At 75.1% G+C, this 56,700-nt stretch carries 53 protein-coding genes, 1 other RNA gene, 1 pseudogene and 1 riboswitch (1 of these 56 only partly in view); of the genes and pseudogenes, 12 read left to right on the plus strand and 43 right to left on the minus strand.

Going from position 1 to position 56,700, the window contains the following annotated elements:
* Positions 1-18: 18 nt before the first annotated feature.
* Both E9565_RS04995 and E9565_RS05000 read right to left on the minus strand, forming a co-directional pair.
* Positions 19-1,797 (minus strand): copper resistance CopC family protein, encoded by a 1,779-nt coding sequence (locus tag E9565_RS04995; RefSeq protein ID WP_236834243.1) that lies wholly within the window; start codon positions 1,795-1,797, stop codon positions 19-21.
* Positions 1,794-2,435: a zf-HC2 domain-containing protein gene (locus tag E9565_RS05000; RefSeq protein WP_236826900.1), complete on the minus strand. Its 642-nt coding sequence runs from the start codon at positions 2,433-2,435 to the stop codon at positions 1,794-1,796. Before E9565_RS05000 ends, E9565_RS04995 begins: the two co-directional genes overlap by 4 nt.
* Positions 2,436-2,503: 68 nt before the next feature.
* Here E9565_RS05000 and E9565_RS05005 point away from each other — a divergent pair, with 68 nt between their 5' ends.
* Positions 2,504-3,067 (plus strand): sigma-70 family RNA polymerase sigma factor, encoded by a 564-nt coding sequence (locus E9565_RS05005; RefSeq protein WP_236826901.1) that lies wholly within the window; start codon positions 2,504-2,506, stop codon positions 3,065-3,067.
* Between the two features lie 284 nt (positions 3,068-3,351).
* Positions 3,352-4,344 (plus strand): sulfite exporter TauE/SafE family protein, encoded by a 993-nt coding sequence (locus E9565_RS05010; RefSeq protein WP_236826902.1) that lies wholly within the window; start codon positions 3,352-3,354, stop codon positions 4,342-4,344.
* Positions 4,345-4,481: 137 nt separating this feature from the next.
* On the opposite strand, the gene E9565_RS05015 is transcribed toward E9565_RS05010, so the two are convergent.
* The 6 genes from E9565_RS05015 to E9565_RS05040 form a co-directional block, all read right to left on the minus strand.
* Positions 4,482-5,465: an NAD-dependent epimerase/dehydratase family protein gene (locus tag E9565_RS05015; protein ID WP_236834244.1), complete on the minus strand. Its 984-nt coding sequence runs from the start codon at positions 5,463-5,465 to the stop codon at positions 4,482-4,484.
* Between the two features lie 76 nt (positions 5,466-5,541).
* On the minus strand, positions 5,542-6,066 hold the full coding sequence (locus E9565_RS05020) for a DUF5994 family protein (protein WP_236834245.1): 525 nt from the start codon (positions 6,064-6,066) through the stop codon (positions 5,542-5,544).
* Positions 6,067-6,387: 321 nt separating this feature from the next.
* Entirely contained in the window at positions 6,388-8,280 is a 1,893-nt protein-coding gene (typA, locus tag E9565_RS05025) for a translational GTPase TypA (RefSeq protein ID WP_236826905.1), read from the minus strand.
* Positions 8,281-8,382: 102 nt separating this feature from the next.
* Positions 8,383-8,724: a hypothetical protein gene (locus tag E9565_RS05030; RefSeq protein WP_236826906.1), complete on the minus strand. Its 342-nt coding sequence runs from the start codon at positions 8,722-8,724 to the stop codon at positions 8,383-8,385.
* Between the two features lie 29 nt (positions 8,725-8,753).
* Positions 8,754-9,539, minus strand: coding sequence for an alpha/beta fold hydrolase (locus E9565_RS05035; RefSeq protein ID WP_236834246.1), 786 nt, complete (start codon positions 9,537-9,539; stop codon positions 8,754-8,756).
* A 155-nt stretch (positions 9,540-9,694) separates the two neighbouring features.
* Positions 9,695-10,261, minus strand: coding sequence for a YceI family protein (locus E9565_RS05040; RefSeq protein WP_236834247.1), 567 nt, complete (start codon positions 10,259-10,261; stop codon positions 9,695-9,697).
* 86 nt (positions 10,262-10,347) lie between these two features.
* On the opposite strand from E9565_RS05040, the gene E9565_RS05045 reads away from it, so the two are divergent.
* The gene (locus E9565_RS05045) at positions 10,348-10,848 is read left to right on the plus strand and encodes a MarR family winged helix-turn-helix transcriptional regulator (protein WP_236826909.1); all 501 of its coding nucleotides are present in this window, start codon (positions 10,348-10,350) and stop codon (positions 10,846-10,848) included.
* A 115-nt stretch (positions 10,849-10,963) separates the two neighbouring features.
* Here E9565_RS05045 and E9565_RS05050 read toward each other — a convergent pair whose 3' ends face one another.
* Positions 10,964-14,560: an AAA family ATPase gene (locus E9565_RS05050; protein ID WP_236834248.1), complete on the minus strand. Its 3,597-nt coding sequence runs from the start codon at positions 14,558-14,560 to the stop codon at positions 10,964-10,966.
* A 160-nt stretch (positions 14,561-14,720) separates the two neighbouring features.
* Here E9565_RS05050 and E9565_RS05055 point away from each other — a divergent pair, with 160 nt between their 5' ends.
* Positions 14,721-15,209 (plus strand): cyclic nucleotide-binding/CBS domain-containing protein, encoded by a 489-nt coding sequence (locus tag E9565_RS05055; protein WP_236826911.1) that lies wholly within the window; start codon positions 14,721-14,723, stop codon positions 15,207-15,209.
* 10 nt (positions 15,210-15,219) lie between these two features.
* Here E9565_RS05055 and E9565_RS05060 read toward each other — a convergent pair whose 3' ends face one another.
* From E9565_RS05060 to E9565_RS05080, 5 genes are all read right to left on the minus strand, one after another.
* On the minus strand, positions 15,220-16,578 hold the full coding sequence (locus E9565_RS05060; RefSeq protein WP_236826912.1) for an ATP-binding protein: 1,359 nt from the start codon (positions 16,576-16,578) through the stop codon (positions 15,220-15,222).
* Positions 16,575-18,215: an FAD-dependent oxidoreductase gene (locus tag E9565_RS05065; RefSeq protein ID WP_236834249.1), complete on the minus strand. Its 1,641-nt coding sequence runs from the start codon at positions 18,213-18,215 to the stop codon at positions 16,575-16,577. Before E9565_RS05065 ends, E9565_RS05060 begins: the two co-directional genes overlap by 4 nt.
* 97 nt (positions 18,216-18,312) lie before the next feature.
* Positions 18,313-19,212: an enoyl-CoA hydratase-related protein gene (locus tag E9565_RS05070; RefSeq protein ID WP_236834250.1), complete on the minus strand. Its 900-nt coding sequence runs from the start codon at positions 19,210-19,212 to the stop codon at positions 18,313-18,315.
* Complete coding sequence (locus tag E9565_RS05075; RefSeq protein WP_236834251.1) at positions 19,209-20,207, minus strand: acyl-CoA dehydrogenase family protein; 999 nt, start codon at positions 20,205-20,207, stop codon at positions 19,209-19,211. Before E9565_RS05075 ends, E9565_RS05070 begins: the two co-directional genes overlap by 4 nt.
* A complete protein-coding gene (locus tag E9565_RS05080) occupies positions 20,204-21,430 on the minus strand; it encodes an acyl-CoA dehydrogenase family protein (RefSeq protein WP_236826916.1) in 1,227 nt (408 codons plus the stop codon). Before E9565_RS05080 ends, E9565_RS05075 begins: the two co-directional genes overlap by 4 nt.
* 103 nt (positions 21,431-21,533) lie before the next feature.
* On the opposite strand from E9565_RS05080, the gene E9565_RS05085 reads away from it, so the two are divergent.
* Both E9565_RS05085 and E9565_RS05090 read left to right on the plus strand, forming a co-directional pair.
* Complete coding sequence (locus E9565_RS05085; protein WP_236826917.1) at positions 21,534-22,187, plus strand: TetR/AcrR family transcriptional regulator; 654 nt, start codon at positions 21,534-21,536, stop codon at positions 22,185-22,187.
* Positions 22,188-22,251: 64 nt separating this feature from the next.
* A complete protein-coding gene (locus tag E9565_RS05090; protein WP_236834252.1) occupies positions 22,252-23,826 on the plus strand; it encodes a long-chain-fatty-acid--CoA ligase in 1,575 nt (524 codons plus the stop codon).
* Between the two features lie 100 nt (positions 23,827-23,926).
* Here E9565_RS05090 and E9565_RS05095 read toward each other — a convergent pair whose 3' ends face one another.
* Together E9565_RS05095 and E9565_RS05100 are read right to left on the minus strand one after the other, a co-directional pair.
* Positions 23,927-25,075: a glycerophosphodiester phosphodiesterase gene (locus tag E9565_RS05095; RefSeq protein ID WP_236834253.1), complete on the minus strand. Its 1,149-nt coding sequence runs from the start codon at positions 25,073-25,075 to the stop codon at positions 23,927-23,929.
* A 133-nt stretch (positions 25,076-25,208) separates the two neighbouring features.
* Positions 25,209-26,060 carry a patatin-like phospholipase family protein gene (locus E9565_RS05100; protein WP_236826920.1) on the minus strand — a complete coding sequence of 284 codons (852 nt, stop codon included), beginning with the start codon at positions 26,058-26,060 and terminating at the stop codon, positions 25,209-25,211.
* Positions 26,061-26,142: 82 nt separating this feature from the next.
* On the opposite strand from E9565_RS05100, the gene E9565_RS05105 reads away from it, so the two are divergent.
* On the plus strand, positions 26,143-27,885 hold the full coding sequence (locus tag E9565_RS05105; protein ID WP_236834254.1) for a class I adenylate-forming enzyme family protein: 1,743 nt from the start codon (positions 26,143-26,145) through the stop codon (positions 27,883-27,885).
* Positions 27,886-27,959: 74 nt separating this feature from the next.
* A complete protein-coding gene (locus E9565_RS05110; protein ID WP_236826922.1) occupies positions 27,960-29,018 on the plus strand; it encodes a TrkA family potassium uptake protein in 1,059 nt (352 codons plus the stop codon).
* Between the two features lie 166 nt (positions 29,019-29,184).
* Here the strand turns inward: E9565_RS05110 and E9565_RS23120 are convergent, their stop codons facing one another.
* From E9565_RS23120 to ssrA, 9 genes are all read right to left on the minus strand, one after another.
* Positions 29,185-30,699: an adenylate/guanylate cyclase domain-containing protein gene (locus tag E9565_RS23120; protein WP_236826923.1), complete on the minus strand. Its 1,515-nt coding sequence runs from the start codon at positions 30,697-30,699 to the stop codon at positions 29,185-29,187.
* A gap of 68 nt (positions 30,700-30,767) precedes the next feature.
* Positions 30,768-31,997: an MFS transporter gene (locus tag E9565_RS05120; protein WP_236834255.1), complete on the minus strand. Its 1,230-nt coding sequence runs from the start codon at positions 31,995-31,997 to the stop codon at positions 30,768-30,770.
* 13 nt (positions 31,998-32,010) lie between these two features.
* Positions 32,011-32,574, minus strand: a complete 564-nt coding sequence (locus tag E9565_RS05125; protein ID WP_236834256.1) for a TetR/AcrR family transcriptional regulator — start codon at positions 32,572-32,574, stop codon at positions 32,011-32,013.
* A 120-nt stretch (positions 32,575-32,694) separates the two neighbouring features.
* The gene (locus E9565_RS05130; RefSeq protein ID WP_236826926.1) at positions 32,695-33,510 is read right to left on the minus strand and encodes a MetQ/NlpA family ABC transporter substrate-binding protein; all 816 of its coding nucleotides are present in this window, start codon (positions 33,508-33,510) and stop codon (positions 32,695-32,697) included.
* Positions 33,511-33,572: 62 nt separating this feature from the next.
* Positions 33,573-34,232, minus strand: coding sequence for a methionine ABC transporter permease (locus tag E9565_RS05135; RefSeq protein ID WP_236826927.1), 660 nt, complete (start codon positions 34,230-34,232; stop codon positions 33,573-33,575).
* Positions 34,229-35,245: a methionine ABC transporter ATP-binding protein gene (locus tag E9565_RS05140; RefSeq protein WP_236826928.1), complete on the minus strand. Its 1,017-nt coding sequence runs from the start codon at positions 35,243-35,245 to the stop codon at positions 34,229-34,231. Before E9565_RS05140 ends, E9565_RS05135 begins: the two co-directional genes overlap by 4 nt.
* A gap of 136 nt (positions 35,246-35,381) precedes the next feature.
* The gene (locus tag E9565_RS23510) at positions 35,382-35,456 is read right to left on the minus strand and encodes a putative leader peptide (RefSeq protein ID WP_374201424.1); all 75 of its coding nucleotides are present in this window, start codon (positions 35,454-35,456) and stop codon (positions 35,382-35,384) included.
* A 6-nt stretch (positions 35,457-35,462) separates the two neighbouring features.
* Positions 35,463-35,557: riboswitch (SAM riboswitch) on the minus strand.
* 11 nt (positions 35,558-35,568) lie between these two features.
* Positions 35,569-36,495, minus strand: coding sequence for a hypothetical protein (locus E9565_RS05145; RefSeq protein WP_236834257.1), 927 nt, complete (start codon positions 36,493-36,495; stop codon positions 35,569-35,571).
* Between the two features lie 137 nt (positions 36,496-36,632).
* Positions 36,633-37,007: a transfer-messenger RNA gene (gene ssrA / locus E9565_RS05150) on the minus strand.
* Positions 37,008-37,101: 94 nt separating this feature from the next.
* Between ssrA and E9565_RS05155 the strand changes: the two genes are divergently transcribed.
* Positions 37,102-37,839 (plus strand): hypothetical protein, encoded by a 738-nt coding sequence (locus E9565_RS05155; protein ID WP_236834258.1) that lies wholly within the window; start codon positions 37,102-37,104, stop codon positions 37,837-37,839.
* A gap of 3 nt (positions 37,840-37,842) precedes the next feature.
* Positions 37,843-38,745 (plus strand): aminotransferase class IV, encoded by a 903-nt coding sequence (locus tag E9565_RS05160; protein WP_236834259.1) that lies wholly within the window; start codon positions 37,843-37,845, stop codon positions 38,743-38,745.
* 115 nt (positions 38,746-38,860) lie between these two features.
* On the opposite strand, the gene E9565_RS05165 is transcribed toward E9565_RS05160, so the two are convergent.
* From E9565_RS05165 to prfB, 13 genes and pseudogenes are all read right to left on the minus strand, one after another.
* Positions 38,861-40,012, minus strand: a complete 1,152-nt coding sequence (locus tag E9565_RS05165; RefSeq protein WP_236826932.1) for a magnesium and cobalt transport protein CorA — start codon at positions 40,010-40,012, stop codon at positions 38,861-38,863.
* 321 nt (positions 40,013-40,333) lie between these two features.
* Positions 40,334-41,983 carry a DASS family sodium-coupled anion symporter gene (locus E9565_RS05170; RefSeq protein ID WP_236827408.1) on the minus strand — a complete coding sequence of 550 codons (1,650 nt, stop codon included), beginning with the start codon at positions 41,981-41,983 and terminating at the stop codon, positions 40,334-40,336.
* Between the two features lie 103 nt (positions 41,984-42,086).
* Positions 42,087-42,965 (minus strand): hypothetical protein, encoded by an 879-nt coding sequence (locus E9565_RS05175; RefSeq protein ID WP_236834260.1) that lies wholly within the window; start codon positions 42,963-42,965, stop codon positions 42,087-42,089.
* A 9-nt stretch (positions 42,966-42,974) separates the two neighbouring features.
* A complete protein-coding gene (locus tag E9565_RS05180) occupies positions 42,975-43,148 on the minus strand; it encodes an N-acetyltransferase (protein ID WP_236834261.1) in 174 nt (57 codons plus the stop codon).
* Between the two features lie 553 nt (positions 43,149-43,701).
* Positions 43,702-43,971 (minus strand): annotated as a pseudogene (locus E9565_RS23515) (GNAT family N-acetyltransferase); the annotation flags it as partial.
* Between the two features lie 45 nt (positions 43,972-44,016).
* Complete coding sequence (locus tag E9565_RS05190; RefSeq protein WP_236834263.1) at positions 44,017-44,397, minus strand: VOC family protein; 381 nt, start codon at positions 44,395-44,397, stop codon at positions 44,017-44,019.
* Complete coding sequence (locus E9565_RS05195) at positions 44,394-45,287, minus strand: amidohydrolase family protein (protein WP_236827412.1); 894 nt, start codon at positions 45,285-45,287, stop codon at positions 44,394-44,396. The genes E9565_RS05190 and E9565_RS05195 overlap by 4 nt, the downstream gene beginning before the upstream one ends.
* The gene (locus tag E9565_RS05200) at positions 45,287-46,207 is read right to left on the minus strand and encodes an NADP-dependent oxidoreductase (protein ID WP_236827413.1); all 921 of its coding nucleotides are present in this window, start codon (positions 46,205-46,207) and stop codon (positions 45,287-45,289) included. Before E9565_RS05200 ends, E9565_RS05195 begins: the two co-directional genes overlap by 1 nt.
* Positions 46,208-46,230: 23 nt before the next feature.
* Positions 46,231-46,743, minus strand: coding sequence for a hypothetical protein (locus tag E9565_RS05205; RefSeq protein ID WP_236834264.1), 513 nt, complete (start codon positions 46,741-46,743; stop codon positions 46,231-46,233).
* A 32-nt stretch (positions 46,744-46,775) separates the two neighbouring features.
* Positions 46,776-47,252, minus strand: a complete 477-nt coding sequence (gene smpB / locus E9565_RS05210; protein WP_236834273.1) for an SsrA-binding protein SmpB — start codon at positions 47,250-47,252, stop codon at positions 46,776-46,778.
* Positions 47,253-47,385: 133 nt separating this feature from the next.
* Complete coding sequence (gene ftsX, locus E9565_RS05215; protein WP_236827416.1) at positions 47,386-48,270, minus strand: permease-like cell division protein FtsX; 885 nt, start codon at positions 48,268-48,270, stop codon at positions 47,386-47,388.
* A 57-nt stretch (positions 48,271-48,327) separates the two neighbouring features.
* A complete protein-coding gene (gene ftsE, locus E9565_RS05220) occupies positions 48,328-49,017 on the minus strand; it encodes a cell division ATP-binding protein FtsE (protein ID WP_236827417.1) in 690 nt (229 codons plus the stop codon).
* Between the two features lie 184 nt (positions 49,018-49,201).
* Positions 49,202-50,311 (minus strand): peptide chain release factor 2, encoded by a 1,110-nt coding sequence (prfB, locus tag E9565_RS05225; RefSeq protein ID WP_236827418.1) that lies wholly within the window; start codon positions 50,309-50,311, stop codon positions 49,202-49,204.
* A 46-nt stretch (positions 50,312-50,357) separates the two neighbouring features.
* Here prfB and E9565_RS05230 point away from each other — a divergent pair, with 46 nt between their 5' ends.
* On the plus strand, positions 50,358-50,648 hold the full coding sequence (locus tag E9565_RS05230) for a DUF6343 family protein (RefSeq protein WP_236827419.1): 291 nt from the start codon (positions 50,358-50,360) through the stop codon (positions 50,646-50,648).
* A gap of 12 nt (positions 50,649-50,660) precedes the next feature.
* On the opposite strand, the gene E9565_RS05235 is transcribed toward E9565_RS05230, so the two are convergent.
* The 3 genes from E9565_RS05235 to cutA all read right to left on the minus strand — a co-directional run bounded on the left by E9565_RS05235 (position 50,661) and on the right by cutA (position 54,100).
* Entirely contained in the window at positions 50,661-51,683 is a 1,023-nt protein-coding gene (locus tag E9565_RS05235; RefSeq protein WP_236834265.1) for a lipase family protein, read from the minus strand.
* Positions 51,684-51,895: 212 nt separating this feature from the next.
* Positions 51,896-53,653, minus strand: a complete 1,758-nt coding sequence (locus tag E9565_RS05240) for an EAL domain-containing protein (RefSeq protein WP_236834266.1) — start codon at positions 53,651-53,653, stop codon at positions 51,896-51,898.
* A 120-nt stretch (positions 53,654-53,773) separates the two neighbouring features.
* Positions 53,774-54,100 (minus strand): divalent-cation tolerance protein CutA, encoded by a 327-nt coding sequence (gene cutA, locus E9565_RS05245; RefSeq protein WP_236827422.1) that lies wholly within the window; start codon positions 54,098-54,100, stop codon positions 53,774-53,776.
* Between the two features lie 67 nt (positions 54,101-54,167).
* Between cutA and E9565_RS05250 the strand changes: the two genes are divergently transcribed.
* Positions 54,168-54,404 (plus strand): hypothetical protein, encoded by a 237-nt coding sequence (locus E9565_RS05250; RefSeq protein ID WP_236827423.1) that lies wholly within the window; start codon positions 54,168-54,170, stop codon positions 54,402-54,404.
* Between the two features lie 78 nt (positions 54,405-54,482).
* On the opposite strand, the gene E9565_RS05255 is transcribed toward E9565_RS05250, so the two are convergent.
* Together E9565_RS05255 and E9565_RS05260 are read right to left on the minus strand one after the other, a co-directional pair.
* Complete coding sequence (locus E9565_RS05255) at positions 54,483-54,683, minus strand: hypothetical protein (RefSeq protein WP_236827424.1); 201 nt, start codon at positions 54,681-54,683, stop codon at positions 54,483-54,485.
* Positions 54,684-54,892: 209 nt separating this feature from the next.
* A protein-coding gene (locus tag E9565_RS05260) for a hypothetical protein (protein WP_236834267.1) crosses the window boundary here: on the minus strand, positions 54,893-56,700 show its 3' portion. It continues 85 nt past the right edge of the window; only the last 1,808 of its 1,893 coding nucleotides appear in the window; its start codon lies off the right edge, out of view; the stop codon is at positions 54,893-54,895.

A 56,700-nucleotide genomic window follows, 5' to 3' on the forward strand; every position in this document is an offset into this window, starting at 1 on the left:
GGCAGCGCCTTGGGGGGGTCAGCGCACCGGGAAGTCGGTGGCCGCCGAGAGCGCGGTGAACTCGTCGAGCCGGACGGTGGCGGTGAGCGTCCAGGTGCCGGCGCCCGGGATGGACATGCCGTCGCCGACGTAGTGCCCCGGCCCCGCGGGCTCCAGGGCGACGTCGAGGGGCCCGATCTGCTGGCTGCGCTCGGTGAGCGTCAGCCGGATCTCGGCCGGCTGGGTCAGCCGCCCGGCGTCGTCGAAGAGGTAGACGTGCAGCGTGTTCTCGCCGGGGCGCGCCGGCTCCACCGTCAGCTGGACGCTGCCGGTGGACGCGCCGGAGCTGCCCTGCAGCGGCAGCACGACCTCCACCGGCTGGGCCAGCGCCGTGCGGGCCGGCGGGGTGGCGACCAGCACCGCCGAGAGCGCCAGGACGACGGCGGCCAGCACCGCCTCCACCAGCAGCGACCGGCGCAGCGCGGGCAGGTGCTCGGCGGCGGCCTCCGCCTGCACCCGGTCCCGCTCGGCGGCCGCCGCCACCTCCTCCGGGGCGGGTTCGGCCCGCTCGGCCGCCACGCCCGCCGCGAACGCGTGCACGGTCGTCGTGCGGCTGCGCGGACGGCGGACACCCAGCCGCTGCTGCACCCAGACGCGGGAGATCCCGGCCGCGGCCAGGACGACCACCACGAGCACGAGCTTGACCGCGAGCAGCCGGCCGTACGTCGTCTCCACCAGGGCGGTCGGCGACGCGACCTCGCGCACCGACTGCACCACCCCGGAGACCACGAGCGCGACGACGGCGCCGAACGCCAGCCGGGAGAACGCCGGGAGGGCGGTGGCCACCGCACCGGGCTCGGCGCCGGGCCGCACCGCGACGGCGAGCAGGCCGGCGAGCCCGCCCAGCCAGACCGCCATCGCCCCCGCGTGCACCGCGGCGACCAGCACGGCCAGGACCGGCCACGGCCCGGCGACGGGGTGCCCGACCGCCGCGGTGGCCACGACCAGCCCGACGCCGAGCACCGCGACCGCGGCCGCCGTACCGCGCCCGGGGTCCGCGGCCTGCCACGACCGGCGCAGCACCAGCAGCAGGGCGATCGCGAGGGCCGCGCGCGCCAGCGCACCCCAGCCCGCCCCCGTGCCCGCCGTCGCGGCCAGCAGCGCCGGGTCGGCGACCGCCGTCAGCCCGGTGCCCGCGGCGTAGGGGCCCTGCAGGAGGAAGCCCACGACGGCGGAGACGGCGACGGCGGCGGCGCCGGCGAGCGCCATCGCGCGCAGCCGCGCGGACGCCCGCCCCGCGGGCCAGCAGACCGCCACCAGCACCGGCACGCCGAGGGCCAGCGCGAGCCCGGCGTACCCGGCCCAGCGGGTGACGGGCAGCAGCGCCCCGACGACCGGGTCGGTGGCGGCCCCGTCGTCCGCGGTGCCGGCGGCGAGGAGCTCCCCGTCGCCGACGGCGAAGGAGAAGGCGCCCGAGACCGGGTGCGAGTCGGCGGAGATGACGCGGTAGGTGACGAGGTAGCCGCCGTCGGGCAGATCGCCGCGCAGCGGGATGGTGACGACGTCGCCGTCCACGGTCGCGCTGCCGGCGTCGACCCGCTGCTGGTCGGCACCCAGGACGCGGGCGTACCCGGCGCCCAGCGACACGCCCTCGGTGAACTCCAGCGTCACCTCGTCGGGGGCGGTCTCGACGCGCGCCCCCTCCCCCGGCGTCGTGGCGACCAGGGTGGCGTGCGCGGCCGCCGGGCCCGCGGTTCCGATGCCCGCGCCGAACCAGCCGGCGACCAGCAGGAGCAGCAGGAGGGCGGTGCGCCTCACGCGGTCACCGGCCGGCCGGCGACCGCGAGGGCTGCGCGGCGGCGGCCCCGCCAGGCGACGGCGGCGACCAGGACGGTGCCGGCCAGCAGCAGCAGGTGGGTCAGCGCCCGGTCGGCGTGCACGTGCCCGGCCTGCAGATCGGCCAGGGTGACCGGCAGCAGGAAGGCGACGAAGGACCCGAGGAAGGGCAGCGCGCCGGCGGCCAGCCGCGGGCCGGCGGCGACGGCGAGGAAGGCCGCGGCCAGCGCGAGGTTCCAGGCGCCGCTCTCGCGCGCCATGTGCACCGGCGCGCTCATCGCGCCGGCGCCCGTGGCGAGCAGCGGCCAGGCCAGCGTCGCCTGGGCCGCGCCCACGACGAGCAGCGCCACGCGCAGCGCGGAGTCCGCCAGCCGGGCGCGTGCGGCCGCGCCCGCCCCGGGCAGTTCCCGGGGCAGCGCGCCGAGGACGGCCGCCGTGAGATCGGGCACGGCCGGGGCCGGTGCCAGCCGCGCCCGGCGGGTCACGCGCTCCGCGGCGGCGGCCCAGGCGGCACACCCGGCGCAGCCGGCGAGGTGGGCGTCGAGCTCCTCGGCGGGCATCCCGAGCGGCTCGCCGTCGAGACGCGAGGAGAGCGCCTCTCGGCACAGGTGGCAGGACATGGTTCATTAGTCTCCGCCGGGCGCCGTCCGGTTCCCACACCCCCGGACTTCCGCCACCTGACGAGGACATGGACGACCTGGCACGCACGGCCGCGGAGGCTGCCGCCGGCGATCCGCTGGCCGCGGCGACCCTGGTGCGGCAGACGCAGACCGACGTCTGGCGGCTCTGCGCGGCGCTGGGTGACCCCGGCTCGGCCGACGACCTCACCCAGGAGACCTACCTGCGGGCGTTCGGGTCGCTGCACCGCTTCGAGGGCCGCTCCTCGGTGCGCACCTGGCTGCTCGCCATCGCCCGCCGGGTCTGCGCGGACGCCGTCCGTTCGCGGCGCCGGCGGCGGCTGACCCTGGTCCGGGAGCCCGCCGACCTCGAGGTGCTGGCCCCGCCGGGCGCCGGTGACGCGGTCGGCGAGAGCGCGGCGGTCGCCGACCTGCTGGCCCGGCTGGACCCCGACCGGCGCGAGGCGTTCGTGCTCACCCAGCTGCTGGGGCTGCCCTACGCCGAGGCCGCGGAGGTCGCGGGGTGCCCCGTCGGCACCATCCGGTCCCGCGTCGCCCGGGCGCGCGCCGACCTCGTCGAGTCCCTGGCCCGGGTGGGCGAGGACACCGGCCGCAGCGGCACCGCGCACAGCTGACCGCCGGGCGGGTGCGCCGCCCCCCTCGCCCCCTCCGTCACCGGCGTCCCACGCTCCGGGACGGGGCGCGCGCATAAGTGCATCGATCTGGTAGACATTCCGCCGTGACGCGGACGACGATGCTGCTCCTGGTGAGCCGCCGGCACGTCGACCTGCTGCGCGTCTGCACCGCTGCCTGTCCGGGCTGCTGATTCCGCCCCGCCGAGCCGGCGGGACCCGTATCGTCCCCCTCCACGCGGCCGCCCCTGCGCGTCCGCGCCCGTGAGACCCGGAGTCAGAGCCCCGTGAAGACCCTGATCCTGCTCGCCCTCGCCGGCCTCGGCGCCCAGCTCGTCGACGGCAGCCTGGGCATGGCCTACGGCGTCACCTCGACGACGCTGCTGCTGGCCATCGGCACCAACCCCGCGGCGGCGTCGGCGACGATCCACCTCGCCGAGATCGGCACCACGCTCGCCTCCGGGCTCTCGCACTGGAAGTTCGGCAACGTCGACTGGAAGGTCGTCGCGCGGGTGGGCCTGCCCGGCGCGGTCGGCGCCTTCGCCGGTGCCCACTTCCTGGCCGGGCTCTCGACCGAGATCGCCGCCCCGGTCATGTCGCTGATCCTGGTCTCGCTGGGCGCCTACATCCTGGTGCGCTTCACCCTGCGCGGCATCGACCGGCGCAACGTGGGCAAGCCGATCCGCAAGCGCTTCCTGGGCCCGCTGGGCCTGGTGGCCGGCTTCGTGGACGCCACCGGTGGCGGCGGCTGGGGTCCGGTCGGCACCCCCGCGCTGCTGGCCAGCGGCCGGATGGAGCCGCGCAAGGTCATCGGCTCGATCGACACCTCAGAGTTCCTCGTCGCGCTGGCGGCCAGCGCGGGCTTCCTGCTGGCGCTGGGCTCGCAGGGGATCGACCTGCTGTGGGTCGCCGGCCTGCTGGCCGGTGGCCTGGTCGCCGCCCCGATCGCCGCGTGGCTGGTGCGGCACATCCCGCCGCGGCTGCTGGGGTCCCTGGTCGGCGGGATGATCGTGCTCACCAACGCCAGCACGCTCCTGCGCAGCGAGTGGGTCGGCGCCGGCGCCACCGTCAGCGCGGTCGTCTACGTCGTCCTCGGGGTCGTCTGGGTGCTCGCCGTCGTCCACTCCTACCGGCGCTACCGGCAGGACGCCGCGCTGGAGTCGGCTGACGCCGTCGCGGAGGTCGCCGAGCGCAACGTCGTCGCCGCGGTGCCCGCCGAGGAGCCCGTGGGCGCCGAGGAGCCCGTGGGCGCCGGCCGCCCGAGCGCCCCGCGCGACTGAGCGCACCCCACCCTCCTCAGCCTTCGCCGGCTCGGGTCGAGCCCCTGGGCGGGGCCGCGGTGACAAGGGGACCTGATGGGGGCGCATCCACCCCTCATCGAGGCGGTGCGACCACCACCTGACTCCGGGCCCGTTGATCATCGCGACGAGAGCAGGGCGGCCTCCAGATCGGGCGGGAGGCCCGGCCGGGGCAGGCCGTTCGGCGAGTAGCGCGGCCGGTGGTCCTCCTGCTGCCAGGCCCAGGTGTCGGCAACGGTCGCGGCCAGCGGGCGGCTGGGCAGCCCGAGGGCGCGGGCACGTGCCGTGTCGACGTCCCACGCGGTGCGGGCGACCCCCTGCCGCAGCCACAGCGGCAGGTGCACCCACTCCTCGACGCCGGCGGCGAGCAGGTCGGCCTCGGGCACCGGCACCCACTCCGCATCGCTCCCGGTGATCTCGCGGCAGAGGTCGAGCAGCCCGCCGAGCGTGGTCATCCCGGCCGGGCCCGTGGCGTTCACGGCACCGCCGGCACCGGCCTCGGCCATCCCGACCAGCCAACCCGCGAGGTCGCGGGCGTCGACCAGCGCGATCGGTTGCGCCAGCCCCTCGGCGGGGACGACGACCCGGCCCCCGCGGTGGATGCGCTCCAGCCACCAGCCCAGCCGGTGGACGTAGTCGTACGGGCCCACGACCAGCCCGGCCCGCGCGGTGAGGAAGGCCCGGCCGACGCTGGCGCCGATCACCCGCTCGGCGTAGGCCTTGTCCGGTCCGTAGCCGTCGTCCGCGGTGCCCCAGGTGTGCTCCCCGTCCTCGGGCCCCACCGGGCCGGGTGGCCAGCCGCGGTAGGCGTTGAGGCTGCTGACGAAGGCGTAGCCGCGCACCCCGCCCAGGACTGCGGCGGCGTGCCGGGCGGCGGCGCGGCTCTGCGCGGAGGTGTCGACGACGAGCTCGGGCGCCCACTCCCCCAGCGCCCGGGGCAGCGCACCGGGGTCGTCGCGATCCCCGTGCAGCGCCCGGGCGCCCTCCGGCGGCGGTCCGGACACCCCGCGGGTGAAGGTGGCGACATCGTGGCCGCGCGCGAGGGCCGCGGACACGACGTGCCGGCCGAGGAACTGGGTGCCGCCGAGGACGAGGAGTCTCATGCGGGCCACTCCAGCCCGGCCTCTCCTCCGGCGTCCAGCGGATCCGCCCAGGGCTGATCCGCTGCTGGCCGAACCGCTAGACCGCGCGCGACGCCGGAAGGGTGGGCACCTGCGGCAGCGGGGTCGAGCGAGCCGCGGCGAGCACCATCTGCGGCGAGGAGGGCAGGCCCCGGCGGGTGCACAGCCGCAGCGCCCGGGCGCCGGTGAGCACGTCGGTCTCCGGCGGGACGACCAGCAGGTCGGCGCGGCGGTTGCCCCCGGCCCAGGTCAGGCAGACGACCTGCGGGTCCATGCTCCGGAAGCCACCGGCCCGCACCGTCCGGCCGAGCACCTCGATCTTCCGGGGGGCGGGCTGCCACGCGTCCAGGGCGTAGGTGAAGCGCTCGACCCGCACGCCGTGCCGCTCCAGGGCGGCGATGAGCTCGGGGAGCTCGACGGCGAGGTCGCGGCTGCGCGGGAACCAGGCGCCGTCGAAGGCCGACCCGCCCGACCCGGCGTCGGCGCGCAGGCTCACCCGGACGTCGATCCCACCCCGGAAACCCTCGGTCGCCGGCACCGTACGGGTGATCGTCGCCATGAGCGTCGGCCGCCTCTCGTCCACTCGTCCCCGGGCCACGGCAGATGGCCCCGAGGAGAACGTAGGTGCGGCGACACACCACTCCTGGGGAGCGTGGGACGGGCGTGCCGCGCCGCCTCGGCCGGTCATCACGATTCGTGACCTCGCGACCACGCCGCCGTCGCCGCGACCCCCGTCGACGTTGCCGCGACCCCCGTCGAAATGTGCACAAAAGGCCCGGGCGGCGGAGTGAGACGGGGGCCGGACAGCGCTCTGCCTCTGAGTGCAGGTGCACTCAGAGGCAGAGCGTGCGCGAGGGGTGGCGCCCTCCCCGGCGGAATGTGCACAAAACGCCGGGGACGGCGATCAGCTCGGCTTGGGCTTCTTGTTCTTGGCCTTGCCGCGCTCGCTCTGGTCGAGGATCACCTTGCGCACGCGGACGGCGGCCGGGGTCACCTCGACGCACTCGTCCTCGGCGCAGAACTCCAGCGCCTGCTCCAGGTTCAGGATGCGCGGGGGGATCAGCCGCTCGAGCTCCTCAGCGGTCGAGGACCGCATGTTCGTGAGCTTCTTCTCCTTGGTGATGTTGACGTCCATGTCGTCGGGGCGGGAGTTCTCGCCGACGATCATGCCCTCGTAGACCTCGGTGCCCGGGGCGACCATCATCGAGCCGCGCTCCTGCAGCGAGAACATCGCGTACGAGGTGGCCACGCCCTGCCGGTCGGCCACGAGCGAGCCGGTGGGCCGGGCGCGCATGTCGCCCATCCACGGCTCGTAGCCCTCGAGGTTGTGGTTGAGCACGCCGGTGCCGCGGGTCTCGGTGAGGAACTCGGTGCGGAACCCGATGAGGCCGCGGGACGGCACGACGTACTCCATCCGCGCCCAGCCGGTGTCGTGGTGCACCAGGTTCTCCATGCGGCCGCGGCGGGTGGCCAGCGCCTGGGTCAGGGTGCCCACGTACTCACCGGGGGTGTCGATGGTGACGCGCTCGACCGGCTCGTGCAGCTTCCCGTCGATCTCCTTGGTGACGACGGTCGGCCGGCCGACGGTGAGCTCGAACTCCTCGCGCCGCAACTGCTCGACGAGGATGGCCAGCGCCAGCTCGCCGCGGCCCTGCATCTCCCAGGTGTCGGGGCGCTCGGTGGGCAGCATGCGCACCGACACGTTGCCGACCAGCTCCTGGTCGAGCCGGTTCTTGATCAGCCGGGCGGTGAGCTTCTTGCCCGACTTGCCCGAGATCGGCGAGGTGTTGATGCCGATGGTGATCGAGATGGAGGGCTCGTCCACCGTCAGCGGCGGCAGCGGCCGCGGGTCGGCCGGGTCGGCGAGGGTGTCGCCGATCATGATGTCCTCGATGCCGGCGATGGCGACCAGGTCGCCGGGGCCGGCGCTGTCGGCCGGGGTGCGGGTGAGCCCCTCGGTCATGAGCAGCTCGGTGATCTTGACGTTCTTGATGGTGCCGTCGACCTTGCACCACGCCACCTGCTGGCCGCGCTTCATCTCACCGGAGTGGATGCGCAGCAGCGCCAGCCGGCCCAGGAACGGGGAGGCGTCGAGGTTGGTGACCTGCGCGCGCAGCGGCTCCTCGGCGTCGTAGCTCGGCGCCGGGATGGTCTCCAGCAGCGTCTTCACCAGCGGGGCGAGGTCGGGGCTGTCGGGGACGGTGCCGTTCTCCGGCCGGTTGAGCGAGGCCTGGCCGGTGCGGCCGTTGCAGTAGACGATCGGGAACTCCAGGGCGTCGGCGTCCAGGCCGGCGTCCTCCATGAGCTCCATGAACAGCTCGTAGCACTCGTCGACGACCTCGGCGATGCGCGCGTCGGAGCGGTCGGTCTTGTTCACCGCGAGGATGACCGGCATCCCCTTGCCCAGCGCCTTGCGCAGCACGAAGCGGGTCTGCGGCAATGGGCCCTCGGACGCGTCCACGAGCAGGACGACGCCGTCGACCATCGACAGGCCGCGCTCGACCTCACCGCCGAAGTCGGCGTGGCCGGGGGTGTCGACGATGTTGACGACGACGGGGTTGCCGTCCTCGTCGGCCAGCCGGATGGCGGTGTTCTTGGCGAGGATGGTGATGCCGCGCTCGCGCTCGAGGTCCATCGAGTCCATGACGCGGTCCTGCGTGGTGTCGGCGTCGGTGCCCTCACCCTTGGCGCGGCCGAGCGCGCCGGCCTGGCGGAGGAGGGCGTCGACCAGGGTCGTCTTGCCGTGGTCGACGTGAGCGATGATCGCCACGTTGCGCAGGTCGTTGCGGGTGGGCATGCGGAAGGGCACCTCGGGAGGCTCGGGGGCGCGCCGCGCGGACGCGCGCGGGCATCAGGTCAACAGCGACCAGAGCCGCGACCTTCCCCCCACTCTAGGTGCTCAGCGCGTGGCGACGGCCTCCCGCGACCGGTCGACCACCCCGAAGGTGACCCCTGCGGCGGCAACAGTGACCAGACTCACGGCGAACCACGCCGGGAGACCGGCCCCCAGGGCGAGCACGTGGGCCAGCACGAACGCGCCGACGTAGAGGGCGGCCAGGCCCGCGGTGACGACGGGACCGCGGCGGCGGGCGGCGATCCAGGCGGCCCCGACCCCGCAGACGGCGAACACCGCGCCGCCGAGCGCCCGGACGCCGGTGCCCTGCGCGATGCCGAAGCCGGCGGCGAGACCGACGGCGACCAGGAGCGAGGCGGGCACGCGGGAGAGGGCGGAGGTCGACATGTCCCCCAGTGTCCCTGGCGCGCGGGACCTCAGGCGAGGCCGGCCGAGAACTCCCGCACGCGTGCCATGAACCGCTCCGGCGCCATGAGGTGGGGGTGGTGCCCGAGCGGCCGGCCGGCGTCGTCGGTCCAGACCTCCACGGTGGCCGTCGGGATCCGCTGCGCCAGCCAGGCCGCGTAGTCCGGGCCCGGGTCCAGGCCGTGCAACGACAGGAACGGGCACTGCACGCCGGCGGCGATCTCGTCGACGAGGGCGCCGAGCTCCTCCCCGGTCAGGTCCAGCAGCGGCGACCAGATGCCGGTGACGACCTCTTGGCGGGGGCGGCGACGGGCGGCCAGGGCCGCGTGGGCGTCGTCGTCCATGGCCCCGCGCATGGCGTCGAACATCCCGGCCATGAACGGCTCGAAGCCCTCGCCGCGCAGCATCGGCGCCGCCTGCTGCACCTGCGCCTGCATCGCGGTGAGGGCCAGGGGCTGGTCGACGTCGACCACGCCGCGGACCGGGTGCCGCCCCGCGTAGACCGCGGCGAGCAGGCCGCCCAGGCTGTGCCCGACGACCAGCGGGGGCTCGGTGACGCCGGCGGCGTCGAGGGCCGCCCGGACGTCGTCGGCCATGTCGGCGAGCTCGTAGCCGGGCCCGAGCGGGGACTCGCCGTGCCCGCGCAGGTCCACCCGGACCACGGTGGCGGACGTCGCGAGCGGGGCGACGAGGGGCGCCCAGAACGTGCGGTCCTCGGTGATGCCGTGCAGGAGGACGACGGGCGGGCCGTCGCCATCGACGTCGGTGGCGAGCGCGAGGGGGGCGGGGCTGGTCACCCGGCGGATCCTGGCAGGTCAGCGGTGCGCGAGGAACCCACATCGCCGCGCGCCGCCCAGCGGTGGTTCGGCACAGCGGGCCCCGGGCGGAGAACCGCCCGGGGCCCGGTTGACGTGCTGGAACGGCCCCTCTTCGGGAGCCGAGCGGCGCTTCCTCAGGCAGCGCGGAGGACGGCCTCGATCTCCAGCTCGACGTTGATCTTGTCGCCGACGACGACGCCGCCGCCGTCCATCGGCATGTCGATGTCCACGCCGTACTCCTTGCGGGAGATCTCGGTCTTGGCGCTGAAGCCGGCGCGGGTGCCGCCGTAGGCGTCGGGGCCGAAGCCGTTGAGCTCGAGCTCCAGGACGACGGGCTTGGTGATGCCCTTGATCGCCAGGTCGCCCTCGACGGTCCAGTCGGCGCCGTCGGTCTTCACCGCGGTGGAGCGGAAGGTCATCTCGGTGTGGTTGCCCACGTCGAAGAAGTCCGCGGAGCGGATGTGCGCGTCGCGCTGCTCCTGCCGGGTGTCGATCGAGTCCATGTTGATGCGCGCCTCGACCGACGAGGCGGTCGGCTCCGCGGCGGTGACGATGACGCCCTCGAAGTCGCGGAAGTAGCCGCGCACCTTGCTGACCATCATGTGGCGGACGGAGAAGCCGACGGTGGAGTGGCTGGCGTCGATGTCCCAGGTGCCGGCGATGTAGCCGGGGATCTGGACGCTGGTGCTGCTGCTGGTCATGGTGTCTCCCAGGTGGTTGAGCGTTGGACCTTCGCTGCCCTGAAGCGTAGTTGAGCGCTTGACTATTCCGCCAGTATTCTGGGGGCATGACCACGTCGGTGTCGCCGGAGTCCCTCCCCACGGGTGAGCCGCGCTGGCTCGACCCGGAGGAGCAGCGGGCCTGGCGCGCCTGGCTCTACAGCGCCCAGCTGCTGCTCGACCGGCTCGACCGCGACCTCAGCCACCGCACCGGCATCTCGCACGCCTACTACGAGATCCTCGTCGCCCTCTCCGAGACACCGGAGCGGATGATGCGCATGAGCGAGCTCGCCGACCGGTGCCTCTCCTCCCGCAGCCGGCTCTCGCACGCGGTCTCCCGGCTGGAGGAGCGCGGCTGGGTGCGCCGCCAGGTGTGCGCCGAGGACGGCCGCGGCCAGCTCGCCGTCCTCACCGACGAGGGCTTCGCCGCGCTGGAGGGCGCCGCACCCGTGCACGTCGAGGGGGTGCGCCGGGAGCTGTTCGACCAGCTCTCCCCCGCGCAGGTGGACGCCATGCGCGACCTCGGCGAGACCCTGCTGCGCCACCTGGACCCCGTCCGCATCCCCTGACCCGGGGCGCGCCGGCGGGCCGCGCCCGCCAGCGACATCGGCGATGTCGGGCCGCAGCGTGCCCGGTGGGCCCGACATCGCCGATGTCGCGGTGGGGTGGGCGGGGTGGAGCGGATCAGCCGCCGCCGATCCGGCACAGCTCCCGGGCGACCGGGGTGGCGAGGAACCCGGCGCGCAGGCGCTCGTCCCCGATGCGCGCCGCCCACCCGGCGAGGTGGTCGGCCGCCCACCGGGCCACCACCCCCGCCCGGGGGTCCCCCGCGGCCACCAGCACGCGGTGGGCGTCCACGAAGGCCCGGCCGTGCTCGACGCCGCCGGGCGGGTACGCGCCCTCGAGGGCCGGCAGCAGCTCGTCGACCAGCGCGAGCGCCGCAGGCAGATCGCCGGCCTCCAGGAGCGCGCCGGCCAGGAGCCCGAGGGCCTCCACCCGGTCGGCCTGCACGTCGAGCTCGGCGGCACGCCGCGCGGCTGCACGCAGCGGCTCGACCGCCGTGCGGTCCCCGGCGGCGTGGCGGACCATCCCGGCGACCAGGTCGGCGCGGACGCCGGCGTGCGGGACGTCGGAGCCCGCGGCCTCCTCCTGCGCCTCGGCGGCACGGGCCCGGGCCGCGGTGAGGTCGCCCTCGCGCAGGTCCACCACCGCCAGCGAGGCGAGCAGGTGCACCCGGAAGTACGCCAGCTCGTGCCGGTCGCTCTCGGCCAGCCCGCGCTCGAGGTACCGGCGGGCGGCGGGCAGGTCCCCGGCCAGCCGGTGGCTGTCGCCGAGGCTCTGCAGCGAGGCCACCACGCCCTCGGCGTCGTCGATCTCCTCGGTGAGGGCCAGGGCCCGCCGGCCGTCCTCGAGCGCGTCGTCCAGCCGCCCCTCGTCCATGGCGATCCGGGCCAGGTTGGTCAGCATGACCCCTTCGCGGTAGCGGTGGCCGCTGGCCCGGAAGACCGCCAGCGCCTGCTCCGAGGCCACCCGCGCCTCGTCCAGCCGGCCGCAGTTGACCAGCAGCGCGCCGAGCTGCCCGCTCACCATCGCCTCCCCCTGCTCGTCGTGGATCGCGCGGTGCTCCTCGCGGGCCTGCTGCAGCACCTGGAGCGCCTCCTCGTTGCGCCCCTGGTTGGTGGCGACCACCCCCAGCAGGCGGAGCGTCTCGCCGGCGCGCCGGTGGTCGCCGACGGCCCGGGCCAGCTCCAGCGCGCGGGTGAGCAGCTCGCGCGCCCGGTCGTGCTCGTTGAGGTAGGCCAGGCTGCGGCCGCCCTGCATCAGCGCGTCGGACTCCAGGTCGCGCCGGCCGGCCTGCCGGGCGAGCTCCGCCGCCGCGTCGGCGACCGGGGGGATCGCGGGGTACTCACCGCGGAAGAAGAGCCAGCCGCCCTCGGCCAGCCGCACCTCCGCCCGCCGCGCCGGGTCCGGCCCCGGCGCCGCGGCGAGCCGGTCGAGGGTGCTGCGCTGCTCGTCCCGGCGGCCGAGCCGGTCCAGCACGGTCTGCCGGGCGAGCAGGACGTCGGACCACAGCGCCCCCTCCTCGGGGGGCACCAGGGCCTCGGCGCGGGCCAGCAGCCGCAGCGCGTCCTCGTTGGCGTAGCCGGCGGCCGCGTACCGCCCGGCACGGAGGAACCAGCGGGCCGCGGCCGCACGCTCGCCGGCCTCCTCGTGGTGCCGCGCGACCTCGGCGGCGTGCTCGTCGGGGCGGCCGCTCTCCTCGACGACCTCCTCCAGCCACTGGGCGGCCTGGCCGTGCAGCCGGCGGCGCACCGACCGGAGCACCCCCTCGTAGGCGACGTCGCGGACGAGGGCGTGGCGGAAGGAGTACTCGTGGCTGCCCGAGAAGGTCGACCGGGGCCGCGGCAGGACGACCTCCCGCCGGGTGAGCCGGTCCAGCGAGCCCTCCCCCGCGGCACCGGGGACCGACCGGGACAGCCGCTCGACGGCGGCGTCCCAGAACACCCGCCCCACGACGGCGGCGCACCCGACGACCGCGCGGTCGGCGCCGTCGAGGGCGTCGAGCCGGGCCTGCAGCAGGCCGCGCAGGGTGCTGGGCACCCGCAGCGAGCCCACCGCCTCGTCCCGCACCCGCCACGGGTCGGTCCGCGTGTCGACGACCCCGGCCTGCACCAGCCAGGTGACCAGCTCCTCGACGTAGAACGGGTTGCCGTCGGAGGTGTCGACGACCATGCGCACCAGCCGGTCGGGCACCCGCTCGGCGCGTTGCAGGAGCTCGCCGACCAGGGCTGCCGCGTCGTCCTCGCCGAGCGGGGCGAGCCGCAGCACCGCGTGCGACGACCCGGGGCGGCCCCAGTCCGGATGCCGGTCGAACAGCGTCGGGCGCGCCGTGCAGACCACCAGCAGCGGCCCCTCCCCCGGGGCGTCCGCCAGCGCCTGCAGCGACGCCAGGCTCGCGGCGTCGGCCCAGTGCAGGTCCTCGAGCAGCACGACGACCGGCGCGCGCAGGGCGAGGTCCTCGAGCATCCGGAGCACCAGGACGCTCCCCCGCCGCCGCAGCACCTCGGGGTCGGTCGTCCCCACCGCCGCGCGGCCCGGCTCGTCGAGCCCGAACCCGAGCCAGGCCGCGACCGTCCACGCCGCCCGCTCGTCGAACTCCGGGTCGCCCCCGCCGCCTACCGCCGGGACGTCGCCGAGCAGCCGGGACCAGCCCTCGGCCCACCGGCGCCGGACCGTCCCCGGGTCGTCGGTGCCCCGGATGCCGAACCGCTCGGCGAAGACGCTGCGCAGCAGGGCGTTCGCGACGCCCTGGGTGGCCGGCGCGGCCCGCCCGCGCAGCACCCACACCTCCGAGGGCAGGCGGGCCAGCCAGCCCTCGACCTCGCGGACCAGGCGGGACTTGCCGACGCCGGCCTCGCCGAGGACCGTGACGATCCGCCGCCCGCGCCCGGTGACGACCTCGCCGAACGCATCCTGCAGGTGCGCCAGCTCCTCCTCCCGCCCGACGGTGCGCGTGCGGACCCCTTCGACCCCGCGCGCCTCCGGCCAGAACTCCTCCCGGTCGGCGCCCGCGACGACGTAGGCGTCCACCGGCGAGTCGATGCCCTTGAGCCGGAGCCCGGTCAGCCGGCGCAGCCCGAACGCCCCGCGGACCTGGTCGGCGGTGTCGCGCGAGACCAGCACGGTCCCGGGGGCGGCGGCGGCCTGCAGCCGGGCGGCCCGGCTGGTCGTGTCCCCGACGGCCAGGAACTCCCCCGCCGCCCGGTCCCCCATGCCGGTGACGACGACCTCGCCGGTGTCCACGCCCACCCGTACCCGCAGCCGCAGCCCGTGCGAGGCGCCGATCTCGGCGTCGAGCCGCTGCACCGCCGCCTGCACGGCCAGGGCGGCCCGCACCGCGCGCACGGCGTCGTCCTCGCGGGAGCGGTACAGCCCGAACACGGCCATGACGGCGTCGCCGATGAACTTCTCGACCACGCCGCCCTCGTCCTCGACCGCGGCCCGCGCCGCGGTGAACCAGCGGCTCATGACCTGCTGCAGGTCCTCCGGGTCCAGACGCGTCGCCACCGGGGTGCTGTCGACGAGGTCGGCGAACAGGACGACGACCTGCCTGCGCTGCTGGCCGACGGCCGCCGCGACCAGCCGGTCGCGCTTGTCGACCAGCGGCGCCAGGACGGTGTCCACGACCACGTCCCCGAGCACCGCGCGCTGACCCTCGAGGGCGCTGATCGCGTCCTCCAGGGAGCGGAGCTCGCGCGACTCGTCGGGCAGCTGCCTCACCCCCCGGGGCGTCCGGACGCCGGAACGCTACCCCCGCCGGCCGCCGTCCGGGACCGCCCCGCGCACGCCCGGGCGGAGGCCGCGCGGGCGAGCACCCCACGCCGCGCCGGCACGGCCCACAATGGACGCCCCTGCGTCCGGCTCGCCGAGGAGGACCAGCATGCCCACCAGCACGTCGTCGCCCCGGGCCACGACCCCGGGCACCCCCGGGCGGCCCACCGTGGGCCGCCTGGTGCGGTCGGTTCCCGGAACCGTGGAACCCGGCGCGGTGCTCACCGCCGCCGCTTCCCGGATGGCACGTGCGGGTGCGGGCGCGCTCGTGGTGGACGACGGGGCGGCAGGGCGGGGACCGGTCGCGGTCGTCACCGACGCGGACGTGACCCGCGCCGTCGCGGACGGGCTGGACCCCGCCGGAACCCGCATCGACCAGCTGGGCCTGGCGCGGGTGGAGCCGCTGACCGCCGGCACTCCCGTCGAGGAGGCCGCCCGCCGGATGGTCGCCGAGCAGCGGCAGGAGCTGCCGGTCCGCGACGGCGAGCAGGTGGTCGGCGTCGTCGAGCTCCTGGCGGTGTGCGACGCGCTCCTGGGTGCGGGCCCCGCCGCGGACGAGCCCGACCCCGGCCAGGGGATCCGGAACATGGGCGGCTGAGCGCCGGTCGCTAGCGCCGGCGCGGCAGGACCACGCGCGCCCGGGTGATCCCGCCCTCCGAGGTGAGGCCGAGCTCGCCGCCGTGCCGCTGCTGCACCACGGCCAGCGAGGTCGCCAGGCCCAGCCCGGTCCCCTGGCCGATCGGCTTGGTCGTGTAGAAGGCGTCGAACGCCCGCGCGAGCACCTCCGGCGGCACCGGCCCGCCGGTGTCCTCGATGTCGACCACGACGCGGTCGGGCTCCCCCCGGGTGCGGACGGTGACCTCTCCCCGGTCCCCCACGGCGGCCAGGGCGTTGTCCAGCAGGTTGGTCCACACCATGGCCAGGTCGGCCGGCCACCCCAGGACGTGCTGGGGGGCCGGGTCCAGGTCGCGGACGACGCGCACGCCGGGCGGGACCTTGTGCCGGAGCAGCACCAGGGCCTGGTCCAGGCCGGCGTGCACGTCGACGTCGGTGAGCGACTGGTCGGCGGCGTAGGCCAGCGGGCGCACCCCCGACACGATCCGGGACAGGTACTCGGCGCCGGTGGAGATCTCGTCGAGCAGCGCGGCGACCTGCCCCGAGCGGGCCAGGTCGTGCACGGCGGGTCCGCGCTGCTCGGGGGGCAGCCCGGCGAGCGCTGCCCCCAGGGCCCCGGGGTCGACGCCCAGCCGCACCAGGTCCGCGGCATCGGCCCAGCCGTCGGCCAGCCCGGCCCCGGCGAGCCGGGCGGAGACCTCCTGCTCGGCGTCCGCGCGGTCCAGCGGGTCCTCCGGGACGGCGACCGCACCGGCCAGGGGGGCCAGCGGGTTGCCGGCACCGGCGTCGGCGAGCAGCGCGCGCAGCCGCGCGGCCCCCCGCTGCACCGCGGCGGCGGGGTTGTTCAGCTCGTGCAGCAGACCCGCGGCCAGGGCCCCCAGGGCGGCCATGCGTTCGTGGTGGCGCAGCAGCCCGTGCTCGTGGTCCAGCCGCCGGGAGGTCGCCGTCAGCAGCGCCCGCGCGGACCCGGGGTGGGCCAGCAGCCGGTCGAGCGCCTCGGCGCCGAGGCGCTCCACCACGACCGGCGTGCGGGCGCGGACGGTCGCCGACCGGGGCCGGCCGTGCGCGATGCCGAGCTCGCCGATCACCTCACCGGGCCCGCACAGGTTGAGCAGCACCGGGCCCCCACCGGTCTCCCGGGTGACCTCGAGCTCCCCTTCCAGGACGACGAACAGGGCGTCGGGCGGGGACCCCTCCTCCACCAGCACGCCGCCGGGCGGGAGCTCCCACCGCTCCGTCGTCGCCGCGAGCTCGGTGACCTCCCGCTCGGGCAGCAGGCCGAACAGGGCCGACCGGCGCAGCGCGGCGACGACGTCGGCGGCCGGGGCGGAGCTCCCCACCGGGGCCGTCACGCCCGTGCCAGGTGCTCGTGCGCGAACCGCACGGACATCGCCCCCTCGCCCACGGCGGACGCGATCCGCTTCATGGAGCCGTGCCGGACGTCCCCGGCGGCGAACACCCCGGGCACGGCGGTCTCCAGCGGGAGCGGGGGGACGGCCAGCGGCCAGTCCGGCGGAGGGGTCCCGAGGTCGGTGCCGGTGAGCACGAAGCCGCGCTCGTCGCGGCGGACGACGCCGTCGAGCCAGGCGGTGCGGGGCGCCTGGCCGATGAACACGAACAGGGCGTCGGCCGCCACCTCGCGCTCCTCGCTGCCGGTGCGCAGCCGCAGGCCCTCGACCCGGCGCCCGCCGAGCACGCCGGCGACCTCGGTGCCGTGCTCGACCGTCACGCGGTCCAGCGCCGCGATCCGGTCCACGAGGTAGGCCGACATCGTGGCGCCGAGGCTGCTCCCCCGCACCAGCAGCGTCACCGACGCGGCGAACTGGGACAGGAACACCGCCGCCTGCCCCGCCGAGTTGCCCGCGCCCACGACGAACACCCGGCCGCCCGCGTGGTCGAGCGCCTCCGGCCGCCCCGCCCCGTAGTACAGCCCGGCGCCCGCCAGGCCGGCCGCCCCCGGCACGTCCAGGGTCCGGTACTCCACGCCGGTGGCCACCACGAGCGCGGAGGCGCTGATCTCCGTGCCGTCGGCCAGCCGCACGACGGTGTAGGGGTCGGCCCGCCGCAGGCCCGTGACCTCGGCGGGTACGAGGAGCTCCGCCCCGAGCCGGACGGCCTGCTCCCGTGCACGCAGCGTCAGGTCCGCCCCCGAGAGGCCGACCGGGAAGCCGAGGTAGTTCTCGATCCGGCTGGTCGTGCCGGCCTGGCCACCGGGGGCGTTGCACTCGGTGACCAGCGTCGACATGCCCTCCGAGGCGCCGTACACGCCGGCCGCGAGCCCGGCGGGGCCGGCGCCCACGACCACGAGGTCGTAGGCGGCGCGCTCGGCCCTCGACCGCAGGCCGATCCGCGAGGCGAGCCGCGGCAGCTCCGGCTGGACCAGCACCTCGCCGTCGTCCAGCACCACGGCGGGCAGCGCACCCCCGTCCAGCCCGGCGAGCTCCAGGAGCTCCCGCGCCTGGGGGTCGCCCTGCACGTCCAGCCAGCGGTACGGCACCAGGTTGCGGGTCAGGAACGCCCGCAGCGCGTGGCTGGCCGGTGACCAGCGGTCGCCGAGGAGCCGGAGGTTCGCCACCGGCGGCGGCCGGCGCCAGGTCTGCAGCAGGTCGTCGAGGAAGGGGTAGAGCCGTTCCTCGGGCGGGTCCCAGGGCTTGAGCAGGTAGTGGTGGACGTCGGCGTCGTTGATGGCGCGGATCGCCGCGTCGGTGTCGGCGTAGGCGGTGAGCAGGACCCGGCGCGCGTCCGGGTAGAGCCGGCGGCTCGCGGCGAGCAGCTCGGTCCCGGGCATCTCGGGCATCCGCTGGTCCACCAGCAGCAGCGCCACGGCGTCGTCCCGCAACCTCAGCCGGCGCAGCAGGTCCAGCGCCTGCGGTCCGGACGACGCCGTCATCACCGCGTAGTGCGGCTGGTAGCGGCTGCGCAGGTCGCGCTCGACCGCGGCGAGCACCGGCACGTCGTCGTCCACGGCCAGGAGGATCGGTGTGCCCATCGGCGTCCCCTCGTCGGCGACGGGGCCAGCCTGCCCCGCCCCGGCCCCGGCCGACAACCACTCTCCGCGCGCGGGCCGCCGCGACCGGGGACGGGGGTCAGCCGGGGCGGACGTCGTCCGGGGGCAGCGGCCAGCGCGGGACCCCGGCGACCTCCCCCTCCGGCAGCCGCGCCGGGAAGCGCGGTGGCCGCTTCTCGAGGAAGGCGGCCACCCCCTCGGCCGGGTCGGGCCCGTCCCCCAGCTCGACCAGCGCCCGGGACTCCGCACGGTGCGCGTCCCACGGCGAGGTCGCACCCAGCATCGACCACAGCAGCTGCCGGGCGGCACCGACGGCGACCGCGCTGGTGTTGTCGGCGATCTCCCGGGCCAGCGCGTAGGCCGTCGGCAGCAGCTCGTCGTCGGGCACCACGCGGGAGACCAGCCGGCCGCGCAGCGCCTCGGCGGCGTCGAAGACCCGGCCGGTGGCCACCCACTCCATGGCCTGGCTGATGCCGACCACCCGCGGCAGGAACCACGAGGACGCCGCCTCCGGCACGATCCCGACCCGGCCGAACACGTACCCGAACCGGGCCGACTTCCCGGCGATCCGGACGTCCATCGGCAGGATCATCGTGGCGCCGATGCCCACGGCGGCGCCGTTGACCGCGGCGATCACCGGCTTGCGCAGCGCGGCGAACGGCAGCGAGGCCACTCCCCCGGCGTCCCGCGGGAAGCCGCCGATCTCCTCGCTCAGCGGGCCGGGCGGGCGCACCCGGGTGCGCCGGTCGCCGAAGGTGTCGGGCCCGCCGGCGAGGTCGGCGCCGGCGCAGAACGCCCGGCCGGCCCCGGTCACGACCACGACCCGGACGTCGTCGTCGGCGTCGGCGGCCGCGGCCACGTGGGTGAGCTCGTCGGCCATCGTCAGGGTAAACGCGTTGAGCCGGTCGGGCCGGTGCAGCGTGACGGTCGCGATGCCGTCGGCCACCTCGTACCGCAGCTCGGTCAGCTCGCCGGTCACCGCCCGGCGCCCAGGGCCCCGGTGACGGCCAGCCGCGCGACGGCGTCGAGGTGCTCGGCCTCGTCGCCGAGCAGCAGCCGGTCGACCTTGGCCCGCCGCCAGTACAGGTGCGCGTCGTGCTCCCAGGTGAAGCCGATGCCGCCGTGCACCTGGATGAGAGTGCTCGCCGCCCGCTCGAAGGTCGCCGCCGCGCACGCCTTGGCCGCCGACGCCGCCAGCGGCAGCTCGGCCGGGTTGCTGTCGGCCGCCCACGCCGCCCACCAGACCAGCGAGCGCAGCTGCTCCACGCCGACCCACGCGTCGACCAGCATGTGCTTGATCGCCTGGTAGGAGCCGATGCGGCGGCCGAAGGCCTCCCGCTCCTGCGCGTAGGCCACGCCCAGCTGCACGCACCGCTCGGCGCCGCCCAGGTCCTCCGCGGCCATGACGACCGCGCCCGCCTGCCGGGCCCGGGTCCACAGCTCGCCGGCGCCGGCGGCCAGCACCCGGCGGGAGGTCAGCCGCACCGACGCCAGCCCGCGGGTGGCGTCCATCGGCCGGCCGGGCACGACCTCGCCCTCGCCGACGACCAGGTCCCCGCCGTCCAGGCCCAGGAAGAGGGTCGCGTCGGCGGCGTCCACCGAGGGGGCGGAGGCGTCGACGGCGCCGTCGAGCACGGCGAACGCCGTCGACCCGTCGGCCATCTGCGCGGCCAGGTCGGGGACGTCGGCGAGCAGGACCGCGGCCCGCGCGGCGGTCACCAGCGAGGGCGCCGCCAGCACCGCGCCGCCCTGCTCGGCGACGACGGCGAGGTCCAGCAGCGGGCGGCCCGAGCCACCGGCGGACTCGGGCACCGTGATGCCCAGGAAGCCGATGTCGGCCAGCGCCTTGCGGCCGGGCTCGAGCCGGCCGCCCTCCAGCCCCGCGCGCGCCGCGGCCGGCGAGGCGTTGCCGCGGTAGAAGTCGCGGGCGCCGTCGGCGATGTCGCGCTGGTCGGCGTCGAGGTCGAAGTTCATCGCGTCCCTCCCGAGAAAGGAGCGGTCTTGTCGTTGCGCGGCTCCGGCGGCAGGCCCAGCACCCGCTCGCCGAGGATGTTGCGGAGCACCTGGTCGGTGCCGCCGGCGATGCTGATGCCCGGGAGCCACGACTGGGTGCGCTGCCAGCGGTCGTCGCCGTCGGCCGTCGCGGCGTAGACGGCGTCGTCGCCGAGCAGCCGCACCCCGGCGTCGGCCATGAGCAGGCCGGCCTCGGTGCCGGCGAGCTTTCCGGCGCTGGCCTCCGGCCCGGGGATGCCGCCCTGGCTGAGCACGGTCAGCCGCCGGTAGCCGGTGTATCGGGCGGCGAGCGCGGCGACCACCGCCCGGCCGACCGCCTGGCGGGCCAGCACCTGCCGCTCGGGTGCCAGCCGCGGCAGCCGCTCGCGCGCGTGCTCGGCGAACTCCTCGACCGGGGCCCCGATGGCGCCGCCGGCCCCGCCGATGGCCACCCGCTCGTTCATCAGCGTGGTCAGCGCGACCCGCCAGCCCTCACCGGGCTCGCCCAGCCGCTCCTCGTCGGGGATGCGGACGTCGTCGAAGAACACCTCGTTGAAGTCGGCCTGCCCGCCCATCTGCCGCAGCGGCCGCACGGTCACGCCGGGGGCGTGCATGTCGACGACGAACATGGTCAGCCCGGCGTGCTTGGGCTTCCCCGGGTCGGTGCGGGTGAGCAGGATGCCGTGGTCGGAGACGTGCGCCAGCGTCGTCCACACCTTCTGCCCGTTGACCACCCAGTCGTCGCCGTCGCGGACGGCGGTGGTGCGCAGCGCGGCGAGGTCCGAGCCGGAGGCGGGCTCGCTGAACAGCTGGCACCAGACGTCGTCGGCGCGCAGCAGGCGGGCGAGATAGCGGTCGCGCTGGGCCTGGCTGCCGTGGGTGATGACGGTGGGCCCGCACATGCCGATGCCGATGTGGTTGATCAGTGCCGGCACCCGGGCGCGGGCGAGCTCCTGCCCGACGATCGCCTGCTGCACCAGCGTGCCGCCCTGCCCGCCGTACTCGCGGGGCCAGGTGACGCCGACCAGGCCCGCCTCGGCGAGCACCCGCTGGGTGCGGCGCATCTCGGCCTCGTGCGTGCGCGCGTCGACGCCCTCCTGGCCCGGTGCGAGGTGCAGCAGCTCGCCGGCGTGCTCCTCGAGCAGCGCGCGGACCCGCGCCCGGTAGGCCGCCTCGTCGGGGCTGTCGTCGAAGTCCACGGGCACGCCTCTCGTCGGTGGGCGGGGGTCGGCCGCAGCGTGACAGGCGTCACCCGGAACGGTCAACGATGACTGTTCGCGACCGCCGGCCCGGCCTACTGTTCCGCGGATGAGCGCCGAGCCCGTCGCCGACGGCGCCGCTCCCGGGCCCCGCTCGCGGTCGGAGCGGACCGCGGACAGCCGCCTGCTGATCCTCGACGCGGCCGTCGCCTGCCTGGTCGAGGAGGGGTTCGCCGGCGCCTCCACGCTCGCCGTCCAGGCCCGGGCCGGGGTCTCCCGCGGCCGGCTGCTGCACCACTTCCCCTCCCGCGCGGAGCTGCTGGTGGCCGCCGCCGCGCACCTGTCCACGACCCAGCTGGACGAGGTGCGGCGCCGGGCCGCGGCGCTGATGCGGGACGAGCCCACCGGGCGCGAACGCGTCGAGCGGGCCGTCGACCTGATGTGGGCGACGTTCCACGAGCCCCCGTTCTGGGCGGCGATGGAGCTCTGGACGGCGGCCCGCACCGACCCCGAGCTGCGGGCGGCGCTGCGCGGCGAGGAGCGCCGGCTGCGGGCGGCGATCGCAGCGGTGGCCGACGGCATCTGGGGCCCGGAGATCGCCGGCGCCCCCACCTACGCCGACCTCTGCGAGCTGCTGTTCACCAGCATGCGCGGCGTCGCGCTGGTCTACGCGTTCGAGGACCGGCCGGCCGCCACCGACCCGCACCTGGCGCTCTGGAAGCGGCTCGCCGCCCGGCTGCTCGACCTCGACGCCCACGGTTGACCCGCCCTCCCCGGAACGCCAGCATGACGCAGGTCACCGCCGTGCCGAGCGTCGAGGAGCCCCCGTGAGCGTTCCGGTCCCCCAGCTCATGGGCCGCGGCATGACGATGAGCGACCAGCTCGCCCGGCACGCCCGCACGAGCCCGGACGTGCCCGCGCTCCGGTTCGAGGGCGCCGGCCGCAGCTACCGCGAGCTCGACGAGCGGGTCACCCGCCTGGCGAGGGCCTTCCGGCAGCGCGGCGTCGCACCCGGCGACCGGATCGCCGTCCTCGCCCTGAACGGCATGGAGACGTGGGAGGCCTACCTCGCCGGCGTCCGGCTGGGCGCGGTCGTCGTCCCGGTCAACTTCCGCCTGGTCGCCGACGAGGTCGCCTACGTCCTCAGCGACTCCGGCGCGGTGGCGCTCGTCGTGGACGCCGCCCTGGCCGGGGTCGGCGCCGCGGCCGCGGAGCAGGCGCCGTCGGTCCGGACGACGCTGGTGATCGGCCCGGAGTACGAGGAGGCGCTGGCGGCGGAGGGGACCGCGCCGCTCGACGTCGTCGTCGACGAGGACGAGGCGGCCTTCATCATGTACACCTCCGGCACGACCGGCCGGCCCAAGGGCGCGGTGCTGACCCACCGGAACCTGCTGATGCACGTCTTCAGCCAGCTGGTGACGCTGGGCGTCGACCTCGCGACCGAGCGGGTCGCCGCACCCGGCGCCCCGATGTTCCACATCGCCGGCCTGGCCGGCGGGCTGCCACCGCTGCTCGTCGGTGGCACCAACGTGATCACGCCGTCCGGCGGGTTCGACCCGGTGGCCCTGCTGGACCTGGTCGAGCGGGAGCGCATCAACAGCCTGTTCCTCGTACCGGCGATGTGGGCCGCGGTGGTCGCCGTGCCCGGCATCGCCGACCGCGACCTCTCGTGCCTGACCCGCATCTCGTGGGGCGCGGCACCGGCGTCGACGACCCTGCTGCGCACGCTCATCGACACGTTCCCGCAGGCGGAGGTCATGACGGCGTTCGGCCAGACCGAGTGCAGCCCGGTCACCTGCCTCCTGCGGGGGGAGGACTCGGTCCGGAAGATCGGCTCCGTCGGCACCCCGATGCTCAACGTCGAGGTGCGGGTCGTCGACGACGCGATGGCGGACGTCCCGCAGGGCGAGGTGGGCGAGATCGTCTACCGCAGCCCGATGGTGATGAAGGAGTACTGGGGCAAGCCGGAGGCGACCGCCGAGGCGTTCGCCGGTGGCTGGTTCCACTCCGGTGACCTGGTGCGCCAGGACGAGGACGGCTACTTCTACGTCGTCGACCGCAAGAAGGACATGATCATCTCCGGCGGGGAGAACATCTACTGCGCCGAGGTGGAGAACGTGCTCGCCGCCCACCCGAAGGTTCTCGAGGTCGCCCTGATCGGCGTGCCCGACGCCCGCTACGGCGAGGCGCCGCTGGCCGTCGTCGCCCCGCGCGACGCGGCCGACCCGCCGACGGCGGAGGAGCTGGCCGCGTTCTGCCGGGAGCGGCTGGCCCGCTACAAGAACCCGCGGGAGTATTCGGTGGTCGGGGCGCTCCCCCGCAACCCCAGCGGCAAGGTGCTCAAGACCACGCTGCGGCAGGAGCACTCGGCCGGCTCGCTGGTCGCCGACCCCGTCGTCTGAGAAAGGACCACCCTGCCCCCCGCGCCTCGCAGGCTCGGCGCAGGCCCCTGCAGGGTGGCCGTTCCAGTACGTGACGACCCCCCCTGCAGAGGCCCACCGGTCAGGGGGCGGCGTCGAACAGGTCGCGGGAGACGACGCCGGTGTCGGGGTTGTCGGTGAACATGCCGTCGATGCCGGCCTCCCAGAAGGCGAGGTGCTCCTCGATCGCCCGGCCGTAGTCGTCGGCCGCGGCGTCCTCCCGCAGCGCCGGCGGCAGGAACACGTTCTCGTTGCGGAAGGTGTACGGGTGCACGAGCAGCCCGGCGCGGTGGGCGTCGTCGACCAGCGCGGTCGGGGTGCCCAGCGTGCCGTCGGCGTCGCGCGGGATGACCTGGTTCTTCTCCGGGCCCACGCCCTCGGCGTACTCCGCGACCTCCTGCAGGCCCTCGGCGGTGGTGAGGTCGGCGTAGGTGCGCGGGTCACCGGCGGCGGTGAAGTCGTAGGGCTGCCCCGAGCCCGACAGCAGCTGCACCAGCGGCACGCGCACCCCCTTCTCCTCGAGCTCCCGCAGGTTCGCCGTCTCGAAGGACTGGATGAACACCGGCGAGGTGTGCTTGTGCACCCGCGCCTCCTGCAGGTCGGCCATCAGCGGCTCCTCGAGGGAGAGGCCGATGCCGTCGAAGTAGGTGGGGTGCTTGGTCTCGACGTAGACGCCGATCTCGCGGCGGAGCTCCTGGGAGAGGCGGGCCCGCAGCTCGAGCACCTCGTCGAGGGTCGGCACCTGGTAGAGGCCGTCGTAGAGGGTGTTCTCCTCGCGGACCTCGGGCAACCGCTCGACCGCCCGGAGGGTGCGCAGCTCGGCGAGGGTGAAGTCCTCGGTGAACCAGCCGGTGAACGGCGTGCCGTCGATGACCTTGGTCGTGCGGCGGTCGGCGAACTCCGGCCGGCTCGCGACGTCGGTGGTCCCGGAGATCTCGTTCTCGTGCCGGGCGACGAGCACGCCGTCCGCGGTGCTCACGACGTCGGGCTCGATGTAGTCGGCCCCCATCCGCGCGGCGAGCTCGTAGGAGGCGAGGGTGTGCTCCGGGCGATGGCCGGAGGCCCCCCGGTGACCCACGACGAGCAGGTCGCCGGCGAGCGCCGCGCCGGGCTCGGGAGCCGGGGGCCGCGGGGCGGCGGTGGCGGTGCTGCCCGCCGGGACGGCGAAGGACAGGGGGACGGCGACCGCGACGGCGGCGACCGTGGCACGCAGGCGGCGTGCTCGGGACATCGGGACTCCCGCGGGCTCGGACGGCGACCCTCGCCGGCGGCTCCGCGGCCTGATCCCAGCGAGGCCAGGTGCCCGCGCCGCGTCGCCCGGCACAACTCCCGGTGACGACCTGGTGGCGCACCCGTGCCCCCGCTCAGCCCGCCCAGGCCTCCCTGACGCGCGCCACCACCGAGGCCGCCTGGGCGCGCCCGGCCCGCGCCGCGGGCGCCCGGGCGGCGGGGTCGAGCACGTTGCGGCCGATCGCGGCGCGGGCCGCCTCGTCGGGGGCGACGACGGCCACGCGCGACACCATGCCGGTGACCTGGGCGTCGACGCTGGCCAGCGGCCCGACCCCGCGCGGGATGGGCGCCAGCACGACCAGCCGGTCGTACCCCTGGGCGAGGTCGGCGTTGGCGGCGGAGCGCATGCCGCCGTCGACGTATCGGCGGCCGTCGATGGTGACCGGCGGGTAGACGCCGGGGACCGCGCAGCTGGCGGCGACCGCGTGCACCATCGGGACGCCGGAGTCCCGGCCGAAGGTGCGGAACTCACCCGTGGCGGCGTCCACCGCGGTGACGAGGAACTCCCGCTCCGGCCACTCGCGGGACACCAGCCGCGAGCCGATCACCTCGAGCCGCTCCTGCTCGCTCGGCGTCAGCCCGGCCTGCTCGGCGGCGACCGCGAGGGTGCCGATCCGCCGGCGGAACTCCACGTCGCGGCCGCGGCTGGCCACCATCGCCCAGCCGTACCGGATGAGGTTCCCGCGGGTCATCCGCGCGACCCGCTCCTGCGTCGGGGGCTCGAGTTGACGGGCGTACATCTCCTCGAGCGGGGCGCCGCTGGTGAGCTGCGCACCGACGACCGAGCCGGCCGAGGTGCCGACGACCAGACCCGCCCCGGTGAGGTCCACCCCGGCCTCGGCCAGGCCGGCGAGCACCCCGATCTCCCACGCGATGCCCGTGATCCCCCCGCCGCCGAGCACGAGGGCGGTCCGCTGGTCGCTCATGCGCCACATCCTCACAGAACCCTCGACACAGCCTGTGAGCTGGGCCACCCTGTGGCTCAGGTCACCCGACGAGAGGAAACGAATGACCACCGTGCAGTCCGCCCCGGCACCCACCACGGCCAGCTGGCCGCCCGGGTTGCCCCGGTCCCTGGACTACCCGAGCGTGCCGGTGGGGTCCATCCTCCGGGCCGCCGTGCGCCGGTGGGGCGACCGGACGGCGTTCGTCGACCACGACGTGCCGCTCACCTTCACCGAGCTGGGCGCCCGGGCGCACGCGGTGGCCGGCTGGCTGGCCGACCACGGCGTCGGTCGGGGCGACGTCGTCGCCGTCCACATCCCGAACTGCCGGCAGTACCCGCCGCTGTACTACGGGATCCTGCTGGCCGGCGCCACCTTCTCCCCCACCAACCCGCTGCTGCCGGCCGCCGACCTCGCCGCCCAGCTGAACGACGCCGGCGCCAAGGTGCTGATCACCTGGGACCAGGTGCTGCCCTTCGTCCGGGGCGCGATCGCGCAGACCCGGGTCGAGACGGTGGTCGTCACCGGGGAGGCGCACACCCTCGACTTCGCCGCCCGCCTCGACGGCCTGGAGCCCACCGACGTCGACGTCGCCGACCTGCTGGCCGGCGAGCCGACCGACCGGCACCTCGACGCCGGCCTCGACGTCGCCACCGAACTCGCGCACCTGGCCTACACCGGGGGCACCACCGGCGTCAGCAAGGGCGTGGAGCTGCCGCACCGCCAGGTCGTGACCAACGTCCTGCAGTCCGGCTGCTGGACCGCCGGCGCGCTCCCCGCCCTCGACGAGGAGGGGGACGTGACGCTGCAGCAGGTGCTCGGCCCCGACGAGTGCCCGACCCGGCTGGGCGAGGCCCGGATCATCAACCTGACGCCGTGGTTCCACGCGATGGGGGCCATCGGCTACCTCAACGGCATGGTCATGGGCGGCACGATGACCGTCATCCACATGCGGTTCGACCCGGTCAAGTACGTCGAGGACATGGTCAGGTACGAGGTGACCTCGATCGGCGGCGCGCCCCCGGTCTTCGTGGCGCTGCTGCAGGTCCCCGGGTTCGCCGAGGCCGACCTGTCGCACGTCCGCGGCATCAGCAGCGGCGCGGCTCCGCTCCCGGTCTCGCTGATCCAGAAGATGCAGGCGCTCATGCCGAACGCCACGATCGGCGAGGGCTACGGGCTGACCGAGGTGACCATGATGGCCACCGGCAACCCCACCTTCCGCTCGGGCACCCGCAAGCCGGGCACCGTGGGCGTGCCGATCTTCGACACCGAGGTCACCATCCGCCCGCTCGGCGGCGGCGACCCCCTGCCGGCCGGTGAGCGGGGCGAGGTCTGCATCCGCGGCCCCCAGGTGATGCGCGGCTACGCGCACCGCCCCGAGGCCACCGCCGAGTCGATCGACGCCGACGGCTGGTTCCACTCCGGCGACGTCGGCATCCTCGACGAGGACGGCTACCTCTCGATCGTCGACCGCACCAAGGACATGCTGCTCTACAAGGGCTACAACGTGTTCCCGCGGGAACTCGAGGAGATCCTGTTCGGCGTCCCGGGCGTCGCCGGGGCGGCGGTCGTCGGCCGGCCCGACGAGGAGGCCGGCGAACTGCCGGTGGCCTACGTGGTGCGCAAGGACGACGCGGACGGCGCCGCGCTGACCGCCGAGTCGGTCATGGCCGCCGTCAACGGCAAGGTGACCCCGTACAAGCGGCTGCGGGACGTGAGGTTCATCGACGCGATCCCGGTCTCGGCGGCCGGCAAGGTGCTCAAGCGGGAGCTCGCCGCCCGCGAGCGCGAGGCCGTCGGCGGCTGACGGGTGGGCGCCGCCGCACCCCGAACGGGTGCGGCGGCGCGCATCCGTGCTCGCCGCTCACTATCGTCCGCGGCGTGGAGGAGCAACGGAACGGGCTGGAGACCGAGCACACCGGCGTGCGCATCGCCCACGTCGAGCAGTCCCCGGTCCGCCAGGTGTGGCGCCGCGTCGTCATCGCGGCCATCGTCCTCTTCATCGTGATCCTGATCGTCTACCTGGACCGCGACGGCTACGAGGACAGCAAGGGCGGCCCGATCTCGATCCTCGACGCCGCCTACTACGCGACGGTCAGCCTCTCCACCACCGGCTACGGCGACATCACGCCGGTGACCCCCGGAGCCCGCCTGACCAACGTCCTGCTGATCACGCCGCTGCGGATCATGTTCCTGATCGTCCTCATCGGAACGACCCTCGAGGCGCTGACCGCGCGCTCGCGCGAGGAGTTCCGCATCCACCGCTGGAGGTCCCGCGTGCGCCAGCACGTCATCGTGTGCGGCTACGGCACCAAGGGCCGCAGCGCCATCCGCTCCCTGCAGGCGAGCGGCACCCCGCTGGAGAAGATCGTCGTCGTCGACCCCGAGCCCCGGGCCATCGACGAGGCCAACGCCATGGGGCTGACCGGCATCGTCGGCGACGCCGGGCGCACCGAGGTGCTGCGCCGGGCCGCCGTCGAGCGGGCCCGGTCGGTCATCGTGGCGGCCAACCGGGACGACGCCTCGGTGCTGATCACCCTCACCGTGCGCCAGCTCAACCCGAGCGTCCCGATCACCACCAGCGTCCGCGAGGAGGAGAACGCCAACCTCCTGCGGCAGTCCGGCGCGGACACCGTCATCACCACCTCGGCGACCTCCGGCCGGCTGCTGGGCCTCTCCACCGACAGCCCGCGCGTGGTCGCCGTCGTCGAGGACCTCGTCACCGGTGGCCAGGGCCTGGACCTGCACCAGCGGACGGCGACCGCCGACGAGGTGGGGCTGAGCCCGCGCCAGCTGCGCGACATCGTGCTGTCGGTGACCCGCGGCGGGCGCACGCTGCGCTTCGACGACCCGCTGATCGGCACCCTGCAGCCCGAGGACGTCCTCGTCGTCGTGAAGGCGCACGAACCCGGGAAGGGCATGCAGCTCCCCACGCAGTGACACGTGTCGACCCTCCGGGTCGACGACCGCGGCCAGGTGCCGTCCCCCGCTGCGCTGAGCCCTGCCCGTCCTTCCTCTGAGAAGCCTCCGGCCCCCCGTCGTCAGGACCCGCTGCGCGGAACCCAGGCCGTGCCTCGGGGACCCTCCGGGCCCCGCTCGCCACGACCTATGGGACGCGCACCCAGGTGGTCGTGGGCTCGTCGCGGCCGCGGAGCTCCACCTCGCGGTCCCGGGTCCAGTGCCGCCGCTCGTCGTCCGCCGCGGCCAGCACCGTCGGCTCGCTGGCGACGGCGCGGCCCGGGTGCTCCTTGGCCAGGTCGGTGAGCCGCGCGGCCTCGTTCACCGGGTCGCCGATCACCGTGTACTCCAGCCGGCTCGCCGCGCCCACCTGGCCGGCCCACACCCGGCCGCACGCGACGCCCACCCCGACGTCGACCTCACCGGCGGCGGCGACGGCGTCGCAGATGCGCCGGGCCGCCCGCAGCGCGGCACCCGCCGGGTCCGGGTGGTCGGCCGGCGCGCCGAAGACGCACAGCGCGGCGTCGCCCTCGAACTTGTTCACCAGGCCGCCCTCGTCCTCGATGGCGTCGACGACGACCTCGAAGAAGCGGTTGAGCAGGCCGACCATCTCCTCCGGTCCGGTGCGCCGCACCAGTGCGGTCGAGCCGGCGACGTCCACGAACAGCGCCGCGACGGCGCGCTCCTCCCCCGCCAGGGAGACGCCGGTCGCCAGCGCCCGCTGGGCCACCGTCGTCCCGACGTGCCGGCCGAACAGGTCGCGCAGCCGCTCCCGCTCGGCCAGGCCGGCGGCCATGGAGTTGACGCCCTCCTGCAGCAGGCCGATCTCCCCCGCGTCGTCCACCACGACGTCGACGTCGTAGTCGCCGGCGCCGACCTGCTGCACGGCGCGGCGCAGGTCGCGCAGCGGCTGGCCCACGGCGCGGGCGGTGAGCACCGTGGCCAGCGCGCCGACCAGCAGCGCGACCACCACGAGGAAGACGACGGCGGTGCGCCCGGGCCCCTCGGGGTTGCTCGGGTCGAGGTAGAGCAGGACGACGCCGACCATCGGCACCCCGCTGGTCAGCCCCCAGGTGAGCAGCAGGCGGATGCGCACCCCCAGGGTGAGCACCCCCGCGGGCGGGTGCGCGGCCAGGGCGCGGGCGGTGACGGCGCGGGCGGCCCGGGCCACCAGCAGGTAGGTGACGCCGGCGGTGACCACCCCGCCCAGCACCACGGCGACGCCGATGCGGGCGCCGACCCGGGCGTCGGGGAAGGCGGCCGCCGCGACGACGCCCACCAGCACCGCGCCGAGCAGCCAGACGACGGCCGCGACGAGGGCGGTGTCCAGCGGCAGCCGCAGCGCCTGACGGGCCTCCGCCACCGTGGGCGCGCGGCCGGCCGTCAGCCAGCGGTTGGTGGCCCGTTGCCGCCCCAGCCCGGCGAGCACGGCCAGCGGCAGGGCGACCGCGAGGTAGCCCGCGGCCGCCCACAGCACCTCGGCGCGGCCCACGCTCCCCCGGTCGCCGTCCACGCCGAGCAGCAGCAGCGCCACGGTGCCGACGCCGACCAGGTTGGCCGCGATGACCAGGCCCACGATCACCGGGACGGCCAGCCGGCCGCTGGGCGCCCACTCGGCCATGCCGGTCAGCCGGCGGCGCACGTCGTCGCCCGCGGTGGTCACGTGCGGCTCAACGAGCGCGGCCGGCGGACGGCACGGCCGGGCACCCGATCGGGGTCACGCGACCATGATCACCGAGCGGCGCCGCCGCCGTCCGGCCCGTCACCCGCCGGGGTGGCAGCGCGGCCCGGCAGCGCGCGCCCGAGCACGAGCGCGCCGACGCCGGCCACCACCACCCCGAGCAGCGCCACCCGCAGGCCGGCGGCGTCGGCCACCACCCCGATCAGCGGCGGGGAGACCAGGAAGCCGATCCGCAGCAGCCAGTTGATCACCATCAGGCCCTGGCCGTGCGGCAGGCCGGGGAGCTCGTCTGCGGCGTGGTAGACGGCCGGGATGAGGGTGGCGACGCCGAGGCCGGCCAGCGCGAACCCGGCCAGGGTGCTGGGCACCGAGGGCCAGGCGAGCGCCACGCCGAGACCCACCGCGGCGAGCGCACCCCCGGCCCGCGCGACCCGGCGCTCCCCGAACCGGTCGACCACGCGGTCACCGGTCAGCCGGCCGACCGTCATCGCAGCCGAGAGGGCGACGAAGCCCAGCCCCGCGACGGCCGCGCCGGCCGCGAGCTCGGTGCGCAGGTAGAGCGCGCTCCACGAGGCGCCGACGTCCTCGATCAGCGCACCGCAGCCGGCCAGCAGGCCGAGCACCGCCAGGGCGGGGAGCGCAGCCCGCCGGCGCGGCCGTTCCCGCGGCACCGCCTCGGCCACCGGCTCCGGCTCGTCCGAACCGGGGAGCACGCCGCGGGAGACGACGAGGGCGGCCGCCCCGAAGACCACCGCCGAGACGCCGAGGTGCACCGGCAGCGGGATGCCCAGCCCCGCCGCGGCTGAGCCGAGCAGCCCGCCGGTGACCGCGCCGATGCTCCACACGCCGTGCAGCGAGTTGATGATCGAGCGGCCGTAGAGCCGCTGCACACGCAGTCCGTGCGCGTTCTGGGCGACGTCGATGACGGCGTCGAGGGCGCCGACCACGAGGAACCCGGCGGCCAGGGCGGCCCAGTTGGGCGCCACCGACACCGTCCACACGACCGCACCGAGCAGCGCCAGGCCGTAGGTGGCGACCCGGCCGGAGCCGAACCGGCGGTTGAGCGCGGCCGACGACAGCCCGGCGAGCAGGGCGCCCAACGGCACGGCGGCCAGGGCGGCGCCCAGCGCGGTGCTGCTCAGCTCCAGCTCCGCCTTGACCGCGGGCAAGCGGGGTACCAGCCCGGCGTAGAAGACGGCGTTGAGGAAGAAGCAGGCGGCGACGGCGCGGCGGGCGCGGCGCAGGCGCGGGGGCTCGACGGCGGCGGGAGCGGTGGACACGGGGCAGCCCTCCTCAGCCGGCGAACCGGAGCAGCGCGGCACGGATCTGGGCGGCGTCCATCGGGTCGGTGGACAGCGCGCTGTGCAGGACCAGCCCCTCGACCAGGGCGTCGACCTCCCGGGCGGTGACCGGGTCCAGGTGGCGCTCCAGGCTGCGGCGGCTCCGTGACATCCAGTCCTGGGTGACCGCGCGCAGCTCGGCGTCGCGGGCCGCGGCGACGTAGAGCTCGACGGCGAGCACGAGGTCCCGCTGCGAGCCCAGCAGGTCGCCGGTGAGGTGCTCGACCAGCGCCTCCAGCGCCGCGGTGCGGTCGGGGGCGGCGGCCATGCGCGCGTCGAAGCGCGCGGCGACGTCGTCGACGTGCCGGGTGAAGGCGGCGGCGAGCAGCTCGGCGAGCGAGCCGAAGTGGTAGGTCAGCGACCCCAGCGGGACGTCGGCGGCGCGGGCGATCGCCCGGTGCGTGGCCGCCGCGACCCCGCGCGCGGCGATGACGTCGAGGGTGGTGTCGACCAGCCGGTCGCGCCGTCCGGGGTCGTGCCGGCGCGGACGGCGGACCGGCGCTGGGTCGGCGCCCACCGGGCCGGCTCGTCCAGCCGGCGGAGAGCTCATAGGAACGAGCGTACACATGCGAGCGGGGTGGCGTACGGGGCGGGGCGTCCGTGCGGGCGCCCCGCCCCGGTGGTCACGATGCGCCGGTCAGAACGCGGCGAGGACAGCGCCCTCGTAGTTCTGCTCGATGAACTGGCGCACCTCGTCGGAGTGCAGCAGCTCCTCCAGCTCCTGGATGCGCTCGTCGCCCTCGTCGCCGGTGCGCACCACCAGGAGGTTGGCGTTGGGGTTGCCCTCGCCCTCCTCCAGGGCCAGCGCGTCCTCGGCGGGGACCAGGTCGGCCTCGATGGCGTAGTTGCCGTTGATGACCGCGATGTCCACGTCGGCCAGCGAGCGGGGCACCTGCGCGGCCTCGACCTCGGAGATCTCGAGGTTCCTCGGGTTGCCCTCGATGTCCAGCGAGGTCGGCGCGGCGTCGCCGGTGTCGGCCAGGGTGATCAGGCCGTTGGCCTCGAGCAGCCGCAGCGCCCGCGCGGCGTTGGTCGGGTCGTTCGGGATCGCCACCGTCGCGCCGTCGGGCAGCTCGGCGAGGTCGGTCAGCGTGTTCGAGTAGATGCCGAGCGGCTCGATGTGCACCGGGTCGAGCGCCGCGAAGTCGTAGCCGGCGCTGGCCTCCTGCTCCTCCAGGTACGGGATCGTCTGGAAGTAGTTGGCGTCCAGGGAGCCGTCGTCGAGGGCGACGTTGGGCTGCACGTAGTCGGTGAACTCGACGATCTCCAGGTCCAGGCCGGCGTCCTCGGCGAGGTTCTCGTCGATGTAGCGCAGGATCTCCGCGTGCGGGACCGGGGACGCGCCGACCCGCAGCGGCTCGTCGGCCGCCGACAGCTCGGCCTCGCCGCCGCAGGCGGCGAGCAGGGCCGTCATCGCCGAAGCGGCCAGGACGGTGGTGAAGCGGGTGCGCATGGTGGTGGTTCTCCTCGGGTGGTGCGGTGGGACGGCGGCCGGGCGGCCGCCGGAGAGGTCGGTCAGGCGTGCGCGAGCGAGCGCGCCCAGCGGTCGCCGGCCCACTGGAGGGCCTGGACGATGACCAGCAGGAGGACGACGGTCGCCAGGGTGATGTCGGTGCGGAACTGCTGGTAGCCGAAGCGGATGGCGAAGTCGCCGAGCCCGCCGCCGCCGACCGCACCGGCCATGGCCGAGTAGCTGATCAGCGCGACGACGGTGACCGTGACCCCGGCGACCAGCGAGGGCCGGGCCTCGGGCAGCAGCACGGTGCGCACGACGTCGCGCCGGCGGGCGCCCATGGACAGCGCCGCCTCCACCTTGCCGGCGGCGACCTCGCGCAGGCTGGTCTCGACCAGCCGGGCGAGGAACGGGACGGCGCCGATGGTCAGCGGCACGATCGCCGCGGTGGAGCCGATCGTCGTCCCGACGATGCCGCGGGTGACGGGGGCGACGAGGACCAGCAGGATGATGAACGGCAGTGCCCGGCCGAGGTTGACGACCAGGCCCAGCGCGCGGTTGAGCAGCGGCCGAGGGGCCAGCCCGCCGGGGGCGGTGACCGTGAGCAGCACGCCCAGCGGGACGCCGAGCAGCACGGTGACCAGCGCCGCGACGCCCACCATGTACAGCGTCTCCCAGGTGGCGTCCAGCAGCTGCGGCCAGATGCGGTTCCAGTCGCTCACCGGGCCACCTCCGCCGTCGCGGCCACGCGCTCGACCAGGACGCCGCCGGTCCGCAGCCGGTGCACGGCGTCGTCCAGCCCCGCTCCTCCGCCGGTCACCCGCAGGAGCAGCCGGCCGTAGCGGCCACCGGCCACCGTCTCCACCGACCCGCCGGCGATCTCGACGGCCAGGCCGAGCTCCCCGATCAGGGTCTGCAGGACGCGGGTCTCCGGCGTGCGGTCGGTGACGGTCACCCGCAGCAGGGCGCCGTCGTGCCCGGCCCCGGCGTCCGCGACCGGCGCCGGGAGCAGCGCCTCGCCCAGCGGCGAGCCCGGCCGGGTCAGCACGTCGGCCAGCCGGCCGCCGTCGACGACCCGCCCGCGGTCCAGCAGGACGGCGCTGTCGCACACGGCCTTGACCACGGACATCTCGTGGGTGATCAGCAGGACGGTCAGCCCCAGCTCGTCCCGCACCCGGCGCAGCAGCTCCAGGACCCCGGTGGTGCTGGCCTGGTCGAGCGCGGAGGTGGCCTCGTCGCAGAGCAGCACGTCCGGGCGGGCGGCGAGCGCGCGGGCGATGGCCACCCGCTGCTGCTGCCCGCCGGAGAGCTGCGCGGGGCGGGCGTCCGCGCGGTCGGCGAGGCCCACGAGGTCCAGCAGCTCCCCCGCCCGCCGCCGGCGCTCGGCCCGGCCGACGCCGGCGAGCTCGAGCGGGTGCTCCACGTTCCCCGCGGCGGTGCGCGAGTCGAGCAGCTCGAAGTGCTGGAAGACCATGCCGATGGACCGCCGCGCCTGCCGGACCCGCTCGTCGGGGAGCTCGGTGAGCACCTGCCCGTCGACGGTCACCGAGCCCGAGGTGGGCCGCTCCAGCAGGTTGACCAGGCGCACCAGCGTGCTCTTGCCCGAGCCGCTGGGGCCCACGACGCCGGCGAACTCGCCCCGGTCGACGGACAGGCTGACGCCGTCGACGGCGACGACCTCGCCGGCCCGCCCGCGGGCGGGGAAGACCTTGCGGACGTCCTTCAGTTCGATCACGGGATGGGGTCTCCGGGGGTTGAGCAGGCACGGGCGGGCGACGACGCCGGCGAGGGCGTGGTGGACCGCGGTGCGCCGCGGTGGGGGCGGCAGGCCCGCCGCTACGAGGGCGGGCGTCGCCGGGAGGCGGGAGGCCTCAGCGGCACAGGGCTGTGCCGGTGCGGCACAGGTCGACGTGCCGGCGGGCCCACGAGAGCAGCTCGTACCGCATGGTGTTCCTCCATCGGTCCTGGCAGTAGCACCCGCGCCCGCCGATGCGGGGGGTTGCTGCGACGTCGACGAGCCAGGTCTCTCAGCCGCTCCGGATGGTTGCGGCAGCGAGTCTACGGACCGGATCCGGGCGTTTCCCCTCCACGACCTGCGACGTCACTCACAGCGACGTCCGGGGCCGGCCCCGGCACGCTCGTGGGGACCGCGCGGAGCAGTCGGGCCAGCAGCCAGCCACCGACTGCACCGAGGACGGCGAAGCCGGAGATCGGGCCGACGACCTGGGCGGGCGTGAAGGAGATCCCGGCGGCGACCTGCAGCGCGGTGGCCAGGGAGATCGACGGCAGCAGCAGCACGATGGTCACGAGCAGCGGTGCCGCCAGCAGGTAGCCGAACGGCTCGCGGCGGCGCACCAGCAGCCCGGCCAGCGCAGCCGCCGGGGTGATGACGGCCAGGTCGAGGGAGTACGTGACCGTCGTGGTGTAGACGTCGAGCAGGTCGGGCGCGGTCCCCTGCAGCAGCGCGGTCACGAGAGGCTGCAACCAGACCACGGCCGTCACCGCCGCCGAGGCGAGCAGGAACCAGGACAGGGAGCGGTGCGGGAGGTCGGGGTCCGCGGCAGCGGCGGCCAGGGCGGCCCGGCTGGTCTCGCTGAGCGCCGCGACGAACCCGAACAGCGAGCCCGAGAGCAGCGTCACGTAGGCCAGGTAGAGCGGGTTGTAGGCCACACCCAGGGCGTAGTTGGCGTAGACGTACAGCAGGTAGCCCAGCGAGCCGGCGAGCAGCAGCGTCCCGCGCGGGGATGCCTTGCGGTGCTCCAGCCAGGCCCGGACCACGAGCGGGATGCCGAACGCCAGGACGACGGCGTCGACGGCGGTGTTGTTCGTGGCGGTGAAGACCGTGTCGTAGCGGTACAGCCCGGATCCGGCCAGCCGGGCGGACTGCCCGCGCGGGGTGACCACCGTGACCGGGTCGGCCGACGGACGCCACAGCAGCCCGACCGCCGCCGCTGCAGCACCGACCGCCGCCACCAGACCGGGCAACCTGCGCAAGGCTCGTCCCACAGCGCCGTGCTTACCCGTCCGGCCCCCGGCTAGCCACCGGTCCGGCGCCGGAACGACGAACGCCCGGCCCCACGAGGCGTGGGGCCGGGCGTCCGGGATGTCGTACGACATCGCAGGGGTGGAGGTGGCGGGAATCGAACCCGCGTCCTTCGACGCATGACCAGGGCTTCTCCGAGCGCAGTCCGCTACTGCCTCTGCTCGACCCCATCGATCTCACGGACGAGTCGATGTGACGGGCCCAGTCGCTGTGAGATGTCCCGTGAACGCCCGCGACCGGCGTTCACGGTGAGTCATCTAGCTGATGCCAGGATCCGGGCCGATGACGAACCCGGGCTGACAGAGTCGCCTCGCTACTTAGGCAGCGAGGGCGAACTCGCGCTGACTGGAGTCGGCGCTTGTGTTGTTTCCAACGCGTGGTTAACGAGCTCATCGTTGGCTTCCTCGGCTCGCTTCCCCTGGACACCCGACCGAAGTCGAGACCAATCACCCCCTGTGTAGTTGTGCGATCAGGGTAACGGCCCCGTCCAGCCCGTTGTTCCCGGGCGTTCGGCTGACCGCCGGCCGGCGGTCAGGCAGGATGCCCGCATGACGGGGACCGGCCGGGCGACGACGCCGGTGCGGATCGCGATGTGGTCCGGTCCGCGCACGCTGTCGACGGCGACGATGCGCGCCTGGGAGAACCGCCCCGACACGGTCGTCGTCGACGAGCCGCTCTACGGCTACTACCTGGCCGCGACCGGGCTCGATCACCCCGGCCGCGACGAGGTGGTCGCCAGCCAGCCCACCGACTGGCGCGCCGTCGTCCGCACCCTCACCGAGGGCGAGCTGCCCGGCGGCGCCACCATCTCCTACCAGAAGCACATGACCCACCACGTGCTGCCGGAGGTCGACCTCGACGCCTTCACCGGCCTGCGGCACGCGTTCCTGATCCGCGACCCGCGCCGGCTGCTCGCCTCCTACGCCCGCGTGCGCGAGCACCCGACCCTGGCCGACCTCGGCCTGGTCCAGCAGGTCGCGCTGCACCGCCGCTTCGGCGGACCGGTCGTGGACTCCGACGACCTGCTGCGCGACCCGCGCGGCGTGCTCACCGCCCTGTGCGCGGCGCTGGAGGTGCCCTTCGACGAGCGGATGCTGTCGTGGCCGCCCGGTCGCCGGGAGTCCGACGGGGTGTGGGCACCGCACTGGTACGCGAGCGTGGAGGCCTCCACCGGCTTCGGCCCGTACCGCGAGACGCCGGTGGAGCTGCCCGGCTCGCTGGCCGGGCTCGCCGCCGAGTGCCTCCCCCACTACGACGAGCTGGCCGCCGGCCGGCTGAGGAGCTGACCCGTGCTGCAGCAGTTCGACGAGCGCAACCGCGACCTGGTGGTCAACGTGGGCGGCCGGCTGGCCCACCGCGACGAGGCCGGGGGGAGCCCGTTCGACTCCGTCGTGCAGGGCGGGGACGCGGTCTGGGAGGGGCTGCGGCTCTACCGCGGCCGGATCTTCGCCCTCGAGGAACACCTGGCCCGGCTGCGGCGCTCCGCGCAGGCGCTCGCGTTCACGGAGATCCCCGACGATGCGGCGATCGTCGAGCAGATCCGCCGCACGCTGGCCGCCAACGGCATGACCGACGGCGTGCACATCCGGCTCACCCTGACCCGCGGCGTGAAGGTGACCAGCGGCATGGACCCCCGGCTGAACCGGAGCGGCCCGACCCTGATCGTGCTGGCCGAGCACAAGCCGCCCGTCTACGACACCGGCGGCATCACGCTGATCACCTCCAGCGTGCGCCGCCCCACCCCCGACGTGCTCGACCCGAAGATCCACCACAACAACCTGCTCACCTCGATCCTCGCCAAGATCGAGGCGAACGTGGCCGGTGCCGACGACGCCCTGATGCTCGACGCCCGCGGCTTCGTCGCCGAGACGAACGCGACCCACGTCTTCTTCGCGGCCGACGGCGTCCTCCGCACACCGACGACCGGCGCCTGCCCCGAGGGCATCACCCGGGCCACCGTGCTGGACCTCGCCGCCGCGGCCGGCGTGACCACCGAGGTCGGCGACTTCTCGACGACCCAGCTGTACGCGTCCGACGAGGTGTTCGTGACCGGCACGATGGGCGAGCTGACGCCGGTCCTCGCCGTCGACGGGCGGCGCATCGGCACCACCGGCGACCCCGGCCCGCTGACCCGGCAGCTGTCCGCCGCCTACGGGGAGCTGACGGCGTCGTCGGGCACCCCCGTCGTCTGAGCACCGGGATCCGTCCCGCGGGGGGCAGGAGGGGGTGCCGGAGCTCCGCCGTCCCGGACCCCCGCGGCCGGCCGCCACCCGCCCGCGCCGGGGGTGGGCGGGAGGCCCGTCCTGCTCAGATCCAGTCGCGGCGCTTGAACACCAGGTAGAGCGTCAGGCTGACGCCGATCATGAGCAGCAGCGCGAACGGGTACCCCCACACCTCGTCGAGTTCGGGCATGTGGTCGAAGTTCATGCCGTAGACGCCGCCGACGAGGCTCGGCGCGAACAGGATGGCGGCCCAGGCGGAGATCTTCTTGACCTCCTCGCCCTGCGCGATCGAGGTCTCGGTCAGCTCGCGGATCTCCTCGTTCTGCCGCTGCGCCACCAGGGTCGCGTTGACCGTCAGGATGTCGCGGAGCTGCAGCCGGAAGCCCTCCACCCGCTCGTTGACCTGGATGACGTGGTCGGCGACGTCGCGCAGGTAGCCGCGGAGTTCCTCGTCGACGCCGTACTTGTCGAACCCGGCGGTGAGCGCGGCGATGATGCCGGTGAGCGGCTGGGCGGCCCGCTGGAACTCCAGCACCTCCTGCGAGAGCTCGTAGATGCGCCGGGAGACGCCCGGGTCGCCGCCGAACACCTGCGTCTCGATCTCGTCGATGTCGTTGGCCAGCCCGTCGACCACCGGCCGGTACCCGTCGACGACGGCGTCCAGCGTCGCGTAGAGCACCGCCTCGCTCCCGCGGGAGAGCAGTTCCGGGTCGCTCTCCAGCCGCCGCCGCACCCGGGACAGGTCGGGCGACTCGCTGTGCCGCACGGTGATCGCGAAGTCCGGCCCGAGGAACAGGTGCAGCTCGCCGAACTCGACCTCCTCCGCCGCGTCGAGGTACCGCGCGGCCTTGAGGACGACGAACAGGGTGCCGCCGTAGCGCTCGAACTTCGGCCGCTGGTGGGCCTTGATCGCGTCCTCGACCGCGAGCTCCGGCAGGTCGAACAGCTCCGCGAGCGCCCCCAGCTCCTTCGGCCCCGGGCGGTACAGCCCCAGCCAGGCCAGCCGCCCCTCCCCGTGGAGGAGTTCCTCGCGGCTCTCGGCCGGCGAATCCGGCGTCGCCACGCGGCGGCCCTCGGAGTAGACGGCGTTGTCCACGATCCGCGACCGCGCAGCCGCGCCGTCGATCGCAGCGGCGGCAGCCGTGGCGCCGTTCGGCGCCGGCGCGGGGGCCGGCCGCGGCGGGCGGCGACCCAGCGTGGTCAGGGCGGTCAGCGGCGCGAGGCGGCGCTCGGTCATGACGGGCTCCCGGGGCGGGGGGACGGCGGTGGGCACCGGAGCGGCCCTCCTCGCCCCCGCGCCACCCCGGCCCGGGTGGGGCAGGGCGGGGCGGGCGGCCTCCCGGCGGGCCCGGCACGAGGTGCGGGGCGCCCGAGGAGACCTGGTCAGCCGGCGGAGAGGACCAGGGGATCGGTACTGGGAGGTTCGCTGCGCACGACGTCCCCCTCCCCGGTCCGGGCGCCTCCGCCCACGTGTTCTCGGCCGTCGCCCATCGTCCCACGCCGGCCGGGCGGAGCCGGACGTGCGATCGCCCACACGGGTGAGGAGCGGCCCCCGCCGTCAGCCCGCGACGCCGAGCACCAGGTCGACGAGCAGGGGAAGCAGCAGCACGATGAGGATCGCGCCTAGCACGTCGAAGGAGATGCCCGACCGGATCATCTTGGTGATCGGCACGACGCCGGAGCCGTAGACGATCGCGTTCTGCGGCGTCGACACCGGCAGCATGAAGCCGAACGACGCCGCGAACGTCGCCGCCAGCGCCGGCACGAACGGGTTGATCCCCGCGGCCACGGCCACCGGGATGATGATCGGCACGACCACGGCGGCCGACGCCGTGTTCGACGTCGTCTCGCTGATGATGATCGCCAGGATCACCGCGAATACGGTGATCGCGATCATGCTGGTCAGCCCGAGGCCGTCGGCGGAGGCCTGCCCGATCGTCTCGGCGAGCCCGGTGTCGGCCAGCAGCGAGCCGAAGATGATGCCGGTGCCGAAGAGCAGGATCGTGCCCCAGTCGATCGTGGCGGCGTCGCTCCAGTTGAGCGTGAACTCCCGGCGCTTCCAGTCCGTCGGCAGCAGGAACAGCAGCGAGGCACCGAGGACCGCGACGATCCCCTCGTCGAGGCGGTCACCGAGGGTGGCGTACAGCTCGGACTCCGTGCCGGCGGTCAGCGCGATGATGCCGGGGAAGATCCACAGCGCCACGGTGACGCCGAAGGCGATGAGGGTGTTGCGCTCGGCCCCGGAGAAGGGACCGAGCTCGGCCCGCTCCTTCTGCACGTACTCGTGCACGCCCTCGATCCGCTTGATCTCCGGCTTGTTGATCAGCAGCAGCACGAGGACCAGCGCGACGAACATCAGCGCGCAGATCGGCAGCGCCATGAGCATCCAGTCGAGGAAGCCGATCCGCTCGCCGGTGGCCTCCTCGATCAGCCCGCGGCCGATCAGGTTCGGCGGGCTGCCGACGGGGGTGAGCAGGCCGCCGACGCCGGCGCCGTAGGCGAGCATCAGCATCAGCGCGACGCCGACCCGCAGGCGCAGCGGGTCGAAATCGGGCTTCACCAGCTCCTTGTCCTGCAGCAGCTTGGCGATCACCGACAGGATGCCGATCGCGGTGGGCAGCAGCATCGCGACGGTCGCGGTGTTGGAGACGAACGCCGAGAGCAGCGCGGTGATGAACCCGAAGGCGATGATCACCCGCGCGGTCGAGGCACCGACCCACTTGAGCGACAGGATGAACATCGCGAACCGCCGCGCGACCCCGTGCTTGAGCATGGCCGCGGCGAGGATGAAGGCGCCGATGAAGGTGAACACCGTCGTCGACCCGAACGGTGCCAGCGCGTCGTCGGCCGGCACCACCCCGAGCACGGCGATCGCCCCCACCCCGATGAGGCCGCCGACGGGGATGGGGACCGGCTCGGTGATCCACAGGACGATGACGCCGAGCAGCACCGCGGCGAGCAGGTGCTGGTCACGCGGGAGGTCGATCGGCAGCAGCGCGAAGACGAGGGTGACCAGCGGCGCCAGGAAGAGGCCGATCGTGCGGCGGCCCTTCTCGAACCGCTCCTCGGCCGGGCTGAGCTGCTGCTCCCCCAGGCTGCGGTAGGTGGCGCTGCCGCGGAACGCGGCGTCGACGTCGGTCCGCTGCCACCCGGGCCCCCCGTGGGCGGCCGACTGCACCCCACCCTGCTCGCGCTCGGTCGCGGTCACAACGCCTCCCTCGGGGCCGGAAGTCGGCATGACCATAGGCCGGGGTCAGCCGCTCAGCGACCTGGAGAACGCACGACCTCGCGAAGGGTGACGCGCCGCGCCGTCACCGGCCGAAGATGCCCTGGCCGAACGCGCCGTTGGCGGTGATCACGCGCGACAGACCCTTGCCGAGCTCGACCACCCGCGCGGTCTTCCCCGCGCCCAGCTGCAGCCACGGGTCTGCGGCGAGCGCGTCGGTCTGCACCTCGATGCGGGCGCGCAGCTCCTCGCCCTCCTCGGTGAGGCCGGCGTCGTCGAGCAGGCCGCGCTCGGCCAGCGCGGCGCACGCGGCGTCCCACTGCTCGTCGCTCCACCCGCGGGTGGCCTTGGCCGCCGCCACGGTGAACCCGCGGCCGGTCGCGCAGTGGGTGATCAGCGCTTCCAGCCCGGTCAGCCCGGCGTGCACCAGGACGGCGACGTGCCCGTCACCGCGGTGCTCGCGCAGCAGCGTGGCGCCGTGCCACAGCGCCAGCAGCGGCTCCTCCGGCCACGGCAGGTCGGCGTGCCCGGCGAACAGCGGGCGGCCCTCCGCGCTCAGGTCGGCGCAGGCCTCGCACAGCAGCCCGGCGAGCTCGGCCACCTCGGGCGAGCCGGCGACCTCCTCGCCCAGCAGCCGGGTGAGCGAGGCGCGTGCGGCGTCCAGGCGGGCGGCGACCACCTGCTCGGGCGTGGCCAGCGTCCAGGCCCGCGGGATCATGTGGGCCACCAGCGACGGGGCGAAGTTGTAGAACGTCGCCGTCACCACGCCGGCGCCGACGGCGCCCATGGCGGCGGCCCGGCCGGCGAAGTAGACCATCCGCCCCTTGCGCAGGCCGAGGGCGCCGAGGTGCTCGTCCTGCTCCGGCGCGAAGTACAGCTGCGAGTGGAGCGGGTCGATCGCGCGGTGGGCGCGGCCGACGAGGGCGGGGTCGAAGGCGGGTTCGGGCTGCTCGGCGCTGACCATGGGCGCACCCTAGCCAGCGGCCACCGGCGGGAGTGACAGGGACCACGCCACGCGGGTCCGCACGGTGCTGAAGCCGAGGCTCTCGTACAACCGCAGCGCCCCGGTGACGTTGTCGCTGTCGACGTCGAGGGCGACCACGCGGCAGTCGTGCGCCGCGGCCGCCCGCAGGCTGCTGCCGATCATCGCCGACGCCAGGCCCCGGCCGCGCGCCCGGCAGCACCCCGATCTGGCCGAGCACCACCTCGCGGTAGCCGCGCGCCCGGGTGTCGGCCTCGTACACGTAGCCGAGGACGTAGCCGGCGACGGCGCCGTCGGCGACCGCGAGCACCGAGAGGTCGGGGCGGAAGGCGCGGCTGCCGGTGAACAGCCGCTGCCACGACCCGGCGTCGCGCTCGCTGGAGCCGTGGTGCTCGGTGAACGCCGCGTTGTGCGCGCGCCGCACCTCGTCGTCGCGGTCCCACGAGAACGGCACGACCTCCACGCCCGGGACCTCGCGGCCGTCCGGCAGGTCGGTGAGCCGGCGCTCCATGGTGCGGTACCAGCGCTCGGCCGCGAACCCGCGCCGCTCGACCAGCCGCTCCAGCCGCGGCTGGGTCCCGGGGACGCCCACGACCAGCCGGGCCTCGACCTCCGGGTGCCGCTCGGCGTGCACCTCGGCGCCGCGGGCGTGCTCCCAGCCCAGGAGCGCCGTCCCGATGCCGCGGCCGCGCCGGTCGGGGTGCACCCGGCCGTCGAGGTGGATCCGGTAGGCGTCGCGGAAGGTGGGGCTGGCGGAGACGACCGCGTAGGCGACGAGCGCGCCGTCGGCGTCGGTGACGGCGACCCCGTCACGGGCCGGGTCGACCCCCCAGCCGGTCCACTCCTCGGCGACGTCGTCGGCGTCGGGGAACTCCCCGGTGTCGTCGAGCGCCTCCGCCGCGACCAGCAGCTCGGCGACCGCCGGGGCGTCGCCGGGGCGGAGCGGGCGGACGGTCAGGCCGTCGGGCACGGCGGGCAGGGCGGGCACGGGAGCCGAGGGTAGGGAGCCCGCGGGTGCGCGGCGAACCGTTTTCTACAGCCGCACGAACAGGCAGAAGGGGTGGCCGGCCGGGTCGGTGAAGACCCGGACGTCCTCGTGGGCGTCGGTGTGCCCGCCGACCCGGCGCGCGCCGGCCTCCTCCGCGACGGCCGTGGCGGCGTCGAGGTCGTCGACCTGCAGGTCTAGGTGCAGCTGCATCTGCTGGGCGCCCGGCTCCGGCGGCCACACCGGCGGCACGTGCTCCTCCTCGAGCTGGAAGGACAACCCCGGGCCGCCGTCCTCGGGCCGCAGCGTCGTCCACTGCGGGTCGTGGTCGCGGATCGGCCAGCCGAGCAGGCGCTGGTAGAAGCGGGCCAGCCCCTGCGGGTCCGGGGTGCCGAGGACGGTCGCGGTCAGCCGGGCGGTCGGGATCACGCCTCGATCGTGAATAGCCGGGCCCCGTTGCGCCACAGCACGGCGCGCAGCCACTCCTCCCCCAGCCCGAGCCGGTGCAGCGCCGCGAGCTGGTGGGCGTAGGGGTACGGGATGGACGGGAAGTCGCTGCCGAGCAGCACCTTGTCGCGCAGCGCGCCCAGCCGCGGGAGGTCGGCCCGGTCGAAGGGCATCAGCCGCTCGGTGAAGTCGGTGGCGAACATCGTGGTGTCCAGGTGCACCCGCTCGTACCGCTCGGCCAGGCCGAGGAACTCCCGGTACTCCGGCATGCCGAGGTGGGCGATCACCAGCTGCAGCCGCGGGAACCGCTCGAGCAGGCCGGTCATCGGCGCCGGGCCGGTGTGCTCGCCGGCCAGCGGCCCGGAGCCGCAGTGGATGACCACCGGCGTGCCGGTCTCCTCCAGCCGCGCCCACACGTCGTCGAGCAGCCGGTCCCGCGGGTCGAACGCACCGACCTGCACGTGCACCTTGAACACCCGGGCACCCCGGTCGAGCGCCTCGGCCACGTACCCCGCGACGCCCGGCTCGGGGTAGAAGGTCGCCGACTGCAGCACCTGCGGGCGCCCCGCGGCGAACCCGGCCGACCACTCGTTGAGCCAGGCCGCCATCCCGGGCTTGTGCGGGTAGGGCAGCGTCGGGAAGGCGCGCACGCCCAGCCGCGCCAGGATCGCGAGCCGCTCCTCCTCGGGCAGCCGGTAGGCCACCGGCCACTCCGCGCCGTAGTGGGTGCCGGCCGCCTCGAAGTACTGCCACACCTTGGCCTGCACCCGCTCGGGCAGGACGTGCACGTGCACGTCGACCAGCCCGGGCAGGCCCAGCTCCCGCCAGTACCGCGGGACGTCGCCGTCGTCGACCGGGGGCTGGACCGCCATCAGAGGGTGACGACGACCTTGCCGCGCACGTGCCCGCCGGCCACGAGCTCGTGCGCCTGGGCGGTCTGCTCCAGCGGGAAGGCCTTGGCGACGGCGACCCGCAGCTGGCCGGCGTCGGCCATGCGGCCCAGCTCCTCGAGGTCGTGCCGCTCCGGGCGCACGAACACGTAGCGCCCGCCCATGCCGTTGACCGAGGGGTCGACGACGCTGGCGATGCGGGAGACGTCGCGCACCTGCCGTGGCGCGTCGGCCAGCGTGTCGCCGCCGTTGAGGTCCAGGACGGCGTCGACGGGCTCGGCGAGCTGCTCGCTGATCGGCCCGGCGGAGTAGTCGAGCACCTCGGCGCAGCCGGCCTCGGTGAGGAAGCCGTGGTTGCGCGGGCTCGCCGTGCCGATGACGTGCGCGCCCAGGGCGACGGCGATCTGCACGGCGAAGAAGCCCACGCCGCCGGCGGCCCGGTGCACGAGCACCCGGTCGCCCTCGCCGACGGAGAGGGCCTCGGTGAGCGACTGGTAGGCGGTCAGCCCGGCCAGCGGCACGCCGCCGGCCTCGGTGAAGGAGAGCGACTGCGGCTTGTGCGCGAGACAGCGCTGCGGGGCGGGCACGAGCTCGGCCGCCGTCCCCCACTGGACGTCGTCCCGGCGCAGGTAGCCGAAGACCTCGTCGCCGGGCTGGAAGTCGACGATCGCGGGGCCGACCGCCTCGACGACCCCGGCGAGATCCCAACCGGGGACGATCGGGAAGTTGTGCGGGAAGAACGCCGCCAGGCCGCCCTCGCGGATGCCGATGTCGACGGGGTTGACGCCCGCGGCGCGGGTGCGCACCAGCACCGTGTCGGGGCCGACGGGCGGCTCGGGCAGGTCGTCCCGCAGGTGCAGCACGTCGACCCCGCCGAACCGGTCGTAGGCGATACCTCTCATGGGCTCACCGTAGGCGGGGCCCGTCAGCGTCGCCGCCCGCCCGTCCCGGGCCCCCGCGGCCCGGCCGGCCACTCGACCACCCAGCGCTCCCCGACCGGCAGCGCGGCCCACCGGCGGGTCGCCTCCCGCACGGCCTCGACGGCGGCCCCGATGCGCTCGCGCGGGACGCCCGAGGCGGTGACCTGGCCCGGCAGCACCTCCTCGCCACCGGCCAGGCGGTGCACCAGGTCGGCGACGGTCTCGGCGCGCTGCACCGCCTCGGTCCGCTCCCGCTTCAGCCGGTCGGACCGCTCGGCGGCGTGCGGCGGCCGGCGGCCCGAGACGTGCCGCCTGCTGCCCCACACCATGCCGTCGGCGACGCAGCCCCAGACGCCGTCGCGCAACGGCAGCGCCGTCTCGACGACGGCGTGCACGAGGTCGTGCGGCAGGTCGGCGCCGCCGCCGGCGCCCCGCATGGTGAAGACCACGCCGTCGTCCCGCTCGACCAGCGTCTCGACCGGCCGGCGGTCGGCCATCCGCTGGAAGGTCATCCGCACGGCCCGAGTGTCGCGGGCCGCTCAACCGGTTTTCAGCGACGGCCCTTCACGTAGCGGCCGAACGCCTTCTGGATCTCCCGCCGCGAGTCGCGCTCGGCGAGGTCGTGCCGCTTGTCGTAGGACTTCTTGCCCTTGGCGAGGGCGAGGGTCGCCTTGACCTTGCCGTCCTTGAAGTACAGGTCCAGCGGCACGAGGGTCAGCCCGCCCTCGCGGGTCTTCCCCATCAGCTTGTCGATCTCGGTGCGGTGCATGAGCACCTTGCGCTTGCGGCGCGGCGCGTGGTTGGTCCAGGTGCCCTGCACGTACTCGGGGATGTGCACGTGCTGCAGCCACACCTCGCCGTCGTCGATCGAGGCGAACCCGTCGACGAGCGAGGCACGGCCGGCCCGGAGGCTCTTCACCTCGGTGCCGGTGAGCACCAGGCCCACCTCGTAGGTGTCGAGGATCGAGTAGTCGTGCCGCGCCTTCTTGTTCTGGGCGATCAGCTTGCGCCCCTCTTCCCGCGGCATGCCCCCCAGGTTACCGGCGCGGGCGACCACCACCCCGCCGCGCGCCGAGATCACGCGTTCTCGGGCCGTCAGCGGAGGTGACGGCCCGAGAACGCGTGATCTCGGGCGGGCGGGCGAGTCGGAGCGGCCCGCCCTACAGGCGGACGTAGAGGCGCAGGGTCACGTAGGCGGCGATGCCGGCCAGGGCGACGCCGACGCCGGAGACGATCACGCTGTTGGTGATGATCGCGTCCCACTCGACCTGCGGGATGATCCCGGCGCGGATGGGCCCGGAGAGGGTGTTGTCGATGAACAGCACCTTGGTGAGGATCAGGCCGCCCGCGGCGAGCAGACCACCGATGAGCCCGGCGATCGCCGCCTCGAGGATGAACGGCAGCTGGGTGTACCAGCGGGAGGCGCCGACCAGCCGCATGATGTTGGTCTCGTTGCGCCGGTTGAACGCCGCGAGCTGGATGGTGTTGGAGATCAGCAGGAGCGCCGCCAGCGCCTGCACCACCGCGACGGCGATGGTCGCGTTCCGGGCGCCGTTGAGCAGGCTGAACAGCCGGTCGAGGAACTCGCCCTCGTCCCGCACCTGGTCCACGCCGGCCTCGCCGTTGGGGAACTGCGCGGCGATGACCTCGTAGCGCTCCGGGTTGACCAGCTCCACGCGGAAGCTCTCCGGCAGCGCGTCCGGCGGGGTGTTCGCCACCAGCTCGGGCTGCTGGGCGAACTGCTGCTGGAAGCGCTCGTAGGCCTCCTCGCGCGACTCGTACAGGAAGCTCGCGACCTCTTCGGAGGACTCGAGCTCGCCCTGGATCGCCTGCCGCTGCTCGTCGGTGACGTCGTCGGCCAGGAAGATGGAGACCTGCACCTTGTCGTAGTAGATCTCCTTCATCTCGGAGATCATCCCGGCGATGAGCAGGCCGGTGCCCATGAGGCCGAGCGAGATGGCCGTGGTCAGGATCATCGCGACCGTCATGGTCAGGTTGCGACGAAGCCCGGTGGCCACCTCGGAGAGCACGAAGTTGACGCGCATGGATTCCCTGTCGTGGAGTGCGTTCGGACGCGGTCGTCGGTGGTGCGGCGGGCGCGGCTAGCGGCCCACGCCGTAGACACCGCGCGACTGGTCGCGGGTGAGGACTCCCCCGTTGAGCTCGATGACGCGGCGCCGCATGGAGTCGACGATGTGGTAGTCGTGCGTCGCCATGAGCACCGTGGTGCCGGTCCGGTTGATCCGCTCGAGCAGCAGCATGATGCCCTCGCTGGTCTCCGGGTCGAGGTTGCCGGTCGGCTCGTCGGCGAGCAGCACCAGCGGCCGGTTGACGAACGCACGGGCGATCGCGACCCGCTGCTGCTCACCACCGGAGAGCTCGCCGGGCAGCCGGTTCGCCTTGCCCTCGAGGCCGACCATCTCCAGCACCTCCGGCACGACCCGCTTGATCGTGCGGTGCGGCTTGTTGATGACCTCGAGCGCGAAGGCGACGTTCTGCGCCACCGTGCGGTTGCGCAGCAGGCGGAAGTCCTGGAAGACGCAGCCCATGGTGCGGCGCAGCTTGGGCACCTTCCACTTGCTGAGGGTGTTCAGCGTCTGACCGTTGACCGTGATCGTGCCCGACGTCGGGTCCTCCTCCTTCAGCAGCAGCCGCAGGAAGGTGGACTTGCCCGACCCCGACGACCCGATGAGGAAGACGAACTCGCCCTTCTCGATCTCGGTGGAGACGTCGTCGAGGGCCGGCCGGCCGCTGGCCGGGTACAGCTTGGTGACGTGTTGCAGTTCGATCACGAGGCGCCACGGTACTAGTCCCGGCTGCCCGTACGGCCCGTTCGCCGCAGAACTGCCGGGAGTCGTTCTCGCCCTGCGTCACCGCAGCCCCGGGAAACCCGTGGACGGCGGTGACGCACGGTGTCGACCGGGCCGGATCCGGGCGCAAACGTGACCTCGCCGACAGCCGGGGAGGCCAGCCGGATCAGGCCGCGGTGGCCTCCTGCTGGCGGCGCCACCGGATGCCGGCCTCGATGAAGGCGTCGATGTCGCCGTCGAGCACCGCGGTGGTGTTGCCGGTCTCCTGCTCGGTGCGCAGGTCCTTGACCATCTGGTAGGGGTGCAGCACGTAGGAGCGCATCTGGTTGCCCCAGCTGCTCCCCTCGCCCTTGAGCGCGTCCATCTCCGCCTTCTGCTCCTGCTGGCGGACGACGAGCAGCCGGGCCTGCAGCACGCGCAGGGCTGCGGCGCGGTTCTGGATCTGGCTCTTCTCGTTCTGGCAGGAGACGACGATGCCGGTGGGGATGTGCGTCATCCGGACGGCCGAGTCGGTGGTGTTCACGCTCTGCCCGCCGGGGCCCGACGAGCGGAAGACGTCGACCCGGATCTCGTTCTCGGGGATGTCGACGTGGTCGGTCTGCTCGACGACGGGCAGCACCTCGACGCCGGCGAAGGACGTCTGCCGGCGGCCCTGGTTGTCGAACGGCGAGATGCGCACCAGCCGGTGGGTGCCCTGCTCGACCGAGAGCGTGCCGTAGGCGTAGGGCACCTTGACCGAGAAGGTGGCCGACTTGATGCCGGCCTCCTCCGCGTAGCTGATGTCGAGGACCTCGGTGGGGTACTTGTGCCGCTCGGCCCAGCGCAGGTACATGCGCATGAGCATCTCGGCGAAGTCGGCGGCGTCGACGCCCCCCGCCTCGGACCGGATGGTCACCAGCGCCTCGCGGCTGTCGTACTCGCCGGAGAGCAGGGTGCGGACCTCCAGCTCGTCGATCGCCTTGCGCAGGGCGGCCAGCTCCTGCTCGGCCTCGGCGGCGGTCGCCTCGTCGCCCTCCTCGGCGGCCATCTCGTGCAGCAGGCCGACGTCCTCCAGGCGTCCGCGCAGCTCCTCGACCCGGCGCAGGTCGCCCTGCATGTAGGAGAGCTTGGAGGTGAGCGCCTGCGCGGCCTCGACGTCGTCCCACAGGTCCGGTGCGGCGGCCTGCAGCTCGAGCTCGGCCACCTCCCGGCGGAGTCGGTCGACGTCGAGGACGGCCTCGATGGACTTCAAGGTCGTGTCGAGCTCGTCCAGGACGACGGAGAAGTCAGCGGCCACGTCAAGCCAGGGTAGTGCGCCCCGGCCGCGGGTAGGCAGGTGTGCCATGACCGACCCCGACCGGCGCCGCTCGCGGGAGGACTACGCCCGCGGCCTGCCCGACCACCACGACCCCACGGCCGGCTTCGCGGGGGCGCCGCCGGCCCGCTCGGCCCTCACCCTGCGCGCGGTCCTGGCGGGGTTCGGCCTCGTGTTCTGCCTGCTCGCCGGGCTGGGCTGGCTGGCCGTGGCCGACCTCCCGACCTGGCCGGGGATCGTCCTGCTCGTGCTCGCCGCCGTCGCGGCGGTCGACCTGGTGGTGGTGCTGCGCCGCAAGGCGCGCGGCGAGCCCGGCTGAGCACCCGTCGGCTCAGCGGCGGGCGCGCACGTACGGCGCGAGCGCCGGTTCGTCGTCCACCTCCGCCGCGTCGCCCTCGCCGTCCACCGCGTACCCGACGAACGCGGCGTGGTCGGCCGTGAAGGTGGCCGGGTCCACCCCGGGGTGGAAGACCTGCGCGCAGGTGGTGAGGGGGATGCGGCCGCGCACGGCCGGCCCGTCGTGGGTGAGCGCGTCGACCACGATCGCGTAGCCCACGGGGTCGTAGCTGCCGATCGCGAAGTGGTCGGCGACGTTGGCCGGGCACACCTCCTGGGTGGCGATGTTGGCGATCCGTCCCTCGCCGGTGCGCAGCGCCGAACTGGCCACCGGCGGGGTGTTCGGGACGACGATCTCGTCGGCGGCGGTGTAGGCGACCGTGTAGTCGACGCCGGCGAAGGTCTCCGCCCCGCTGTTGAGCGCGCGGAGGAACTCCGACTGCGACGCCTGCTGGTGGTTGGCCGGGGTGCAGGGGCCGGTGCCGCAGGAGGCGTCGGCCAGCACGGTGCCGTGGTTGGACGGGGACAGCCCCACGAGGTCGTCGACCAGCGCCCGGGTGTCGGGCCAGAAGCGCAGCGCCCAGCGCGGCACCATCCCGCCCTGGCTCCAGCCGACGACGTCGACGTCGCGGCGCGCCTGCTGGCTCATCGTGCGGATGGCGTGCACGAGGTACTCGCCGGCCACCTGGATGTCGCCGGTGGCGTCGAGAGGCAGGGTCACCGCGCACCAGCGCCGGCCGAGCTGGTCGAAGGCCCGCATGTAGTTCCAGTCGAAGCCGACGTAGGGGTCCATCGTCGTCCCCGGCACGAGCAGGACCGGGTCCTGCCGCAGCCCGCGCAGCGAGCCGTTGCAGGTCAGGCTCGCCCGCAGATTGGCCTGCGGCACCGAGAGCGCCGGGCCGCGCTGGTCCAGCGGGGCGTACTCCCCCGTCGACGGGGCCGGCGCGGCCGCGGCGGTGCCGCCGGTCAGCACGACGGCGGTCAGCGCGGCGGTCAGGGCGGTCAGCAGCCTCTTCATCGGGGCCTCTCTCGCGTCGGGGCGTGCACGTGCGCGCCCGCTCGGGGGGCACAACGACGAAGGGCCCCGGGGGTTGTGGTCACCGCCACGGCGGGCAGCACGGCTCCGGCCGGTCCGGGCAACCTCCAGCCGCGTGCGGACGCGGCTCGGGGCACCCTGGCCCGGCTCGACCCGCGGGCGGTCAGGGCGCCCGGAAGGGTCCCGCTGCCGGCTCAGCCCGTGGCGAGGTCCAGCTGCCCGCCCTGGGCACGCACCCACGCGAGGAACTCCCCCGCCGGCATCGGCCGGGCCAGGTGGAGCCCCTGCGCGTACCAGCAGCCCAGGTCGACGACCCGCTGCAGCTGGGCGGCCGTCTCCACGCCCTCGGCCAGGCTGCGCATGCCGCACCCCCGCGCGAGCCCGACCACCGCGGCGATCGCGGCGCCCGCGGCGGCGTCGGCACCGGTGACCAGGCTCCGGTCGATCTTGAGCACGCCCGCGGGGATGGCGACCAGCTGACCCAGCGAGGAGAAGCCGCTGCCGAAGTCGTCGATGGAGGACTCCACCCCCAGCTCGCGCAACCGCCGGAACTGCTGCGCCGCCCGGGCCGGGTCCTCGGCGGCGCTGGTCTCGGTCAGCTCCACGACCAGCTGGCGGGCGTCGAGGCCCGCCCCCTGCAGCGCGGTGAGGACGTCGTCGACGAGCGTGCCCGTGGCCAGGTGCACGGCGCTGACGTTGACGCCGGTGACCACCTCGACGCCGTCGTCCCGCCACGCGGCCGTCTGCCGGCAGGCCTCCCCCAGCACCCAGCGGGTCAGCGGCACGACGAGGTCGTGCTGCTCGGCCACCGGCACGAACTCGCACGGCCCGATCCACCCGCGCTCGGGGTGCCGCCAGCGGACGAGCGCCTCGACGCCGGTGACCCGCCCCGTCGCCACCTCGACGATCGGCTGGTAGTCCAGCGAGAGCCCGCCGTCGGCGATCGCGTCCCGGAGCTCGGAGGCGAGCTGCACCTTGCGCTGCACGCTGTCCCGCAGCTCGGGGCTGAACACCCGCACCCGGTTGCGGCCGGCGGCCTTCGCGGCGTACATCGCCAGGTCGGCGTCCCGGACGAGGTCGGTCGAGCGCACCACGGCGCGCTCGCCGGCCGGCACCGCGGCGATGCCGATGCTGGCGCTGAGCCGGTGCGTGCGGCCGCCCAGGTCGAAGGGCTGCTCGAAGGTGGCCTGGCAGCGCTGCGCCAGCAGCTCGGCACCGTCGGCCTCGCAGTCCCGGGAGAGGACGACGAACTCGTCGCCACCGAGCCGGCCCACGGTGTCCTGCCCGCGGGTGACGGCGAGCAGCCGCCCCGCCAGCTGGCGCAGCAGCTCGTCGCCCACCTCGTGGCCGAGCGAGTCGTTGACGTCCTTGAAGCCGTCGACATCGAGGAACAGCACGGCGACGGCGGGGTGGCCGGGGCGGCACAGCTCGGCGTCGATGAGCTCGTGCAGGTGGGTGCGGTTGGGCAGCTCGGTGAGCGAGTCGTGGCGGGCCTGCCAGGCCGAGGCCTTCTCCGCCAGCACGCGGGCGGTGATGTCGGCGTGCGTGACCACGACGTGGCCCACCTGGTCGACCCGCGAGGCCTGCACGTGGAACCAGCTGGTCGCCGTGCCGGTGGGGTCGGGCAGGCAGCGGTCGACCGACACCTCGGCGCGTTCGCCGGCCGCGAGCTCCCGCAGCTCCCGCACCAGCCGGCGGGCGTCGTCGTCGTCCCGCAGCGCCAGGGCGAGCGCGTGGTAGTCCCCGCCCGGGAGGATCGGCGCCTGCCGCTCGACTCCCGCCGCGGTCCACGCGGAGTTGGCCAGGACGACCCGGCCGTCGGGGTCGAGCAGCACGGTCGGCGAGGCGAGGGCGTCGAGCACTGCCTCCACGAGGGCGGCATCCCGGCCCGAGGGCCCCGTGCTGCGGCGCACGTCGAGCGGCAGCTCCCGCTCGCCAGGTGTCGACGTCACATCCCCTCCGCCGGTCGCGGCGCACCCTCCGCCGTCACCCGTCACCATCGGCAGGACCGGCCCGCGGCACGAGCCGACCCCGCCGCACTACCCGGGAAAGGTGAGGTGGCAACCAGCCGGTCAGGGGCGGCGCGTCTCCTCGTCGATCCAGCGCAGGTAGTCGGGGTTGCCACCGACCAGGGGGAGGGCGATGACGCACGGCACCTCGTAGGGGTGCAGCTCGCGGGTGCGCGCCACGACCAGGGGCACCAGGTCGCGGCGGGTGTGCAGGGCGACGCGCGCCTCCGGCTCGTCGTGCACCGCACCCTGCCATCGGTACACCGACCGGATCGGGGCGACGTGCTGCCCGCAGGCGGCCAGGCGCTCCTCGACCAGCGTGCGGGTGCAGCCGGCCAGCCAGTCGGCGTCCGCGGCGGTGACCACGACCTCGCAGAACTCCTCGTCCATGCCCGGATCCTGCCCGCGGGACGACGCCCTGCGTGGAACCGGGGCCGACGCGGGTAGGGGCACCGGCATGAGCGACGAGATGACGATCAAGCTGGACGGCGACGACTACGTGGTGCAGCCCGAGGGCGGGGGCCTGCGGGTCGGGCGCCGCGTCGGGGGCGACGTGACCTGGCTCGAGTCGGTGGACGGCAGCCTGCTGGACGACCAGGCCCGCACCGCCCTGTCGAACGGGGACACCTCCGACGAGTCACTGCTCCGCGCGGTCCGGGGCGTGGTGCAGGCCGAGGTCGAGCGGGGGGCCTGACCGCGCGGCCGGCAGGCTCCCGGGCGGTGCGGCGGTGCTCCGCCGCACCGCGCCCGACCTCCGGTCAGCGGCGGCGGCTCACCGCACGTAGCCGTCGCCGCCGGCGAGCATCGTCAGCACCACCATGGCGGCGAAGACCAGGACCACGGTGGCGAGCACGCCCAGACCCAGCAGCCAGGCGTGGTCCTCCGCGGCCTGCCGCTGCGGAGGCGCCTCGGCCGGCGACGGCTCCTGGGCGGTCGGCGGGACGACGCCGGGGTGGTGTGCGTGGACGGTCATGACCGCTCCCTGGGCAGGACGGACGGGTGCCGGGCGGCGCCCCGACGGGTCCTCTCCGGACCCGGTCCCAGGCTGCTCCGGGCCTGGCCCGTGCACGAGGGCCGAGGGTCCCGGTCCGCCGGGCCGCAGGGCCCGCGTGACCGTCACACGGGCGCGGGACCGACCCACGATCCGGCCCCCGCCGTGAGCCGTCAGACCGGACCGGAGCGTCAGCAGCCGCGGACGGCGTAGTCGCGCAGCGGCGGCCAGGAGGCGGGCGGGGTCGTCGTCCAGTCGAAGACGGAGACGCCCACGGCCCCCTGGTCGGCTGCCGCCCGGGCCATCGCGGCGTAGTCGCCGGCCCCGATGTCCAGGCCGTACCCGCCGATGATGGAGACCGCGGCGCACGGCTCCCCGAGGTTGCTGCGCACCCGGGCGATGTTCTCGCTGGTGTAGCGGTAGGCGTCCCGCCAGCCCGACGCCGCCGTCCGGTTGCTCCAGTACGCCATGGGCAGCCAGACCTGGTAGTACGGGGCCAGCTGGCGCCACGGGAAGCGCGGCCAGTAGCTGGTGTTGAGGACGTCGGTGACCACCGGGGGCAGCACGATCGCCCCGAGCGTCACACCGGGGGCCTCGTCGTGCAGCCGCCGGGAGAGCTCCACCAACCGCGCATTCCGGGTGTCGACGTCCGTCACCGTGAGGTCCTCGATGTCGACGGCCACCGCGTCGAAGGCCTGCCCCGAGGCGCGGAACGCGATCATGGCGCGCAGCCGGCGGAGGTCCGCCTCGACGTCGGTCAGGTGGGGCAGGTACCAGGCGACGACCTGCAGGCCGCGCGCGTGGGCACGGGTGAGGAACTGGCCCAGCAGGTCGGCGCTGATCAGGTCGGGGTACCGGGGGTCGTCGGCAGCGGCCTGCAGGTAGATCGTGTCCACCCCGGCGTCGGCCATGGCGTCCACCGCCGCCGGGGTGATCGGCGGGTTGGCGCCGGCGAACTCCCGGCTGAAGCGGAACCGCGTCACCCAGGTGCCGGACTGGTCGTAGGGCGCCAGCAGCGCCGTCCGGACCTGCCCGGTGGCCGCCGTCCACCGCAGGAAACCGCGCTGGAAGTCGCTCTGCCGGCCGCCGTTGACGTCGTACTCGTCGGTGATCGGGTACCCGAGCGGGCCGCGCTCCCAGCCCTGCTCGGCCCAGCGCACCCGGATCGAGCCGTGCACCTCGTGCGCACCGGTCGCCGGGGTCCAGTACACCGACCCGTCCTGGAAGTGGTTGTACCGGCCGACCCCGTCCGGCGTCCCCGACTCGTCGGTGGTCGGGTAACCCAGGAAGCCCCGCTCCCAGCCCAGCGCCGCCCACCTGTCCCGGATCGGCCCGCCGATCCGGCGCGCGCCGGTCGCGGGGGTCCAGTACACCGAGCCGCCCTGGAAGTGGTTGTACCGGCCGACCCCGTCCGGCGTCGTGAGCTCATCGGTGAGCGGGTAACCCAGCGGGCCGCGTTCCCACCCCAGCGCCGCCCACCTGTCCCGGATCGGCCCGCCGATCTGGCGCGCGCCGGTCGCCGGGGTCCAGTACACCGAGCCGCCCTGGAAGTGGGTGTACCGGCCGACCCCGTCCGGCGTCGTGAGCTCATCGGTGAGCGGGTAACCCAGGGGGCCCCGCTCCCAGCCCTGCTCGGCCCAACGCACGCGGATCGAGCCGTGCACCTCGTGCGCGCCCGTCGTCGGGGTCCAGTAGACCGAGCCGCCCTGGAAGTGGTTGTACCGGCCGACCCCGTCCGGCGTGGTCACCCCGTCGGTCACCGGGTACCCCAGGAGGCTCCGCTCCCAGCCCAGCGCCGACCACTTGTCCCGGATCGGACCGTGCACCTCGTGCGCGCCCGTCGCGGGCGACCAGTACACCGACCCGCCCACGAAGTGGCGGTAACGGCCCACGCCGTCGGGCGCGGTGCGCGCCTCCCCGAGCGGCTCACCCAGGAACCCGGCCGCGCCGCCGAGCTCGCAGTGGTGGCGGTCGATCGGGTCCGTCTGGGTGCACGGCG

Source organism: Blastococcus sp. KM273129 (assembly GCF_021698995.1).
Taxonomy (GTDB): domain Bacteria; phylum Actinomycetota; class Actinomycetes; order Mycobacteriales; family Geodermatophilaceae; genus Blastococcus.

Bases quoted from the DNA above. Each gene is read 5' to 3' on its own strand.
- E9565_RS05000 (WP_236826900.1), bottom strand. From the start codon at position 2,435: ATGTCCTGCCACCTGTGCCGAGAGGCGCTCTCCTCGCGTCTCGACGGC.
- E9565_RS05005 (WP_236826901.1), top strand. From the start codon at position 2,504: ATGGACGACCTGGCACGCACGGCCGCGGAGGCTGCCGCCGGCGATCCG.
- E9565_RS05015 (WP_236834244.1), bottom strand. From the start codon at position 5,465: ATGAGACTCCTCGTCCTCGGCGGCACCCAGTTCCTCGGCCGGCACGTC.
- typA (WP_236826905.1), bottom strand. From the start codon at position 8,280: ATGCCCACCCGCAACGACCTGCGCAACGTGGCGATCATCGCTCACGTC.
- E9565_RS05030 (WP_236826906.1), bottom strand. From the start codon at position 8,724: ATGTCGACCTCCGCCCTCTCCCGCGTGCCCGCCTCGCTCCTGGTCGCC.
- E9565_RS05040 (WP_236834247.1), bottom strand. From the start codon at position 10,261: ATGACCAGCAGCAGCACCAGCGTCCAGATCCCCGGCTACATCGCCGGC.
- E9565_RS05045 (WP_236826909.1), top strand. From the start codon at position 10,348: ATGACCACGTCGGTGTCGCCGGAGTCCCTCCCCACGGGTGAGCCGCGC.
- E9565_RS05055 (WP_236826911.1), top strand. From the start codon at position 14,721: ATGCCCACCAGCACGTCGTCGCCCCGGGCCACGACCCCGGGCACCCCC.
- E9565_RS05065 (WP_236834249.1), bottom strand. From the start codon at position 18,215: ATGGGCACACCGATCCTCCTGGCCGTGGACGACGACGTGCCGGTGCTC.
- E9565_RS05075 (WP_236834251.1), bottom strand. From the start codon at position 20,207: ATGAACTTCGACCTCGACGCCGACCAGCGCGACATCGCCGACGGCGCC.
- E9565_RS05085 (WP_236826917.1), top strand. From the start codon at position 21,534: ATGAGCGCCGAGCCCGTCGCCGACGGCGCCGCTCCCGGGCCCCGCTCG.
- E9565_RS05095 (WP_236834253.1), bottom strand. From the start codon at position 25,075: ATGTCCCGAGCACGCCGCCTGCGTGCCACGGTCGCCGCCGTCGCGGTC.
- E9565_RS05100 (WP_236826920.1), bottom strand. From the start codon at position 26,060: ATGAGCGACCAGCGGACCGCCCTCGTGCTCGGCGGCGGGGGGATCACG.
- E9565_RS05105 (WP_236834254.1), top strand. From the start codon at position 26,143: ATGACCACCGTGCAGTCCGCCCCGGCACCCACCACGGCCAGCTGGCCG.
- E9565_RS05130 (WP_236826926.1), bottom strand. From the start codon at position 33,510: ATGCGCACCCGCTTCACCACCGTCCTGGCCGCTTCGGCGATGACGGCC.
- E9565_RS05155 (WP_236834258.1), top strand. From the start codon at position 37,102: ATGACGGGGACCGGCCGGGCGACGACGCCGGTGCGGATCGCGATGTGG.
- E9565_RS05165 (WP_236826932.1), bottom strand. From the start codon at position 40,012: ATGACCGAGCGCCGCCTCGCGCCGCTGACCGCCCTGACCACGCTGGGT.
- E9565_RS05175 (WP_236834260.1), bottom strand. From the start codon at position 42,965: ATGGTCAGCGCCGAGCAGCCCGAACCCGCCTTCGACCCCGCCCTCGTC.
- E9565_RS05180 (WP_236834261.1), bottom strand. From the start codon at position 43,148: ATGATCGGCAGCAGCCTGCGGGCGGCCGCGGCGCACGACTGCCGCGTG.
- E9565_RS05195 (WP_236827412.1), bottom strand. From the start codon at position 45,287: ATGGCGGTCCAGCCCCCGGTCGACGACGGCGACGTCCCGCGGTACTGG.
- E9565_RS05200 (WP_236827413.1), bottom strand. From the start codon at position 46,207: ATGAGAGGTATCGCCTACGACCGGTTCGGCGGGGTCGACGTGCTGCAC.
- smpB (WP_236834273.1), bottom strand. From the start codon at position 47,252: ATGCCGCGGGAAGAGGGGCGCAAGCTGATCGCCCAGAACAAGAAGGCG.
- ftsX (WP_236827416.1), bottom strand. From the start codon at position 48,270: ATGCGCGTCAACTTCGTGCTCTCCGAGGTGGCCACCGGGCTTCGTCGC.
- E9565_RS05230 (WP_236827419.1), top strand. From the start codon at position 50,358: ATGACCGACCCCGACCGGCGCCGCTCGCGGGAGGACTACGCCCGCGGC.
- E9565_RS05235 (WP_236834265.1), bottom strand. From the start codon at position 51,683: ATGAAGAGGCTGCTGACCGCCCTGACCGCCGCGCTGACCGCCGTCGTG.
- cutA (WP_236827422.1), bottom strand. From the start codon at position 54,100: ATGGACGAGGAGTTCTGCGAGGTCGTGGTCACCGCCGCGGACGCCGAC.
- E9565_RS05250 (WP_236827423.1), top strand. From the start codon at position 54,168: ATGAGCGACGAGATGACGATCAAGCTGGACGGCGACGACTACGTGGTG.
- E9565_RS05255 (WP_236827424.1), bottom strand. From the start codon at position 54,683: ATGACCGTCCACGCACACCACCCCGGCGTCGTCCCGCCGACCGCCCAG.